The sequence below is a fragment of the Aquamicrobium sp. genome, from assembly GCF_023954335.1.
Taxonomy (GTDB): Bacteria; Pseudomonadota; Alphaproteobacteria; order Rhizobiales; family Rhizobiaceae; genus Aerobium.
This window is the reverse complement of the sequence record NZ_JAMLIE010000002.1, coordinates 665,420-721,571: the sequence shown is the minus strand read 5'-3', so window position 1 is coordinate 721,571 and position 56,152 is coordinate 665,420. Positions and strand designations below refer to the sequence as shown.

The 56,152-nt window shown below is 68.0% G+C and carries 50 protein-coding genes, 4 tRNA genes and 1 pseudogene (2 of these 55 cut by a window edge); 12 read left to right on the top strand and 43 right to left on the bottom strand.

Translation table 11 applies throughout. From position 1 onward, the window contains the following. Both M9945_RS16140 and M9945_RS16135 read right to left on the bottom strand, forming a co-directional pair. A protein-coding gene (locus tag M9945_RS16140) for a hypothetical protein (RefSeq protein WP_367929330.1) crosses the window boundary here: on the bottom strand, window positions 1-293 show its 5' portion. The gene continues 82 nt to the left of window position 1, outside the view; only the first 293 of its 375 coding nucleotides appear in the window; the start codon lies at window positions 291-293; its stop codon lies off the left edge, out of view. 132 nt (window positions 294-425) lie between these two features. Then, window positions 426-587, bottom strand: coding sequence for a hypothetical protein (locus M9945_RS16135; RefSeq protein ID WP_367929329.1), 162 nt, complete (start codon window positions 585-587; stop codon window positions 426-428). Window positions 588-1,384: 797 nt separating this feature from the next. Between M9945_RS16135 and M9945_RS16130 the strand changes: the two genes are divergently transcribed. Together M9945_RS16130 and M9945_RS16125 are read left to right on the top strand one after the other, a co-directional pair. After that, window positions 1,385-1,615, top strand: coding sequence for a helix-turn-helix domain-containing protein (locus M9945_RS16130; RefSeq protein ID WP_367929328.1), 231 nt, complete (start codon window positions 1,385-1,387; stop codon window positions 1,613-1,615). 107 nt (window positions 1,616-1,722) lie between these two features. Continuing rightward, window positions 1,723-1,884: pseudogene (locus tag M9945_RS16125) on the top strand (JAB domain-containing protein); the annotation flags it as partial. Between the two features lie 92 nt (window positions 1,885-1,976). Here the strand turns inward: M9945_RS16125 and tig are convergent. The 4 genes from tig to M9945_RS16105 all read right to left on the bottom strand — a co-directional run bounded on the left by tig (window position 1,977) and on the right by M9945_RS16105 (window position 5,452). Further along, the gene (gene tig, locus M9945_RS16120; RefSeq protein ID WP_367945410.1) at window positions 1,977-3,470 is read right to left on the bottom strand and encodes a trigger factor; all 1,494 of its coding nucleotides are present in this window, start codon (window positions 3,468-3,470) and stop codon (window positions 1,977-1,979) included. Window positions 3,471-3,551: 81 nt separating this feature from the next. After that, a tRNA-Leu gene (locus tag M9945_RS16115) sits at window positions 3,552-3,636 on the bottom strand. Window positions 3,637-3,758: 122 nt separating this feature from the next. Next, complete coding sequence (locus M9945_RS16110; RefSeq protein WP_367929326.1) at window positions 3,759-4,340, bottom strand: GDYXXLXY domain-containing protein; 582 nt, start codon at window positions 4,338-4,340, stop codon at window positions 3,759-3,761. Continuing rightward, a complete protein-coding gene (locus M9945_RS16105) occupies window positions 4,337-5,452 on the bottom strand; it encodes a DUF2157 domain-containing protein (protein ID WP_367929325.1) in 1,116 nt (371 codons plus the stop codon). Before M9945_RS16105 ends, M9945_RS16110 begins: the two co-directional genes overlap by 4 nt. Window positions 5,453-5,701: 249 nt before the next feature. Between M9945_RS16105 and M9945_RS16100 the strand changes: the two genes are divergently transcribed. The 3 genes from M9945_RS16100 (at window position 5,702) to M9945_RS16090 (ending at window position 8,329) form a co-directional block, all read left to right on the top strand. Further along, a complete protein-coding gene (locus M9945_RS16100) occupies window positions 5,702-5,842 on the top strand; it encodes a DUF1127 domain-containing protein (protein ID WP_367929324.1) in 141 nt (46 codons plus the stop codon). A gap of 196 nt (window positions 5,843-6,038) precedes the next feature. Continuing rightward, window positions 6,039-7,463 (top strand): methylenetetrahydrofolate--tRNA-(uracil(54)-C(5))-methyltransferase (FADH(2)-oxidizing) TrmFO, encoded by a 1,425-nt coding sequence (gene trmFO, locus M9945_RS16095; protein ID WP_367945409.1) that lies wholly within the window; start codon window positions 6,039-6,041, stop codon window positions 7,461-7,463. 23 nt (window positions 7,464-7,486) lie between these two features. After that, on the top strand, window positions 7,487-8,329 hold the full coding sequence (locus tag M9945_RS16090; RefSeq protein ID WP_367945408.1) for a crotonase/enoyl-CoA hydratase family protein: 843 nt from the start codon (window positions 7,487-7,489) through the stop codon (window positions 8,327-8,329). On the opposite strand, the gene M9945_RS16085 is transcribed toward M9945_RS16090, so the two are convergent. The 6 genes from M9945_RS16085 to yajC form a co-directional block, all read right to left on the bottom strand. Then, the gene (locus M9945_RS16085) at window positions 8,330-9,289 is read right to left on the bottom strand and encodes a sterol desaturase family protein (RefSeq protein ID WP_367945407.1); all 960 of its coding nucleotides are present in this window, start codon (window positions 9,287-9,289) and stop codon (window positions 8,330-8,332) included. Between the two features lie 13 nt (window positions 9,290-9,302). Continuing rightward, window positions 9,303-9,722, bottom strand: a complete 420-nt coding sequence (locus tag M9945_RS16080; RefSeq protein WP_367945406.1) for a hypothetical protein — start codon at window positions 9,720-9,722, stop codon at window positions 9,303-9,305. A gap of 67 nt (window positions 9,723-9,789) precedes the next feature. After that, window positions 9,790-10,635 (bottom strand): phytoene/squalene synthase family protein, encoded by an 846-nt coding sequence (locus M9945_RS16075; protein WP_367945405.1) that lies wholly within the window; start codon window positions 10,633-10,635, stop codon window positions 9,790-9,792. 1 nt (window position 10,636) lies between these two features. Continuing rightward, window positions 10,637-11,026, bottom strand: coding sequence for an Mth938-like domain-containing protein (locus tag M9945_RS16070; RefSeq protein ID WP_367945404.1), 390 nt, complete (start codon window positions 11,024-11,026; stop codon window positions 10,637-10,639). Window positions 11,027-11,033: 7 nt separating this feature from the next. After that, a complete protein-coding gene (gene secDF / locus M9945_RS16065) occupies window positions 11,034-13,595 on the bottom strand; it encodes a protein translocase subunit SecDF (RefSeq protein ID WP_367945403.1) in 2,562 nt (853 codons plus the stop codon). Between the two features lie 68 nt (window positions 13,596-13,663). Continuing rightward, window positions 13,664-13,999, bottom strand: coding sequence for a preprotein translocase subunit YajC (yajC, locus tag M9945_RS16060; protein WP_367945402.1), 336 nt, complete (start codon window positions 13,997-13,999; stop codon window positions 13,664-13,666). A gap of 172 nt (window positions 14,000-14,171) precedes the next feature. Between yajC and M9945_RS16055 the strand changes: the two genes are divergently transcribed. Continuing rightward, window positions 14,172-15,050, top strand: coding sequence for an ATP-binding protein (locus M9945_RS16055; protein ID WP_367945401.1), 879 nt, complete (start codon window positions 14,172-14,174; stop codon window positions 15,048-15,050). Between the two features lie 165 nt (window positions 15,051-15,215). Here M9945_RS16055 and M9945_RS16050 read toward each other — a convergent pair whose 3' ends face one another. The 14 genes from M9945_RS16050 to M9945_RS15985 all read right to left on the bottom strand — a co-directional run bounded on the left by M9945_RS16050 (window position 15,216) and on the right by M9945_RS15985 (window position 31,270). Next, window positions 15,216-16,901 carry a peptidoglycan DD-metalloendopeptidase family protein gene (locus tag M9945_RS16050; protein ID WP_367945400.1) on the bottom strand — a complete coding sequence of 562 codons (1,686 nt, stop codon included), beginning with the start codon at window positions 16,899-16,901 and terminating at the stop codon, window positions 15,216-15,218. A 108-nt stretch (window positions 16,902-17,009) separates the two neighbouring features. After that, window positions 17,010-17,660, bottom strand: a complete 651-nt coding sequence (locus M9945_RS16045; protein WP_367929313.1) for a protein-L-isoaspartate(D-aspartate) O-methyltransferase — start codon at window positions 17,658-17,660, stop codon at window positions 17,010-17,012. A gap of 2 nt (window positions 17,661-17,662) precedes the next feature. Next, a complete protein-coding gene (gene surE / locus M9945_RS16040) occupies window positions 17,663-18,421 on the bottom strand; it encodes a 5'/3'-nucleotidase SurE (protein ID WP_367929312.1) in 759 nt (252 codons plus the stop codon). Next, window positions 18,421-19,719 (bottom strand): serine--tRNA ligase, encoded by a 1,299-nt coding sequence (serS, locus tag M9945_RS16035; protein WP_367945399.1) that lies wholly within the window; start codon window positions 19,717-19,719, stop codon window positions 18,421-18,423. Before serS ends, surE begins: the two co-directional genes overlap by 1 nt. A gap of 88 nt (window positions 19,720-19,807) precedes the next feature. After that, complete coding sequence (tatC, locus tag M9945_RS16030) at window positions 19,808-20,689, bottom strand: twin-arginine translocase subunit TatC (protein ID WP_367945398.1); 882 nt, start codon at window positions 20,687-20,689, stop codon at window positions 19,808-19,810. Then, the gene (gene tatB / locus M9945_RS16025) at window positions 20,686-21,270 is read right to left on the bottom strand and encodes a Sec-independent protein translocase protein TatB (RefSeq protein ID WP_367945397.1); all 585 of its coding nucleotides are present in this window, start codon (window positions 21,268-21,270) and stop codon (window positions 20,686-20,688) included. Before tatB ends, tatC begins: the two co-directional genes overlap by 4 nt. A gap of 35 nt (window positions 21,271-21,305) precedes the next feature. After that, window positions 21,306-21,524 carry a twin-arginine translocase TatA/TatE family subunit gene (locus M9945_RS16020; RefSeq protein WP_367945396.1) on the bottom strand — a complete coding sequence of 73 codons (219 nt, stop codon included), beginning with the start codon at window positions 21,522-21,524 and terminating at the stop codon, window positions 21,306-21,308. A 53-nt stretch (window positions 21,525-21,577) separates the two neighbouring features. Then, window positions 21,578-22,675: an ABC transporter ATP-binding protein gene (locus M9945_RS16015; RefSeq protein WP_367945395.1), complete on the bottom strand. Its 1,098-nt coding sequence runs from the start codon at window positions 22,673-22,675 to the stop codon at window positions 21,578-21,580. Between the two features lie 86 nt (window positions 22,676-22,761). Continuing rightward, entirely contained in the window at window positions 22,762-23,493 is a 732-nt protein-coding gene (gene scpB, locus M9945_RS16010; protein WP_367945394.1) for an SMC-Scp complex subunit ScpB, read from the bottom strand. Next, window positions 23,490-24,293 carry a ScpA family protein gene (locus M9945_RS16005; protein ID WP_367945601.1) on the bottom strand — a complete coding sequence of 268 codons (804 nt, stop codon included), beginning with the start codon at window positions 24,291-24,293 and terminating at the stop codon, window positions 23,490-23,492. The genes scpB and M9945_RS16005 overlap by 4 nt, the downstream gene beginning before the upstream one ends. A 48-nt stretch (window positions 24,294-24,341) precedes the next feature. Next, window positions 24,342-25,361, bottom strand: a complete 1,020-nt coding sequence (gene nagZ / locus M9945_RS16000) for a beta-N-acetylhexosaminidase (protein ID WP_367945393.1) — start codon at window positions 25,359-25,361, stop codon at window positions 24,342-24,344. Window positions 25,362-25,467: 106 nt separating this feature from the next. Further along, the gene (locus M9945_RS15995) at window positions 25,468-28,137 is read right to left on the bottom strand and encodes an SPOR domain-containing protein (RefSeq protein ID WP_367945392.1); all 2,670 of its coding nucleotides are present in this window, start codon (window positions 28,135-28,137) and stop codon (window positions 25,468-25,470) included. 102 nt (window positions 28,138-28,239) lie between these two features. After that, window positions 28,240-29,994 carry an arginine--tRNA ligase gene (gene argS / locus M9945_RS15990; RefSeq protein ID WP_367945391.1) on the bottom strand — a complete coding sequence of 585 codons (1,755 nt, stop codon included), beginning with the start codon at window positions 29,992-29,994 and terminating at the stop codon, window positions 28,240-28,242. A gap of 61 nt (window positions 29,995-30,055) precedes the next feature. After that, entirely contained in the window at window positions 30,056-31,270 is a 1,215-nt protein-coding gene (locus M9945_RS15985) for a deoxyguanosinetriphosphate triphosphohydrolase (RefSeq protein ID WP_367945390.1), read from the bottom strand. Window positions 31,271-31,359: 89 nt separating this feature from the next. On the opposite strand from M9945_RS15985, the gene erpA reads away from it, so the two are divergent. After that, window positions 31,360-31,710 carry an iron-sulfur cluster insertion protein ErpA gene (erpA, locus tag M9945_RS15980; RefSeq protein WP_367929301.1) on the top strand — a complete coding sequence of 117 codons (351 nt, stop codon included), beginning with the start codon at window positions 31,360-31,362 and terminating at the stop codon, window positions 31,708-31,710. A gap of 102 nt (window positions 31,711-31,812) precedes the next feature. Continuing rightward, window positions 31,813-33,333, top strand: coding sequence for an MFS transporter (locus M9945_RS15975; RefSeq protein ID WP_367945389.1), 1,521 nt, complete (start codon window positions 31,813-31,815; stop codon window positions 33,331-33,333). Between the two features lie 29 nt (window positions 33,334-33,362). Here the strand turns inward: M9945_RS15975 and M9945_RS15970 are convergent, their stop codons facing one another. Further along, entirely contained in the window at window positions 33,363-34,850 is a 1,488-nt protein-coding gene (locus M9945_RS15970) for a nucleobase:cation symporter-2 family protein (protein WP_367945388.1), read from the bottom strand. A 123-nt stretch (window positions 34,851-34,973) separates the two neighbouring features. On the opposite strand from M9945_RS15970, the gene xth reads away from it, so the two are divergent. Next, entirely contained in the window at window positions 34,974-35,759 is a 786-nt protein-coding gene (gene xth / locus M9945_RS15965; RefSeq protein WP_367929298.1) for an exodeoxyribonuclease III, read from the top strand. A 232-nt stretch (window positions 35,760-35,991) separates the two neighbouring features. Here the strand turns inward: xth and M9945_RS15960 are convergent, their stop codons facing one another. From M9945_RS15960 to M9945_RS15920, 9 genes are all read right to left on the bottom strand, one after another. Continuing rightward, window positions 35,992-36,780, bottom strand: coding sequence for a tetratricopeptide repeat protein (locus M9945_RS15960; protein ID WP_367945600.1), 789 nt, complete (start codon window positions 36,778-36,780; stop codon window positions 35,992-35,994). A 281-nt stretch (window positions 36,781-37,061) separates the two neighbouring features. After that, window positions 37,062-37,412: a hypothetical protein gene (locus M9945_RS15955; protein ID WP_367945387.1), complete on the bottom strand. Its 351-nt coding sequence runs from the start codon at window positions 37,410-37,412 to the stop codon at window positions 37,062-37,064. Window positions 37,413-37,542: 130 nt separating this feature from the next. Continuing rightward, the gene (ilvD, locus tag M9945_RS15950) at window positions 37,543-39,378 is read right to left on the bottom strand and encodes a dihydroxy-acid dehydratase (protein WP_367945386.1); all 1,836 of its coding nucleotides are present in this window, start codon (window positions 39,376-39,378) and stop codon (window positions 37,543-37,545) included. A 97-nt stretch (window positions 39,379-39,475) separates the two neighbouring features. Next, a complete protein-coding gene (locus tag M9945_RS15945) occupies window positions 39,476-42,259 on the bottom strand; it encodes a valine--tRNA ligase (protein WP_367945385.1) in 2,784 nt (927 codons plus the stop codon). Between the two features lie 182 nt (window positions 42,260-42,441). Further along, window positions 42,442-43,137, bottom strand: coding sequence for a PopZ family protein (locus M9945_RS15940; RefSeq protein ID WP_367945384.1), 696 nt, complete (start codon window positions 43,135-43,137; stop codon window positions 42,442-42,444). Between the two features lie 154 nt (window positions 43,138-43,291). Further along, a complete protein-coding gene (locus tag M9945_RS15935; protein WP_367945383.1) occupies window positions 43,292-44,638 on the bottom strand; it encodes a TolC family outer membrane protein in 1,347 nt (448 codons plus the stop codon). Window positions 44,639-44,898: 260 nt separating this feature from the next. After that, entirely contained in the window at window positions 44,899-45,564 is a 666-nt protein-coding gene (locus M9945_RS15930; protein ID WP_367945382.1) for a protein-L-isoaspartate O-methyltransferase, read from the bottom strand. A gap of 207 nt (window positions 45,565-45,771) precedes the next feature. After that, window positions 45,772-45,847 (bottom strand) — tRNA-Lys (locus M9945_RS15925). A 171-nt stretch (window positions 45,848-46,018) separates the two neighbouring features. Continuing rightward, window positions 46,019-46,093, bottom strand: a tRNA-Asn gene (locus M9945_RS15920). A 200-nt stretch (window positions 46,094-46,293) separates the two neighbouring features. Here M9945_RS15920 and M9945_RS15915 point away from each other — a divergent pair. The 3 genes from M9945_RS15915 (at window position 46,294) to M9945_RS15905 (ending at window position 48,823) form a co-directional block, all read left to right on the top strand. After that, a complete protein-coding gene (locus M9945_RS15915; protein ID WP_367945381.1) occupies window positions 46,294-46,596 on the top strand; it encodes a hypothetical protein in 303 nt (100 codons plus the stop codon). A gap of 115 nt (window positions 46,597-46,711) precedes the next feature. Next, window positions 46,712-46,785: transfer RNA gene (locus M9945_RS15910), tRNA-Cys, on the top strand. 196 nt (window positions 46,786-46,981) lie between these two features. Further along, complete coding sequence (locus tag M9945_RS15905) at window positions 46,982-48,823, top strand: OmpA family protein (protein WP_367945380.1); 1,842 nt, start codon at window positions 46,982-46,984, stop codon at window positions 48,821-48,823. A 345-nt stretch (window positions 48,824-49,168) separates the two neighbouring features. On the opposite strand, the gene M9945_RS15900 is transcribed toward M9945_RS15905, so the two are convergent. The 7 genes from M9945_RS15900 to dnaG all read right to left on the bottom strand — a co-directional run. Continuing rightward, window positions 49,169-50,038: an SDR family oxidoreductase gene (locus tag M9945_RS15900; protein WP_367930680.1), complete on the bottom strand. Its 870-nt coding sequence runs from the start codon at window positions 50,036-50,038 to the stop codon at window positions 49,169-49,171. Between the two features lie 23 nt (window positions 50,039-50,061). Then, window positions 50,062-50,340, bottom strand: coding sequence for an HlyU family transcriptional regulator (locus M9945_RS15895; RefSeq protein WP_367930679.1), 279 nt, complete (start codon window positions 50,338-50,340; stop codon window positions 50,062-50,064). A gap of 60 nt (window positions 50,341-50,400) precedes the next feature. Next, on the bottom strand, window positions 50,401-51,024 hold the full coding sequence (locus M9945_RS15890; RefSeq protein ID WP_367945379.1) for a glutathione S-transferase family protein: 624 nt from the start codon (window positions 51,022-51,024) through the stop codon (window positions 50,401-50,403). 79 nt (window positions 51,025-51,103) lie between these two features. Next, window positions 51,104-51,664 (bottom strand): N-acetyltransferase family protein, encoded by a 561-nt coding sequence (locus tag M9945_RS15885; protein ID WP_367945378.1) that lies wholly within the window; start codon window positions 51,662-51,664, stop codon window positions 51,104-51,106. A 102-nt stretch (window positions 51,665-51,766) separates the two neighbouring features. Beyond that, window positions 51,767-52,282, bottom strand: a complete 516-nt coding sequence (locus M9945_RS15880) for a GNAT family N-acetyltransferase (protein WP_367945377.1) — start codon at window positions 52,280-52,282, stop codon at window positions 51,767-51,769. Between the two features lie 57 nt (window positions 52,283-52,339). After that, window positions 52,340-54,361 (bottom strand): RNA polymerase sigma factor RpoD, encoded by a 2,022-nt coding sequence (rpoD, locus tag M9945_RS15875; protein ID WP_367930676.1) that lies wholly within the window; start codon window positions 54,359-54,361, stop codon window positions 52,340-52,342. A gap of 394 nt (window positions 54,362-54,755) precedes the next feature. Further along, window positions 54,756-56,152 carry the 3' portion of a DNA primase gene (dnaG, locus tag M9945_RS15870; protein ID WP_367945376.1) on the bottom strand. 553 nt of this gene lie beyond the right edge of the window, so the window shows 1,397 of its 1,950 coding nt (coding positions 554-1,950); its start codon lies beyond the right edge, outside the window — the gene reads right to left on this strand; it ends in the stop codon at window positions 54,756-54,758.

Here is a 56,152-nt window from a genome sequence, read left to right as displayed (position 1 = left end):
GGGAGTTGTATCCACACGATGCCGAAACGGCTGAAACGACCCTCTCCCTTTAGAATGATCCGGTTGTCATCAATGCTCGCCATGAGCTCTTCCTGAGATATTTCCAGCCCTCTATCGCTCTCCGACCAGGTGAAGCGGCCATCCCGGCGGTGAAGCATGCCGCGCACGGAGCCGGTTTCGGCGCTTCGGCAGACGTAGCCCAACGCGTCGAGCAGGAAGTCGCCGCGAGATGCGGGAGAAACGCCCCCAGAACCTGCGACCAGCACAAGTGCCAAAATGACCGCCATTCTCATGGCGATTTTTGCTTGATGTTGCTGGGCAGCTTCAAACCGACGAGTGTCGCATCACCTGGCGAGCTACGCCGATGGTCCTCTTTTGAATGAGGCACACCCAGCCCGATGCCTCTACCTCTAGAAGCGTTGTGTTTACTCACACTCAAGTCGATCCTCCATCGTATTGGTGTCGAAAACCCGCGCTTGGGTACAGCCCATCGGCATCTCCGCGACAACCAGAACCAGCAACGCGCCGGTGACGATGATGGCGACCACCGACAGGATCAGTCTCCATCTCGTCGTCGCTCCGGTCATTGGACCCTCTCGTTGCTAGACGCCCGAATGCATCGTGCGGCCGTGCGGGATGCTCAAGGCTCAGTTGCACCGATTTAGCCGCATCGTAATGTTGGAGTCTCGGGTCCAGCCCGAGGACGAGGGTGCATAGTGCGAGAACGTCTGCCCCTCTTTGGCTCCGCCTCGGCAACGATAGGTAAGGGAGACGCGGCGACGGGCGTCGCACCCAAAGTCAGCGGCATAAACCCGCGAACGACTCGCACCGGCTTCGACCGTGAAATTGTTCGCGAACCAACCGCCGTTGCTCAACGGACGCCAAGGACCGGGAGCGGCTGCCGGGCCGATACCGACACGGCTGCGAATCTTGGCCGTGTCGCTCACTATGGTTATCGGGTGAGCGCCGGTGTTTCGGACGGCAACATTCATGTTGCAGGCCGCCATGGCGGTGTCGATGTCACACATGGCAAACAGGCACAAAGCGCCTGCTGCTACCGCGAGACGTCCCGGAAGTTTTGTCGTAGCCATTGTGCGATCCCTACCAATATCCCTGTCCTGATTTCAGGGCAACGAGGGACGTCAGTCATACCCCTCACGGTGTATGACTTTCCATCGGACTGTGAAGGCTGCGGCGCCTACAAGCAGGCCGGGACCAACAAGATCACGTTGATGTTCAATGCGAGGACGGGCTAGGCATCGCAACCGTTCCGATGTTTATCCCTCGTCCCGCAGTATCCCTACTACGACCGAATCCGGCTTCACGTTGGGCGAAAGCTGCGGTCCACTCCCTCGTGCGTCAACGGTATGAGGAGATACGGACCATGACTGAACCGAAATATCTAACCCCGGAAGAAGTTTCCGATCGATACCGGGGAGCGATCTCAACCGGGACGCTGAAGAACTGGAGATCGCAGCGGATCGGCCCGCCCTTCATCAAGGTCGGAAAATCCGTCCTCTACTCCGCCGAGCAGCTCGACCAATGGGACCGGAAGAACGTCGTGACCTGCCGTGCCGCCAAAGTCGACCACATGACCGCCGGGGATCAACGATGACTGGAGCGGGGGCGGTCTGCTATTGCGCACCCAAAAACCGCCCCCTCTTTCCGCTGCTTGACAGAATTGATGATTGATTACTGCCACTTAGAGAAATAAGATGGGTGATCCACAACCACCCGTCCGGCGACCCGACCCCCTCGCGCGCCGACATCGAGATGACGCGAACCATCGTCGAGACCGCCAGACCGCTCGGCATCGCCGTCCACGACCACATCATCGTTGGCCGCAACGGCCATGCCAGCCTCAAGGGCCTGCAACTGATCTAAGACCTGAAGAAAATCGCCCAACCGATTCCCACAAAAAGCAAAAAGGCCGCTCATCGAGCGGCCTTTTCCTTATTCGTGAGACGAGGCCAAGATTACTCGCCGGCGTCGCCCTTGGCGGCCTTCTTCTTCGGCGCGGCCTTCTTCTTCTCGCCTTCGCCTGCTTCGCCCCTTTCGGCGGCATCGGCCGCCTTCGCCTTGGAAGTGGCCTTCTTGGCCGGCTTCTTGGCTTCCTTGGTCTCGGTCTCGGCCTCGTCGTCGGCGAGGAGCTCGTCCTTCGAGACCTTCTGATCGGCGACCGAGATCACGCCGAGCAGGTGATCGACCACCTTCTCCTCGAACAGCGGCGCGCGGATCGAGGCGAGCGCGCCCGGGTTCGAGCGGTAATACTCGTAGACCTGCTGCTGCTGGCTCTGCGGGATGCGGCGGATCTGCTCGAACAGCGCCCGCTGCAGCTCGTCGTCGGAGACCTGGACGCTCGCCTTCTCGCCGATGTCGGCCAGCACGAGGCCGAGACGGACGCGGCGCTCGGCCAGGCGCTGGTATTCGGCGCGGGCCTCAAGCTCGGTCGTCTCCTCGTCCTCGAAGGTGCGGCCGGCCTGCGCGAGGTCGGCATTGACCTGCGCCCAGATGTTTTCGAACTCGGCTTCGACCAGACGTTCCGGCGTGTCGAACTTGTACATCTCGTCGAGCTGGTCGAGGATCTGACGCTTGACCTTCTGGCGGGTGACCGAGCCGTACTGGCTTTCGATCTGGCCGCGAACGATTTCGCGCAGCTTGTCGGCCGATTCGAGGCCGAGCGTCTTGGCGAGGTCGTCGTTGATCTCGACGTCGGCGGGAGCGGCGACATCCTTGACCTTGATGTCGAAGGTGGCTTCCTTGCCGGCGAGGTTTGCGGCCGGGTAGTCAGCCGGGAAGGTGACCGTGATGACCTTCTCTTCGCCAGCCTTCAGGCCGACGAGCTGCTCTTCGAAGCCGGGGATGAAGCGGTTGGAGCCGAGAACGAGTTCTGCGTCCTCGTCCTTGCCGCCGTCGAAGGCTTCGCCGTCGACCTTGCCGAGATAGTCGATCGTGACGCGGTCGCCATTGGCGGCCTTGCCCTTCTTGGACTCCCAGCTGCGGGCGGAATCGGCGACGCGCTCGACCTGCTCCTCGACCTCCTCGGACGGAACGTCATAGACCAGACGGGTGATCGAGATCGCCGAGAGGTCCTTCTCCTCGATGGGCGGCAGCACCTCGTAGTCAAGCGAGAACTCGAAATCGGCGTTGCCGGCGAGGATCTTCTCGGCTTCCTTCTCGTCCTCGGTCATCGAGACCTCGGGCTGCATCGCCGCCTTCTCGCCGCGGTCGGCGAGGATCGAGCGGGTCGAGTCGGAGAGAATCTCGTTGACGACCTCGGCCATGAACGACTTGCCGTAGACCTTGCGCAGATGCTGGAGCGGCACCTTGCCGGGGCGGAAGCCGTTGATGCGGACCTTGTCCTTGGCCGCCGAAAGCCGCTCGACGAGCTTTGCTTCCAAATCCTTGGCCGGGACGGTCACCTTGATCTGGCGCTTCAGTCCCGTGTTGAGCGTTTCGGTTACCTGCATCTCAAAACCTTCGTTTTCGTCAAAGCCGGCAGGCCGGCGTCGTGCCGTCCAGCCTGCGTGAAATCCTCGCCGGGAGTGGCCTGGTGCGGGTGAAAGGACTTGAACCTTCACGACTTGCGTCACGGGAACCTAAATCCCGCGTGTCTACCAATTCCACCACACCCGCTTTCCACGGGGCGCGCATCCGCCCCCTGAAAGCGCGTGGTTCTATATCATCGGGGGCGGACGGTTCAAAGGAAAATTGCCGCACCACGCGGCTATTTTTGCCGCGGCGAGATGAAAACCGGCTCAATAGAGCGGTTCGGCGTAAAGCATCGTCTCGCCGTCATGGAAAGACTTGATCTGCGCCGCGCCGTCCTCTCCCACCGCGACCTTCATGCGAAAGGTGCGTTCGGCGAGGTTGCTCTCGATCGCCCTGCCCTCGCCCTCGGGCACGTAGAAGCGCTCGATGCCGTAGCGGATCGAGATGGAATACGGGTCGGCCGTCCATCGCGAACGGGTCGAGCCCCTGATATCGACCTCGTCCGGCGCCGGCGCGCCTTCGGGCTTCGCGTCGTAGCGCGCCGCCACCGGCTGGAAGACGCCGTTCTCGTCGGGCTTCAGCCGCACGAAGACGGTGCGGCGGCCCTCGTCGCCCTCCTGCGCCGGCGGCTCGGGGAACAGGGCGGCCGGCACACGGGAGATGTTGTAGGACAGGGTGACGTAGTCGCCACGCAGCAGGTCGCGCGGGTCGACCGGCTCGACCGCCAGCACCACCTCGCGCCCGTCGCGCAGCACCGCCGCGCGCCCGGTGATCATCGAGGCGAGAAAGCCGATCTGCAGCACGGCGACGAGCGCCGCCGCTGCCATCATCCACCGCCGCCCGCTCATGCCGCGTCTCCCGCAAGGCCCGGCCCGTCTGCGGCGATGCGCCGTTCGAAGCGCGCGATCAGCCAGGCGAGCACGGAGAGCGTCAGCCCCGCCAGCAGGAAGAAGGCGGCCGTGTCCATCATCGTTCCCAGCATCACCACATAGAGGAAGCATAAATTGAAGGCGAAGGCGGCATAGGCGAACCAGCGCAGCGCCCGGTTCTCGCGCCCGGCGACCAGCAGCGCCGCGACGATGCCGGCGAAGGCCACCACCGTCGGGTAGACGAAGTCGGGCTTTTCGACCAGGGCGATCTGGATCGTGCCGATGCCGGCGAGGAAGCCGGCCAGCGCCTGCACCGACAAGCCTTCGCCGAGGCCCGACAGGCGCTGTGCCTGCTCCGGATAAAGGCGGCCGGCGACGAACGCGGCACTCGCCGCCGCGATCAGCAGGATCGGAGCGGTGAACGCGCTCTCGTCGCGCCAGTAGAACAGGAAGGCGAACAGATAGAGCGACAGGAGAAGGAGATGGCGGGCAAGGACGCTGCGCGTCCAGAACGACAGCGCGTAGAGGACGGCCGCGACGGCGAGATAGGACAGCGGCAGCGCGGCGAGCGTCCAGCCGTCCGACGCCTTCATCAGCATCCACGCGCCGGCAAGCAGCGCCGCGCCGGCCGTCAGCGCGCCGGAGCGCAGGATCGCGGCGGCGAGCGCCGTGCCAGCGCCCCAGAGGAACACCGCCTCGGCCTCGTCGCCCGACATGTGGTAGATCTGCGCGATCAGCGCGATGGACGCGCCGAAACCGGCGGCGGCCACCACGAAGGCGCCCTCGCCCGCCGCCTCGCGGCCGGACAGCTTGAGCGCCGCCCCGCCGACATAGCCGGCAAGGATGAGCGAAAACAGCATGCCGACGCGCGCCAGCCGCGGAAACGCCTCCCAGTTGGCGGCGATGAAGATCAGAACCGCCGCGGCGAACAGCGCCGCCGCCATCATCGCCAGCACCGAGCCGAAGGAGACGGAGCTGCCCGAATTTCGTTCGGCGTCGAGCGAAAGTGCGCGCGCCGTTTTCTCGTCGATCAATCCGGCTTCGCGCCAGCGCGAAATGTCGCGCTTGATCTTCGACAGGTAGGAGGCCATCAGCCGCTCCCTTTCCGCTCGGGCAAAGCCGGGTCACGTGGGAACAAAGCCGGCCGATTATGTCGGAAATTCGGCTACATAGCCGATTCCGCCACCACTTTGCCATACAGATAAAGAAAAGTGGATATTGCGATGCACAAACCGCATTGCTGCTATGCAGCATCAGCACTTCAAATCGCCGGAGGAAGTGTCTATCTTCCAACCATCGAACGAGAACGAACGCGTAAGAAAACGCAAATAGGTGCTGAAATGAACCTGATCCGCAACTACCGCAACTGGCGCCGCTACCGCGACACGGTCAACGAGCTGAGCCGCCTGTCCAACCGTGAACTCAACGACCTCGGCATTTCGCGCGGCGAGATTCCCTTCGTCGCCCGCAAGTCGGTCTGATAGTTCCGCAGATTTCGCCAGAACCGTCCTCCTCCCAGGTTCTGGTGGATAAGGCCGCCAATCACCTCCTCCCGATTGTCGGCCGCTATAACGACACCCGCCGGACCTCCTCCCCCGGCGGGTGTTGTTCTTTTCGGGCCATGGCTAGCCCGCACCCGGATTGCATTCCTGCGCCGCCGGGACTAATTCCCCTTCCATGACAATCAAGCCCGTTCATGTCGTCGGCGGCGGTCTCGCCGGCTCCGAAGCCGCCTGGCAGATCGCTGAGGCTGGCGTCGCCGTCGTCCTGCACGAGATGCGCCCCGTGCGCGAGACGCCCGCGCACAAGACGCACGGGCTCGCCGAGCTCGTCTGCTCGAACTCCTTCCGCTCGGACGACGCCGAGACCAACGCCGTCGGCGTGCTGCACGCCGAGATGCGCCTCGCCGGCTCGCTGATCATGGCGTCGGGCGATGCCAACCAGGTGCCCGCCGGCGGCGCGCTCGCCGTCGACCGCGACGGCTTCTCGGACGCCGTCACGGCGAAGCTCGAAGCGCATCCGCTCGTCACCATCGTGCGCGAGGAAATAGCCGGCCTGCCGCCGCAGGAGTGGGACCAGGCCATCATCGCCACCGGACCGCTGACCGCCCCGTCGCTGGCTGAGGCCATCGCCGAAAAGACCGGGGCCGACGCGCTCGCCTTCTTCGACGCCATCGCCCCGATCATCCATTTCGACACCATCGACTTCGACGTCGCCTGGTTCCAGTCGCGCTACGACAAGGTGGGGCCCGGCGGCACCGGCAAGGACTACATCAACCTGCCGATGGACAAGGCGCAGTACGAGGCGTTCGTCGCCGCGCTGATCGAGGGCGGGAAGACCGAGTTCCGCGAATGGGAGGGCACGCCCTATTTCGACGGCTGCCTGCCCATCGAGGTGATGGCCGAGCGGGGCGTCGAGACGCTGCGCCACGGCCCGATGAAGCCCATCGGCCTGACCAATCCGCACGACCCGACGGTGAAGGCCTACGCGATCGTCCAGCTCCGGCAGGACAACGCGCTCGGCACGCTCTACAACATGGTCGGGTTCCAGACCAAGCTGAAGCATGGTGAGCAGGTGCGCATCTTCCGCACCATTCCCGGCCTCGAACAGGCCGAGTTCGCGCGGCTCGGCGGCCTGCACCGCAACACCTACATCAACTCGCCGACGCTGCTCGATTCGACGCTGCAACTGAAGAGCCGGCCCGGCCTGCGCTTCGCCGGCCAGATCACCGGCTGCGAGGGTTATGTCGAATCGGCCGCCATTGGCCTGCTCGCCGGCCGTTTCGCCGCCGCGCAACGCCTCGGCCGCGCGATCGCGCCGCCGCCGCCGACCACCGCCTTCGGCGCGCTGCTCGGCCACATCACCGGCGGGCACCTCGTGTCCGACGACGAGCCGGGCAAGCGCTCGTTCCAGCCGATGAACGTCAATTTCGGCCTATTCCCGCCGCTCGAGGCGGGAACCAAGCTGAAGCCGGAGGGCTTCGAGGGCCGTTTCCGCGGCAAGGACAAGGCGCTCGCCAAGAAGAAGGCGCTCGCCCGCCGCGCGCTCGCCGATTGCCGCGCCTGGCTCGGGCTGGCGCCGCTGACGGTAGCAGCCGAATAGCGCACGTTTCAGGGGGGATTTCCATGACCACGCTCGACAGCACCTTCCTCAGGGTCGAGCGCGACGGCCCCGTCGCGCTCATTCTCCTTAACCGGCCCGACAAGGCCAACTCGATGACGCCCGATTTCTGGGCCGACCTGCCGCGCATCGTCGATGCGCTCGCCCGCGACGAGAGCGTTCGCTGCGCCATCCTTGCCGGCGAAGGCCGGCACTTCACCGGCGGCATGGACCTTGCCGCCTTCGCCTCGCTCGCCGGCCTGTTCCAGCAGGAGCCCGGCCGCGCCGCCTATGCGATGCGCGATCTGATCCTGTCGCTCCAGAACGCCTTCAACGCGCTGGAGCGCGCCCGCTTGCCCGTAATCGCCGCGATCCACGGCGCCTGCGTCGGCGCCGGCATCGACATGATCACCGCCTGCGACCTCAGGATCGCCAGCGCCGACGCCTATTTCTCGGTCGAGGAGATCCATATCGGCATGGCGGCGGATGTCGGCACGTTGCAGCGCCTGCCGAAGCTGATCGCGCCTGCGGTCGCGGCCGAGCTCGCCTATAGCGGCCGCCGCTTCCAGGCCGACGAGGCGAAGGCCATCGGCCTCGTTTCCGCTGTCCACGCGGACAAGGAGGCATTGATGGATGCAGCGCGCCAGATGGCGCATGACATCGCGAAACGCTCGCCGCTCGCCATCGCCGGCATCAAGCGCAACCTCGCCTATGCCCGCGACCATTCGGTGGCCGACGGCCTCGACTATATCGCGACATGGAATGCCGGCATGCTGCGCCCCGGCGAGCTGATAGCGGCGGTGCAGGCGAAGATGACGAAGCAGGAAGCCGAGTTCGCCGACCTCCTTTCGGACCGGAAGCTCGGCTGATTATTCGCCCGGCGCAACGCCTGCCCCGGAAGCCCCGGGCAGACCGGGCTTGCCGGCCTCTGAAGGGTTGCGCCGCACATAGGCCGCCTTCAGGCTCTCCGAGGTGTCGCGCGAGCCGTCATGGCTCCAGCCCGGCGGGCGGAACAGGTAGCCGAGCCGCTGGCGCGGCGTCAGCCCCGGCGCGAACGCGTCGCGGAACATGGCGATCCATTCGTGGAACGCCACCTTCAGCGGGTTGAACGTGCCGATATTGTGGACGATGCCATAGCGTGGCCGGTCCTCCTCCAGCTCCTCGACGAAGGTGCCGAACATCCGGTCCCAGATGATCAGCGTGCCGGCATAGTTGGCGTCGAGATAGCGCGGATTGGTGGCGTGGTGGACGCGGTGGTGCGACGGCGTGTTGAAGACGAACTCGACCGGCCGCCACAATTTGCCGATGGTCTCGGTGTGGATCCAGAACTGGTAGACGAGATTGAATCCGAAGACGAAGACGATCACCGCCGGGTGGAAGCCGAGAAGCACCAGCGGCGCCTGCAGCACGAACATGCCGGTGAACAGAGCCGTCCACGACTGCCGGAGCGCGGTCGACAGGTTGTAATGCTGGCTCGAATGGTGGTTGATGTGCTCGGCCCACACCCAGCGCACCCGGTGGGCGATGCGGTGATACCAGTAGTAGCGCAGATCATCGAGCAGGAAGGCGGCGAGGATCACCCACCACGCAGTGCCGAGATCGAAGACGCGGAACTGCCACACCCACAGCAGCGCCGAATAGGAGACGAAGCCGAGCAGCAGGCCGGCAGCGACGTTGCCGACGCCCATCATCAGGCTGGTCAGCGTGTCGCGCGTTTCGAACTCGCCCCTGGCGCGGCCGGTGCGCACCAGCCACAGCTCGATCAGGATGGCGGCGACGAAAAACGGGATCGCAAGCTGCGTCATATCCGGAAACGCGTATCCGTCCATCGGCTTTCCTCCTTCAGGCCTGCCGGCCGGGCGCGGCGAACAGCGCCGCGACCGCACGGGCCTCACCCTCCGCCGCAAAGGTGAAGGCCCCGCCCGGCCATGTAAAGTCCCTGAGGCGCAGCATCAGCGTGGCTCCGGCGACGCGCGGCGCCCCGGCGAGATCGGCCGCGCCGACCAGCCGCGTCAGGAACCGGTCGCCGACGGCGGCGACGATGCCGACGCGACCGTCGTCCAGCGCAAGGAACGCGGCGTCGCCGTCCTGCGTCAGGTGCACCGCGACGATGGCGGGATCGGGGTAGTCGACGCCGAAGCGCGCCCGCGCCGCGGCCTCGTCCGCCAGCCGCGCGCGCCGGCTGCCGCCGGTCAGGTGCACAAGGAGCACCACGCCGGAAACGCCGATCACCACCATTGCGACAAGCAGCCCGAGGCTCATCCCGGCCTTCACCCTCCCCCGTCGTCTAAAGATGCTAGCGCAGTCGCCATCGCGGCGTCAAAGCAGGCTATCCCCAGCCGCGCGCAGCGAAGCGGAGCATCGTCCAGTGGCGGCGCAGCGGCGAGATGTCGACCACCCGGCGCAGCGGCTGCGCCCCGGCAGCGGCCGCGCGCTTGAGATAGGGGAAGGCGAGCGAAGCGGGCAGGAAGGCCGGCCGCAGCGACACCGGCATGCCCTTCGCCGCCTCAGCGAACCGCGCCGCATGCTCGCGCCCGAGCTCGATGAAGGCAGCGAGCGCGCGCCGCGCCGCCTCGCTCTCTCCCGTCCCTGCGATGTCGTCGCGGCTCGCCCCGGCGGCGGCGAGGATGTCGGCCGGCACGTAGCACTGGCCGCGCGCGCGGTGCAGCGGCATCAGCCGCACCAGCCCGGCAATCACCTGCGCGCAGCCGGCATGGCCGGCAGCCGACGCGAAGGCGGGCGCTGCCTCGGGCTCCAGCATCAGCGCCGCGAGCTGGATCACCGCCGAGGCCGTCTCGCCGCAATAGCCCTCGAGATCGGCGCGCGACGGCATCGGGTCGTCGTAGAGGTCGAATATCCGCGCCTCGAGATAGCGGTCGAAGGCGTCGAGCGGCAGGTTATGGCGTTGGATGGCATCGAGAAGCGCCTCGGCGAGCGGGTAGCCGCCCGCCGCCGGCTTGCCGCCGGCCAGCATGTCGCGCCACCACTGGATGCGCACCTCGCCCGGCAGCGGCTCGCGGATGCGGTCGCGGATCGAGGCGATCTCGGCGTTGAACAGGTAGAGCGCCGTCAGATCGGCGCGCACGGCCTGCGGCGCGTAGAGGGTTGAGAGATAGCGATCCGGGTCGCTGCGGCGCAGTGTCTGGCTGTCGTCTATGCCTTGTGGATCCGCCATGTCATTCGACGGCGACCAGCGCCGCCGCGACCAGCCTGTCCTCGGCGAGAAGCACGTTGTAGGTGCGCACGGCCGCGCCCGTCGACATCGGCTCGGCGCGGATGCCGGTCGCGCCCAGCGCCGCCCTCACCCCGGCCGGCAGCGGCCGCAGATCCGTCCCGCAGCCGACGAGCAGGATGTCTATCCCCTCCGCCTCGGCGATCGCCGCAGCAAAGTCCTCGGCGGTGAAGGCTGCCGGGTTCTGCGGCTCCCAGCCGTGAATGCCGGAAGGCAGACACAGGATCGAGCCGCGATGCGACATGTCGGCAAAACGGAAGCCGCCATTGCCGTAGGCGTCGATCGGCGCGCGCCCCGGAAAATGGGCCTCGCGAATGATGATGCCCCCGCCCATCCTTCGCTCAGGCCTTCGCGCCCGCTGTCTTGGCCTTGGCCACCGCCTTGTCGTCTTCCTCGCTGCCGAACATCTCCGGCCGGAGCTTGAACAGGATCAGCATCGGCCCGGCGATGAACAGCGACGAATAGGTGCCGACGAGGACGCCGATCAGGATCGCGAACATGAAATCGCTGATGACCTCGCCGCCCCAAAGGTAAAGGACCGTCAGCGCGAACAGCGTCGTCAGGCCGGTCATGAAGGTGCGCGACAGGGTCTGGCTCAGCGACATATTGATCAGGTCGACGACCGGCATCTTCTTGTAGCGCCGCAAGTTCTCGCGCACGCGGTCGTAGATGACGACGGTGTCGTTGATCGAGTAGCCGACCACGGTGAGGATCGCCGCGATGCTGGCCAGGTTGAACTCGAAGCCGAACACAACGTAGAGCCCGACCATGAAGATGACGTCGTGCAGCGTCGAGACGATGGCGCCGACGCCGAACTGCCATTCGAACCGCACCCAGATGTAGAGCAGCATGGCGATCATCGAGGCGATGACGCCGATGGTGCCGCTCCACGCCAGCTCGGACGAGACGGTCGGGCCGACCACCTCGACGCGGCGGAACTCGTAGTCGGCGTCGAGCGCGCCGTGCACCTTGTCGACCACGCTCTGCTCGGCGGTATCGCCGCCCTCCGCCTGCCCCTCGACGCGGATCATCAGCTCGGCATTGCCGAACTCCTGGACCTGCACCTCGCCGATGTCGAGCGCATTGAGGCGCGCGCGCACGTCGCCGGCGTCGGCGGTGCCGTCCTTGGCCTGCACCTCGATCATCGAGCCGCCGCGGAAGTCGATCCCGAGATTCATCGGCGCGACGAAGAACATCACCGCGATGAAGAGGGAGACGGCGGCCGAGAACGCGAAGGCGAGATTGCGCCAGCGCATCAGGTTGACCTTGGGATCGAGCGGCAGATAGTGGACGAGGCCGGAGGGGAACTCGGTCGGCCGGCTGCGCTTCAGCCACGCGGCGATCAGCCAGCGCGTCAGCGTGAACGCGGTGAACACCGTGGTGACGATGCCGATGGCGAGCGTGACGGCGAAGCCGCGGATCGGGCCGGTGCCCATGTAGAACAGGATGACGGCGGCGATCAGCGTCGTCAGGTTGGCGTCGACCACGGCGGCGAGCGCGCGCCGGAAGCCGGAATCGAGCGACTGGATCAGCGAGCGCCCCTGCGCCCGCTCCTCGCGCACGCGCTCGAAGATGATGACGTTGGAGTCGACCGCCATGCCGAGCGTCAGCGCGATGCCGGCGATGCCGGGCAGCGTCAGCGTCGCGCCGAGCGTGGTCAGGATGGCGATCATCATGACAAGGTTGGCGGCGAGGCCGATCGAGGCGAGGACGCCGAGCTTGCCGTAGGCCAGCACCATGAAGGCAAAGACGAGCACGGCCGCGATGCCGGTGGCGAAGGTGCCGGCCTCGATCGAATCCTGCCCGAGGCTGGGGCCTACGGTGCGCTCCTCGATGATGGTCAGGTCCGCCGGCAGCGCGCCGGCGCGCAGCAGCACGGCGAGGTCGTTGGCGCTCTGGACGGTGAAGCTGCCGGAGATCTGCCCCGACCCGCCGAGGATCGGCTCGTTGATGCGCGGGGCGGAGATGACGTGGTTGTCGAGAATGATGGCGAACAGCCGCCCGACATTCTGCTGCGTCGCCTGGCCGAAGCGCGTCGCGCCCTGGTTGTCGAAGCGGAACGAGACGACCGGCTCGCTGGTGCGCTGGTCGAAGGTCGCCTGCGCGTCGACGAGGTTCTCGCCCGAGACGATGACGCGGTTCTCGATGATATAGGGAACCGGCGGCTCGTCGTTGGAATACATCACCGTCGTGCCCGACGGTGGGCGACCCTGGATCGCCTCCTCGACCGGCATCGACTGGTCGACCATCTGGAAGGTCAGCTTCGCGGTCTGGCCGAGGATGTCCTTGAGCCGCTGCGGGTCGTCGAGGCCCGGCACCTGCACGAGGATGCGGTCGTTGCCCTGGCGCTGGATGATCGGCTCGGTGGTGCCAAGCTCGTTGACGCGGCGGTTGACGACCTCGACCGACTGGTTGACCGCCGTGCCGACGCGGTAATTGATGCCCTCGTCCGTCAGGGTGAAGCGCAGAAGGCCGGGCTCCGGCTCGGCCATCGTCAGCTCGACGACGCTGCCGGTGCCGAACATGCCGGACGAGACCGGCTGCGTCAGGCTGGCGAGCGCCGCCTTCGCCGCATCGATCTGCTCGGCGTCGCGGATGCGCACCTGGACGTTGTGGCCCGTGCTCGAAAGGCCGGTATAGAAGACGCGCGCGTCGCGCAACGCGGTGCGGATGTCGTCGCGCGTCCCCTCGAGCCGGTCGGAGATCAGGTCGTTCCGATCGATCTGCAGGAGGATGTGCGAGCCGCCCTGAAGATCGAGGCCGAGCGTCAGCTGCTGCTTCGGGAGCCAGTTCGGCAACGATGCCAGCGTGGACTGCGGCAGAAGGTTGGGAGCGCTGACGATGACCGCCAGGAACACCACCAGCCAGATCGAGATCGTCTTCCAGCGCGAGAAATGAAGCATCGTCTATCCGTCCTGACGGGCGCGGGTCCGGCCCGCGCCGCACATCACCGCATTGGCCGCGAATGCGGTTATTTCTTGGCGTTCTGGTTGGCGATCGGCTCGCCCTTGACGCGCACGTCGGCGATGGTGGCGCGCAGCGCCGTCACCTTGACTCCGTTGCCGAGGTCGATTTCGAGGTCGTCGTCGTTGGCCTTCGTCACCTTGCCGATCAGGCCGCCGCCGGTGATGACCGTGTCGCCGCGCCGCACCGCCGCCAGCATCTCGCCGCGCTTCTTCATCTGCTGGCGCTGCGGCCGGATGATGAGGAAGTACATGATGACGAAGATGAGCACGAACGGCAGGATGCTGATGAAGACGTCGGGGCCGCCAGCGACTCCCTGGGCATAGGCCGGGGTAACGAACATGGAGAAACTCCTGAAGCAGAGGTGCGGAACGGCCGCCGACCGGCCGCATGAAAAGTGGCCGGAATATAATGGTTGGCCACGCCAATGCAACCGCGCCCGCCCGCTTTTCGCCGGGCGGCAGGCATGTTAGGCGGAAGTGCGCCCGCCCCCTGAAATGGAAGCCGTTGCCGTCATGAAAGATATGCTGCCCGAAACGCTGGAAGAAAAGATCGACCGCCTGATCGCGACGATAGCCCGCCTCGCCCCCCGCGAGCCGGAGGCGACGGACCTCGCCGCCGCCGACTGCTTCGTCTGGTCGGCCGAGGCCGGCAGGCTGGAGCCGGTCCACCGCGTCAACCGGGTCGAGATCGCGCTGATCCGCGGCGTCGACCGGGTGCGCGACATCCTCGACGACAACACCCGCCGCTTCGCCGCCGGTCTGCCGGCCAACAATGCGCTTCTGTGGGGCGCGCGCGGCATGGGCAAGTCGTCGCTGGTCAAGGCCGTGCATGCGGCGATCAACCGCGACCTGGCCGAGGGCGAGCCGCCGCTGAAGCTGATCGAGATCCACCGCGAGGACATCGACACGCTGCCGAAGCTGTTGTCGATTCTCAAATCCGCGCCGTTCCGCTTCGTGCTGTTCTGCGACGACCTGTCCTTCGACCACGACGACACCTCGTACAAGTCGCTGAAGGCGGCGCTGGAGGGCGGCGTCGAGGGCCGGCCGGACAACGTCATCTTCTACGCGACCTCGAACCGGCGCCACCTCCTGCCGCGCGACATGATCGACAACGAGCGCTCGACCGCGATCAATCCCGGCGAGGCGGTGGAGGAGAAGGTCTCGCTGTCGGACCGCTTCGGCCTGTGGCTCGGCTTTCACAAATGCTCGCAGGACGAGTATCTCGAGATGATCGACGGCTATGTCCGCCACTACGGGCTGGAGACGGACCCGGAGGCGCTACGCAGCGAGGCGCTCGAATGGGCGACGACGCGCGGCAGCCGCTCGGGTCGCGTCGCCTGGCAGTTCGTGCAGGACCTCGCCGGGCGCATGGGACGGCGGCTGGACGCGTAAAGCAATTCCAGGAAAAGTGCGAAGCAGTTTTCCGTCCGGAATTGCGGAAAGCGATCGAATAAAAATCGCCCGCCGGTGGGCGGGCGAGGAAGGCGAGCCGGACTGGAGATACGACGCCCGCCGGTCTTTCTTCTGGTTGAAGTCTTTCTTCTGGTTGAAGCGATCTCACTCCAGATAGGATTTGGGATCGACGGGCGAGGAATCCTTGCGCACCTCGAAATGCAGCTTCGGCGTGTCGGCCGAGCCGCTCATGCCGGCGAGCGCGATGTCCTCGCCGCGGCGCACCTTCTGCCCGCGCTGCACCTTCAGCTCGCTCGCATGGCCGTAGACCGTGACCAGCCCGTTCTCATGGCGCACCAGCACGGTGTTGCCGAACTCCTTCAGCCCGTCGCCGGCATAGATGACGACGCCGTTCTCCGCCGCCTTGACCGGCGTGCCGGCCGGCACGGCGATGTCGATGCCGTCGTTTGCCTTGCCGCTGCCGCTGCCGAAGCCGGAGATCACCCGCCCGCGCACCGGCCAGCGCATCTTCGAGATGCCGCTGGCGTTCGGCGCCGGGGCCGAGGCATCGGCCGCCGCTTTCTGGATCGCGGTCTCCGCCTGCTTCGGCGGGGTGTAGACGTTGGACGGGCGGTTGACCGCCGCGGTCGTGGTCTGGTCCGTCTTCGGAGCCGCGGCCACGGTCTGGACCGGCGCGGCGCCGCCGCCAGCCGGGATCGTCAGCTTCTGGCCGATGCGGATCAGCCCGCTCGATAGGCCGTTGGCCTGCTTGATCGCCTCGGTGCTCGCGCCGGTCTTGCGCGCGATTCCGTGCAGCGTGTCGCCGGCGACCACGGTGTAGGTTCCGCCCGCCGACGCCGGGGTTGCCGGGTTGGGCGCGGCCGGCTCGGCCGTGGCGCTGCTCTTCGGCGCCGGCTGCTGCGGCAGCACCGCCACCCGCTCGCCGGGAGCCTGCGACGGGGTCGGCGTGCGACCCGCCGGCACGTCGTATCGGGTGCCGGTCGACGAGCGCGCGTCGGCGACGTTGGGGTTGGCGTCGGGCGCGCTGACCGGAGCGCGGGCCGAATGCACATAGGTCGGGATCACGATCTGCTGGCCGGCGGCAAGTGCGTTGGCGCTGGAAAGTCCGTTGGCCTTGAGGATGGCGTCGGTCGGCACGCCGAAGCGGCGCGACAGGTTGTAGACGGTCTCGCCCGGCTTGACGGTGATCTGCGTGCCGCCGGCGCGCATCCAGCCGCCCTCGCCGTCGGTGGTGACAACCGCGTTCGGCTGCTGCGCGGTCGATGCCGGCGCCGGCTGGGCAAGGGTGGGCGGCGCGGGCTGCACGGCGACGGGCACGGGCTGCACCGCGGCCGCGGCCGGCGTGCGCAGCGGCTGCGTCGAGCCGGTGACGGTGGTGTCGAGGCTGGCGCGCGTGACCGGCGCCAGCGCCGGGCCGGACGAGACGCTGCCGGAAGACATGCTACCAGTGGAAACCGGCGGCAGGCTCTGCGGCGCGGCGGCCGGATAGGAATTGTTGTAGACTGGCTGCTGGACCGGAGCCTGCGCGTAGACGCCGCCGGCGCTGACGCTGCCCTGCGGGCGCGGCACGAGGCCGGCGCGATTGAGGATGCCGCCGCGGCGCGGCACGGCCGCGACCGAACCGGTGCTCATCGTGTCGACCTGGGAATAGTCGCCCGGATAGGCCTGCGCGACCGGGGCCGGCTGGACGGGCCGCGAATCGCCCGTCAGGATCGAGTCCTGGAACCGCATCACATCGGAGCTGCAACCGGCGAGAAGGCCGCCCGCCACGACGATGGCCGCGCCATGCGCAAGACTGCGCCGGTATTTGCCAGAGATTCCTGAACGCATCACCATACCCGCAATACTCGATACCTGAGACAGGCATGATTAAAGCGCGTTAATGTTACCGCGTGGTTAAGCGGCGACGCGTTGTTCGACGTTTCGCAAGAAAGCCGGTCAGAGCGCCTGCGCGGTCCCGGCAGTCATCGGCTGGAAGCGCACCTCGGCCACCTGCTCGCGCTCGAAGCGGGAGCCGACCTTGGTCAGCTTCTCGATTACCTGCACGCCCTCGCCCGGGCCGATGGCGGCGATCATGATGCCGCCGGAGGAAAGCTGGTCGGCGAAGCCGCGCGGCAGCGTCTCGTAGGCCGCCCATGCGACGATGCGGTCGAACGGCCCCTCGGCCGGCAACCCTTGCGCGCCGTCGGCCTGGCGGGCGATGACGTTCGAGATGCCCAGCGCCTCGTGGCGCTGCGTCGCTTGGCCGGCGAGCGTCGCGAAGCGGTCGAGCGTCAGCACCCGCGCGACAAGCCGCGCCATCACCGCCGCGGTGAAGCCCGACCCGGTGCCGATCTCGAGCACCCGGCATTCGGGCTGGAGGTCGAGCGCGGCGAGGATGCGCATCTGGAGGTCCAGCCCCTCGATCGCCTGCCCGCACTCGATGGGGAGGCTGCGCTCGCCCCAGGCGTCGGCCTGCCATTGCGCCGGCACGAAGCCGGCGCGCGGCGTCGCCTCCACCGCCGCGACCAGCTCGCGCCGGTCGAGGCCGGACCCGCGCATGCGCAGCAGGAAGGCCGCGAACCGTTCGCGTTCGGCCTCCGCGTCCATCGTCAGCTCAGCGCCTTGGCGATCTGGTCCTTCACCGCATAGGCCGTCAGGTCCATATGCAGCGGCGTGACCGAGATCATGCCGGCGCGCAGCGCCGCGAGGTCGGTGCCGTCGCGCACGTCGACCGGCTCGCGGCCGAAGCGCAGCCAGAAATAGGGAAAGCCGCGCCCGTCCTTGCGCTCGTCGAGCCACAGGCCGTGGCTGAGCTTGCCCTGGTTGGTGACGGCGACGCCCCTGACCTCCTCCGGCCGGCAGTTCGGGAAGTTGAGGTTGAGGAACACGTTTTCCGGCAGCGACAGGCCGATGAGCTTCTCCAGCACCTCGGGCGCGTGGCGCTCTGCCGTGCGCCAGTCGACGGTGCGGCCGTCCTCGCTCACCGAATAACCCTGGCTCAGCGCGATCGAGCGGATGCCGAGCAGCGTCCCCTCCATGGCGCCGGCGATGGTGCCGGAATAGGTGACGTCGTCGGCGACGTTCGAGCCGGCATTGACGCCCGACAGGATCAGGTCCGGCGGCTCGGGCATCAGGTGGCGCACGCCCATGATGACGCAATCGGTCGGCGTGCCGCGCACCGCGTAGTGCCGCTCGCGAACTTTCCGCATCCTGAGCGGCTCCGACAGCGACAGCGAATGGGCGAAGCCCGACTGGTCGGTCTCGGGCGCGACCACCCACACCTCGTCGGTGAAGGAGCGCGCGATGCGCTCCAGCACCTGCAGGCCCTCGGCGTGGACGCCGTCGTCATTGGTCAGAAGAATGCGCATCAGGCCGCTCCGATCCGCTCGATGCCGCCCATATAGGGCTTCAGCGCGTCCGGCACGGTGATCGAGCCGTCCTCGTTCTGGTAGTTCTCCATCACCGCGATCAGCGCGCGCCCGACCGCGATGCCCGAGCCGTTCAGCGTGTGGACGAATTGCGGCTTGCCGTCGCCGGTGCGGTAGCGCGCATTCATGCGCCGCGCCTGGAAATCGCCGCAGACCGAGCAGGATGAGATCTCGCGATAGGCGTTCTGGCCCGGCAACCAGACCTCGATGTCGTAGGTCTTGCGCGCGCCGAAGCCCATGTCGCCGGTGCACAGCACCACGGTGCGGAACGGCAGGCCGAGGCGCTTCAGCACGGTCTCGGCGCATCCCGTCATCCGCTCGTGCTCGGCGACCGAGGACTCGGCATCGGTGATCGACACCATCTCGACCTTGTTGAACTGGTGCTGGCGCAGCATGCCGCGCGTGTCACGCCCGGCCGAGCCCGCCTCGGAGCGGAAGCAGGGCGTCAGCGCGGTGAAGCGCAGCGGCAGCTTCTCGCCGGCGAGGATCTCCTCGCGCACGAGGTTGGTCAGCGGCACTTCCGAGGTCGGGATCAGACCGAGCCGCGCCTCGCCATGCGGAACGAAGAACAGGTCTTCCTCGAACTTCGGCAGCTGGCCGGTGCCGTAGAGCGCGTCGTCGCGCACCAGGAGCGGCGGGATCACTTCGGTGTAGCCGTGCTCGGTGGTGTGCAGGTCGAGCATGAACTGGCCGAGCGCGCGTTCGAGCCGGGCAAGCTGGCCGGAGATCACGGTGAAGCGCGCGCCGGAAATCCGCGCGGCGCGCTCGAAATCCATCTGGCCGAGCGCCTCGCCGAGCTCGAAATGCTCCTTCGCCCAGTTGGGCCGCTTCGGCTCGCCGACGCGGCGCACCTCGACATTGTCGTGCTCGTCGCGGCCCGCCGGCACGTCGGCCAGAGGCAGGTTGGGGACGACGGCGAGCGCGTCGGCGAAAGCCTTGTCGAGCGCGCGCTCCGTCGCCTCGCCCGACTGGACGAACTCCTTGATGCCCGCGACTTCCTGCTTCAGCTCCTCGGCGCGGGCGGAATCGCCGGCGCGCATGGCGTTGCCGATCTCCCTGGAGGCGGCGTTGCGGCGCTCCTGCTTCTCCTGCAAGGCGACGAGATGGGCGCGCCGCGCCTCGTCCCGCGCGATCAAATCGTCGACGACGGCCCGGGCGGCCTCCGGCGACTGGCCGCGCGCAGCGAGCGCGTCCGCGAGCGCCTGCGGGTTTTCACGAATCCACTTGATGTCGAGCATGGTCTGGAACCGTCCTCAGTGAGCAGGAGAAGACGACGAGCGGGGTAGCCCGCAATTGGATTCGACGCAAGCGCCACGGCCGCCCGGGCTATGCCTGGGCCGAAGGCGTATCCTCGGACGACTTGGCCTCGGAAGCCGACGATCCCTTGGCAAGCTCCGCCTCCAGCGCCGCCTCGCGCGCCGCTTCCTCCGCTGCCCGCTTTTTCTCGATCATGCGGCCGATCCAGATCGACGCCTCGTAGAGCAGGATGGTCGGCAAGGCGAGGCCGATCTGGCTCACCGGATCGGGCGGCGTCAGCACCGCGGCGACGACGAAGGCGATGACGATGGCCCAGCGGCGCTTGGAAACCAGCGTCTCGACCCGCAGCAGCCCGACGCGCACCAGAAGCGTCGTCACGACCGGCAACTGGAACACCAGCCCGAAGGCCAGGATCAGCGTCATGATCAGGCCGAGATATTCCGACACGCGCGGCAGCAGCGAGATCTGGATCTCCTGATCCGGCCCGACCTGCTGCATGGCGAGGAAGAACCACATCACCATCGGAGTGAAGAAGAAGTAGACCAGCGCCGCGCCGATCAGGAACAGGATCGGCGAGGCGATCAGGAACGGCAGGAAGGCGGCGCGCTCGTTGCGGTAGAGCCCCGGCGCGACGAACTTGTAGAGCTGCGTCGCGATCAGCGGGAAGGCGAGCACGATGCCGCCGAACATGCCGAGCTTGATCTGCGTGAAGAAGAATTCCTGCGGTGCGGTGTAGATCAGGTCGACCTTGGTCGGGTCGAGCCCGGCCCAGGCGGACGCCCACTGGAACGGCAGCACCAGAAGGATGAAAAGCTGCTTGGCGAAGAAGAAGCAGACCAGGAAGGCGATGAAGAAGCCGACCAGCGACCAGATCAGTCGCGAGCGCAGTTCGATCAGGTGATCGAGCAGCGGCGCTGCCGATTTCTCGATGTCGTCGTCTTCAGCGGTCACGAGGCGGCTCCGCCAGTCTTCTTCTTCGGTGCGGCGGGCTTCTTCGCTGCCGGCTTTGCGGCTACCGGCTTCGCGGCCGCCGGGGCGGATTTCACCGCAGCGGGCTTCGCGGCAGCCGGTCTGCCGGCAGCGGGAACCGGCTTCGCGGCTGCCGGCTTTGCCGGCGCGGCGGCAGCGACAGCAGCCGGTGCGGGAGTCGCGCTCACCGCCGGGGCCGGCGCATCGGGCGACGCCGCCTCGACCTTCGGCTTCGGCTTGGGCGGTTCGGCCCTCGGCGGGTTGAACGCCGCCTCAAGCCCGGCGCGCACGTCCCTGCCCGCCGATTCCAGCGGGTTCAGCGCCTTCTTGATGTCGGCGGTGGGGTTGAGCTTTCTGGCGTCGTCGGCGAGCTTCTTCAGATCGTCGAGCTCGGCCTCCTTCAGCGCCTCGTCGAACTGCTTGCGGAAATCGCCCGCCATGGCCCGCAGCTTCGCCGTCGTCTTGCCGACGGTGCGCAGCATGCCGGGCAGTTCCTTGGGACCGACGACCACGATCAGCACGATCGCGATCACCAGCATCTCCGTCCAGGCGATGTCAAACATGGCGTCTCAAACTCCCGACCGCCCCAGGGCGAGGCTCAGGAAGTCTTGCCGGCCTTTTCCTTGGGCGCGGAGACGGTCTCGTCGGCGCGATGCTCGACGGTCTTCGTCTCCTCGTCGTCGTCGGACATGCCCTTCTTGAAGCTCTTGATGCCCTTGGCCATGTCGCCCATCAGCTCCGGAATCTTGCCGCGCCCGAACAGGAGCAGCACCACGACCAGAACGATGAGCCAGTGCCAGATCGAGAAGGTACCCATAGCGATCTCTTTCCGTGTCTATCCATGCCGCTTCGGCGCGGCCTTATGTTGATTTATGCGCTTTCGCCGGTTCTTTCAAACACAAGCACGTCAGCTCCCCTCACCGTAAGCCAAATTTCCGGCCCTGACCCGGACAAAGCGCCGCACCGGACCCGTGCCCGGATCGGCTGCTCCATGCCCGGGACGGCAAGCTCCAGCAGCTCGACCACGCCAAGGAACCGGCGTGATAGCACTCGCGCGGGCGTTTGCCCATGCGTTTGTGAGACGTCGAAGCCGGAAAGTCGGATCGCCACCGTGGCCTGCGCGCCGTCGCCGATCGCGCCTGCGTCAAAGCTGCCCAGCGGCGTTTCGACCCGGCCCCCGGCGACGCGCCCGGCAAAGACGTTGAGCTCGGAAAAGAACCCGGCGGCGAAGAGGCTCGCCGGCTGGTGGTAGATCTCGTTCGCGGTTCCGGCCTGCACCAGCCGCCCGTCCTTCAAAAGCGCGATGCGGTCGCCCATGCGCATGGCTTCCTCGGCGTCGTGGGTGACGACGATGGCCGTCGCCCGGCTCTGGCGCAGGATCGCCAGCGTCTCGGCGCGTACCGAATCCTTCAACCGCGAATCCAGCCCCGAGAACGGCTCGTCCATCAGCAGCACCGCCGGCCGCGGCGCGATGGCGCGCGCCAGCGCCACGCGCTGCTGCTCGCCGCCCGAAAGGCTGTGCGGGTAGGATTCGGCGTAGCGTTCCAGCCCGACACGGCTTAGCGAGATCATCGCCTCGCCCCGCGCCTCCTCGCGCGACAGGGCGGTCAGGCCGAAGCGGACGTTCTCCAGGATGGTCAGGTGCGGGAACAGCGCATAGTCCTGGAACACCAGCCCGACCGAGCGCTTCTCCGGCGGCACGAAGACGCCGGGTCCGGCGATCACCTTGTCGTTGATGAGGAGCCTCCCTTTCGTCTGCGCCTCGATGCCGGCGGCGATGCGCAGCAGCGTCGTCTTGCCCGAGCCGGACGGCCCGAGCAGGCAAAGCACCTCGCCCGGCTCCGCCGTCAGCGATATGTCGGTCAAGGTCGGGACGCCGGCGGTGAATGCGTGGCCGACATGCTCGAAGGCAAGCCGCGCGGCGAAGGAAACCCCCGCCGTCACCCGTCCTGCCGCCGCTGTCGCCATGCTCGCCTGCCGTTGTCACGCGTTTCGCGCGCGTCCCTTACCCCCGCTTTGCCTCCGGGCGCAACAGCGCCGGCGCGAAGCAGCGTTCAATCGTCGGTTATGCGCGGGGTCAGAAGGCCGAGTTCCTCGAGGTCGATGTCGGTCAGCGGATCCTCGTCCTCGGTCAGGAGATCGGGATCGGCCGGCGGCTGCGGCACGGAAAAGCCGGTCGGCATGCGCGGCGAGAGCAGCCCCGCTCCCTTCAGCTCGTCCATGCCCGGAAGGTCGCGCACCTCCTCCAGCCCGAAATGGTCGAGGAAGGCGTCGGTGGTACCGTAGGTGACGGGCCGGCCCGGCGTGCGGCGGCGGCCACGCAGGCGCACCCAGCCGGTCTCCAGTAGCGTGTCGAGCGTGCCTTTCGAGGTCTCGACGCCGCGGATTTCCTCGATCTCGGCCCGCGTCACCGGCTGGTGATAGGCGATGATGGCGAGGACCTCCAGCGCCGCGCGCGACAGCTTCTTCTGCTGCACGGCATCGCGGCTCATCAGGAAGGCGAGGTCGCCGGCCGTGCGGAACGCCCACCCGTCGCCGACCCGCACCAGATTGACGCCGCGCCGCTCGTACTGGCGGCGCACGGCCTCCATGACGGCCGGGACGTCCACCCCGTCCGGCAGGCGGGCAGTGAGCGCCTTCGCCGAGACCGGCTCGGCCGAGGCGAAGACGATGGCCTCGGCCATGCGCACGGCCTCGGCAAGATCGGCCGGCAAGCCGGGCGCATCGTCGCCGTCCGCCGCCGCGCCGTCGAGCACGAAGGGGATGACCTTGCCGCCGCCGCTCATGGCTCGGCCCCGTCGGCGGGAGGCTGCCTGTTCGGCCGCGCGCGCAGGTAGAGCGGCGCGAACGCCTCGTCCTGCCGCATGTCGAGCGCGCCCTCGCGCACCAGCTCGAGACTTGCGGCGAAGGAGGAGGCGATCGCCGTCGCCCGCTCGGCCGGCGTCGCGAGATAGCGGATCAGGAACATGTCGAGCGCGGTCCAGTCGTGGAGCTCGCCCACCATCCGCATCAATATCTCGCGCGCCTCCTTCAGCGACCACACGCCGCGCTTGGCGATCTGCACATTGGTCACCGCCTGGCGCTGGCGCTGCGTGGCATAGGCGCTGAGCAGGTCGTAGAGCGTCGCCGAATAGGCGTTGTGCCGCTCGATAATGACCGTCTCCGGCATGCCGCGCGCGAACACGTCGCGGCCGAGCCGGTTGCGGTTGACGAGGCGGGCGGCGGCATCGCGCATCGCCTCCAGCCGCTTCAGGCGGAACTGGAGCACCGCCGCCAGCTCCTCGCCGCTCTCGCCTTCGTCGCCCGGCTGCTTCGGGATCAGGAGCTTCGACTTCAAGAAGGCGAGCCACGCGGCCATGACGAGATAGTCTGCGGCGAGCTCGAGCCGAAGCCGGCGCGCCCGCTCGACGAAGGCGATATACTGCTCGGCCAGCGCCAGCACCGAGATGCGGGCGAGATCGACCTTCTGGGTGCGCGCAAGGTGAAGCAGGAGGTCGAGCGGTCCCTCGAAGCCGCTGACGTCGACCACCAGCGCAGGCTCGCTGACGCCCCGCTCCTCGTCCGTTCCGGACCAGAGCTTTTCCAGCGGCGCTGCCTTTGCGTTGCCCTTCGCGTTCACGTGGTTCCCACTCTCCTAGGCGACCGCCTCGAACAGGGCGGCGAACTCGGCCCTCGTCTCGTCCTCGCTGGCGCCGTCATCGGCGCCGAGCCCGGCGACGGCGCGGTCCGCGCGCCGCAGGGCCTCGTCCGACAGCACCGGCGCGACGCCGGCAACAGTGCGCATTTCCTCCATCAGGCCATTGCAGTGAAGAACGACATCGCAGCCGGCCGCAAGGATTGCCTGCGTCCTTCCCGCGAAATCCCCAGAAAGCGCCTTCATCGACACGTCGTCGCTCATCAGGAGGCCGTCGAAGCCGAGCTCGCCGCGGATGATGTCCGCCACCGCCTTCGGCGAGGTCGTCGCCGGCCGCTCCGTGTCGATCGCGGTGTAGACGACATGCGCCGTCATCGCCATCGGCGCGTCGGCCAGCGCCCTGAAGGGCGGGAAGTCATGGGCGCGCAGTTCGTCGAGCGAGGCCTCGACCACCGGCAGATGGTGATGGCTGTCGGCGAAGGCGCGGCCGTGGCCAGGAATGTGCTTGATGACCGGCAGCACGCCGCCGGCGATAAGCCCGTCCATCGCCGCCCGGCCCATGGCGGCGACGATGCCCGGCTCCTTGCCGTAGGCGCGGTCGCCGATCACGTCGTGCGCGCCCTCGACCGGCACGTCGAGCACCGGCAGGCAATCGGCGTTGACGCCGTAGCGCAGGAGGTCGAAGGCATGCAGCCGCGACACCAGCCACGCGGCGCGCAGGCCCGCCTGCGCGTCGTGGCGATAGAACGCGCCGAGCGCCGAGCCCGGCGGATAGTTCGGCGCCAGCGGCGGGCGCAGGCGCTGCACGCGCCCGCCTTCCTGGTCGATGAACACCGGCGCGTCCGCCCTGCCCGCGCAGTCGCGCATGGCGGCGGTCAAGTCGCGAAGCTGGCCGGCGCTTTCGATGTTGCGGGCGAAGACGATGAAGCCCCACGGCCGCTCGTCGCGGTAGAAGGCGATTTCGTCGGGCGTCAGCGTCGTTCCCGACGCGCCAAGGATGATTGCTTTTGATTCGCTCATGGATGGAATCATAGCCGCAAGCCGGGTTTTGCGCATCGGGAATGAAAAACGGCGAAGCCGCCGCGTTCGGGACGCGGCGGCTTCGAGGGATTTCGGCGGGATCGCCTCAGCGCGAGACGAAGCAGCTTCCGCCGGCCGCCTTGTAGCGGGTGCAGAGCTGGATGGCCTCGTCGCGGCTCGAGGCGGGGATGCGCACCCGGTAATAGGTGCCCCTGCCCTCGATGTCGGCGCGCACGATGTTGACGCCCTTGCCTTCGAGCACGCCGCCATAACGGCGGGCGAGATCCTGATAGGTCGACTGCGCGCCCTCGGCGGTCGGCTGCGAGGCGATCTGCATCGACCATTCGCTGGTCGCGCCGGCCGGCGCGGCGGCAGCCGGAGCTGAAACGGGCGCGGCGACGGGCGCAGGCGCGGCCGGCTGCTGGACGGCGGGCTGCGCCGCCGGCTGCTGCACGGGGGCCTGCGCGGCCGGGCGGGCCGGCGCGGGCGCCTGCGGCTCGGCGCGCTGCGTCGGCACGACGGCGACCGTCTGCGGCGTGTCGACGACCGGGCCGTCATCGATCTCGGCGGTGAGCGCACCGTCGGCAGGCTGGGCGAGAACGCCGGCAAGCGGCTGCGCGGCCGGCTGGCCGGCGATGTCGGCGGGTTGCCCAGGCGCGGGTTCGGCGGCGGTCGGCTCGATCTCCTCGCGCGGCACCATGGTGCCGTCGGGCCTGACGACCATGGTGCGCACCCGGCGCGGCGTCACCACCGCGGTTTCCTCGGCAACCGCCGGCTGGGCGGCTTCCGGCTCGATCCGGTCTTCGGACTTGACCGCGCCGGCCTCGTCGTCGATGCCGGGCGCGAGCACGGCCGGCTCCTGCGCGGCCTCGCGGGCGTTGACGTCCACGGGCTCCTCGGTCGAGGAGATCAGCCGCTCCTGCTCGGGCGCGGCGTTGTTCGTGCCGCCGGCAACGCGCTGATAGACTTCGTTGTTCTGGTTGGGAACCGTCGTGCCGCCGGGATTTTCCGGCCGCACCTTCATCGGCTCGGAATCGGCCCTGACAAGCGCCGGCGCGTCGGAGCCGCCGCCGAACATCGACATGCCGAACACGCCGAAGCCGCCGAGCAGCGCGACGCCGGCGATGGCGGCCGCGACCAGGATGAAGCGGCGGCGCGGCGCGGGCTGCGCCTCGTCCTCGTCATAGGCGGAGCTGGCGATGGCCTTTTCGAGGTCGCTCTCATAGTCGACGTCGGAACCGGGGAAGCTCTGCGCCGCCTGCCACTGGGCGTCGTCGAGCATGTAGGGCTGCATGTCCGGCGCGGCGGCGACGACGGGCGCGGCGGCCGGAGGCGGCGCGTCCTGCGCCACGGTGCCGAAGACATCGGCGAACTCGGCCTCCAGATCGTCGAACGGCGCGGCCGCCGACGCATCCTGTGCGCCGTAGTCGATGTCGGGAATGTCAAGATCGTCGGCCACCGGCTGCACCGTCTCCGCGACCTCGACGGTCTCGATCTCGGGCAGCGCCGCGCGCGGCGCGGCGGCTGGCGCAGCCGCCTTCGGCTCGTCCTCTAGCGTGAACTCGAAATCGTCGTCGAAAAGGCCGGAGAACTCGTCCTCGGCCTGCGCCTGCGGCGCCTGCTCCTCGGCGACATCCGGCGCGGTGCGGGGCGCGTAGGCCTCGTATGCCGGCTGCTCGAAGGTGGACGTCGCCTCCACCGGCGTCTCCTGATGCCTAGCAACGGCGGGCGTCATCGCGACGGCCGGCGAATGCGCCGGCGGGAAATTGGCGCGCCCGTAGGAGCCGAACGCCGACGAGGCGGGATAGACCGCCGCTGAGGCGACCGCGGCCGTCGCAGCGGCGGCGGCGACGTTGACGGTGGACGGCGAAGCGGGCGCCGGCGTCGGTGCCGGGTCGTCCGAGAGCAGCAGGCTCAGCTCCTCTTCGAGGCTGAGGCTATGCGCGGCTTGGGGCTCGGCCGGCGTTTCCGGCGCGTCGTCGAAGGCGAAATCCGCCTCGGCCTCGACCGGGTCGGGCTGCGGCGCGAAGTCGGCCGGCGCGACATAGGCGGGCGCAGCCGCCTCCGGCGCGCTCACGGCATCCTGCGCTGCGCTCGCGGCCAGCTCGCGCTCCAGCATGTCGACGTCGAACTCGGCGTCCGCGGTCCAGCCGTCATCGGCCACGTCGTCGTAAGCGGCGGCCTCGTGGCGAACCGGCTCCTCGCGCGGCGCTTCGTCATAGGCCTCGCGGCCGGTCCATTCGGGTTCCGGGACCGGCTCGGCCTCGTAGGCTTCGTAGTCCTCACCGCCGAGCAGCTCGCGCTCCAGCGCGTCGTCGAGCCCGTCCTCGAACGCGGCGGGCGCGTCATAGGCTTCAGGGGCTTCAGGGGCCTGATAGGTGGCTTCGGGGGCGGCATAGGTCGCGGCCGGAGCGGCCTCCCCGGCTGCCGGCTCGGCGAAGAAATCCTCGAAGTCGGCGTCGAGCGAAGCGGCGGAAACTTCCTCGCCGGCGTCGGCTCCGTCATGCGGATAGGCCGCCGCCGGGCTTTCCTCGCGCCAGTCGGCCACGGGAGCCTGCTCGTCGAAATCGGAGAAATCGAAATCGCCGGCCAGTTCCTTCTCGAGATCGATCTCGAAATCGTCCATGGCCGGGGTCGGCAGGGGCGCGGCAGGCGCGGCGGCCTGCGGCTCCGGGGCGCGCGGATCGTGGCCCATGATGCGCGTCAGTTCCGCGAACGGATCGTTCTCGGAAAAGTCGACATAGTCATCGCGCCTGACGTTGTTGGTGTCTGCCATGCTTTTTCCCACACTATACTCGGTCGGACGCCGGCGACGTCACTTAGGGTTGGCCCTTACCAAGGCATTGTGGGTAAAAGGTGACGGGAAGCCCGGCGGTATCTAGCGCATCTCCTGCGGAGCGTCGGCCCCGACCAGCGCCAGACCGGATGTCAGGACATCCGCGACGGCCCGCACCAGACCCAGCCTGGCACGGGTCAATTCTGGTTCGTTAACCTTAACAAACCGTAAGTCGGGATTGTCGGTGCCGCGATTCCAGTGGGCGTGGAAGGCCTGCGCCAGATCGTAGAGGTAGAAAGCGAGCCGGTGCGGCTCCATCGACTGCGCCGCGGATTCGATCAGGCGCGGATATTCGGCGAGCTTGCGCACGAGGCCGATCTCGCCCTCGTCGGTCAGCAGATGCGCCGCCGCCTTCATCGCTTCGCGGTCCGGCATGGAGCCGAGCTGCTCGGCCGCCTGCCGGAACACCGAATGGCAGCGCGCCGAGGCGTACTGGACGTAGAAGACCGGGTTGTCCTTCGACTGCTCCGTCACCTTGGCGAAGTCGAAATCGAGTGGCTCGCTGTTCTTGCGGTAGAGCATCATGAAACGGATCGGGTCGCGCCCGACCTCGTCGACCACGTCGCGCAGGGTCACGAACTCCCCTGCCCGCTTCGACATGCGCACCGGCTCGCCGTCGCGGTAGAGCTTGACGAGGTTGCACAAGAGCACGGTCAGCTTCAGCGTGTTGCCCGAGACGGCGTTGGCCAGAGCCTCCAGCCGCTTGACGTAGCCGCCGTGGTCGGCGCCGAGGACGAAGATCAGCTCGCCGAAGCCACGGGCGTACTTGTCCTTCATGTAGGCGACGTCGGCGGCGAAATAGGTGTAGGAGCCGTCCGACTTGACCAGCGGCCGGTCCTGGTCGTCGCCGACCACGGTCGAGCGGAACAGCGTCTGCTCGCGATCCTCCCAATCGTCCGGCTTCTCGCCCTTGGGCGGCGGCAGCTTGCCCTTGTAGACGTGGCCCTTCAGCGTGAGATCGGCAATGGCCGCGCCGATGGGCGCGCCGTTGCCCTCGTGCAGCGTGCGTTCGGAGAAGAACACCTCGTGATGGACGTTGAGCGCGGCGAGGTCCTCGCGGATCATCGCCATCATGGCGTCGATGGTGCGGTCCTTGACCAGCGCCAGCGCCGTTTCCGCCGCCATGGACAGGAGCCGCTGGCCGAACTCGTCAGCCAGTGCCTTGCCGACCGGCACCAGATAGTCGCCGGGATAGAGCCCGGCCGGGATCTCGCCGATCGTCTCGCCCAGCGCCTCGCGATAGCGCAGCATCACCGAGCGGGCGAGCACGTCGATCTGCGCCCCGGCGTCGTTGATGTAGTATTCCTTGGTCACGTCGTAGCCGGCGAAACCCATGATGTTGGCGAGCGCGTCGCCCACCACCGCGCCGCGGCAATGGCCGACATGCATCGGCCCGGTCGGGTTGGCCGAGACATATTCGACATTGACCTTGCGGCCGGCGCCGATGGCCGAGCGGCCGTAATCCTGCGCCACGTCGAGGATGTCGGCGAGCCGCGCCTGCCAGAACGCGTCCGACAGCCTGAGGTTGACGAAGCCCGGCCCGGCGACCTCGACGGCGGCGATGTCGGCATCGCCGCGCAGCGCCCCGGCGATCTTTTCGGCCAGCGCCCGCGGATTCTCGCCCACCGACTTCGCCAGCACCATCGCGGCGTTGGTGGCGAGGTCGCCATGGCTGGCGTCGCGCGGCGGCTCGACCGCGAGGCGGGCGAAATCGAGCGCCGCGCCGTCCTTCGTTTCGAGGCCGAGCGTTTCGATCGCCGCAACGATGCGCGAGGAAAACAGCGCGAAGATGTTCATGTCGTACCTGCCCGGATTGGGAAAGCGGGGCGAAAAGGCCCGGCAAGATGTGGCGCTTCGCCTAGCCCAATTCCGGAGTCCGGTCAAACAGGCGCCGGTGCTCCTTGATGGCGTAGGTATCGGTCATCCCCGCGATGAAATCGGCGACGTAGCGCGCCCGCGCCGCCTCGCCCGCCAGCTCCGGCTCGTGGCCGTGGCCTTCCGGCATGTCGGCAGGGCGCGCGAAATAGCGGGTGAACAGGTCGTGGACGATTTGGTCCGCCCCCTCGCGCACCGCCATCACGTCAGGATGGCGGTAGAGATTGGCGTAGAGGAAGGTCTTCAGCTCCTTCTCCGCCGCCGCCATTTGGCCGGAGAAGGCGACGACCGGCCGGCCGGCGTCATGGATCGCGGCGACGCCTTGCGGCGCGAGCGCCTCGATATTGGCCTGTGCCGTCGCGATCGCGTCCTCGACCATGACGGTGATCTGCCGGCGCATCAGCTCGTGCCCGGTGCGCACAGCATCGAGACCGGGATAGCGCGCCCGCACCGCGGCGAGGATGCCGGCCGGCAGCGACACCGCCTCCAGCATGTCGAGCGAGAGCAGGCCGGCGCGCAGGCCGTCGTCGATGTCGTGTGCGTCATAGGCGATGTCGTCGGCGATCGCCGCCGCCTGCGCCTCGACCGAGGCGTATTTGTCGAGCTCGAGATCGAACCGCGCGTTGAAGCTCAGGATCGTCCCCGGCACCGCGCCCTTCAGCGTCCGCCCCTCGGCATCGACCAGCGGGCCGTTGTGCTTCACCAGCCCTTCGAGCGTCTCCCATGTCAGGTTCAGCCCGTCGAACTCGGCATAGCGCCGCTCCAGCCCGGTGACGATGCGCAGCGACTGGGCGTTGTGGTCGAACCCGCCCCACGGCTTCATCAGCGCGTCGAGTGTCTCCTCGCCGGTATGGCCGAACGGCGTGTGGCCGAAATCGTGGACGAGGGCGATGGCCTCGGCGAGGTCCTCGTCGGCGCGGAGCGCACGGGCGATGGCGCGGGCGATCTGCGCCACCTCGATCGTGTGCGTCAGCCGCGTGCGGTAATGGTCGCCCTCATGGGCGATGAATACCTGCGTCTTGTGCTTCAGCCTGCGGAAGGCGGTCGAATGGATGATCCGGTCGCGGTCGCGCTGGAAGGGCGTGCGCGTCGGGCTCTCGGGCTCGGGGAAAAGCCGCCCGCGCGAGGCCGCCGGATCGCAGGCATAAGGCGCGCGCGGCCGGTAGCCGAAGCCGATACGCTCGAACGATGCCGCCACGATTGCGCCCCCTGCCGCCACAGCGGCGTGTTGACTTGCCCCTCCCCGCTTCATACCTATTGGGCGAATGCGATGGCAAGGTGGCCGCTATGGGCGTCGATGCGAAGACCGGAATGAAGGGTGTCGAGGTCAGCGAGGCAGCAGTGCGCAAGATCGCGGCGCTGCTCGCGGGCGAGCCGGACAAGATCGCGCTGCGCGTCGCCGTCGAGGGCGGCGGCTGCTCGGGCTTCTCCTACATCATCGACCTGACCGACACGCAGAACGACGACGACGTCGTCATCGAGCGCGACGGCGCGCGGGTGCTGATCGACGACCTGTCGCTCGTCTACATGGGCGGCTCGGTCATCGACTTCGTCGACGACCTGATGGGCCAGTCGTTCCAGATCAAAAACCCCAACGCCGTCGCCTCCTGCGGCTGCGGCACCTCGTTCTCGATCTGAACCGGCCCGGAGCCTCCGAACGCCCGGAAGGCCGCCCTTCCTGACGCGCCGCGCCCCGGCCGGCGCCTTGCCACCCCCACGCGACAGACAATCAGGTGAACCATGCCAGTTACCCCTGCCAATCCCAGGCGCTGGCTGGTCCTGATCGCGGTGATGCTGGCCATCCTGCCGGTCGTGTTCGACATGACCATCCTGCATGTCGCCATCCCCACCCTCACCCAGTCGCTCGGCGCGACCGGCAACGAGGTGCTGTGGATCATCGACATCTATCCGCTGCTGATGGCCGGCCTGCTGGTGCCGATGGGAACGCTGGCCGACAGGGTCGGCAACCGGCGGATCCTGCTGGCGGGCCTTGTCGTCTTCGCCATCGCCTCGGGGCTGGCCGCCTTCGCGCAGAGCGCGGCGATGCTGATCGGCGCGCGCATGCTGCTGGCGCTCGGCGGCTCGATGATCATGCCCTGCGTTCTGGGCATCATCCGCCGCAATTTCGAGGATGAGGGCGAGCGCGCCATGGCGCTCGGCCTCTGGAGCGCGGTCGCCGCCGCCGGGGCGGCGGTCGGCCCGCTGATCGGGGGCGCGCTGCTGGAAAAGTTCTGGTGGGGATCGGTGTTCCTGATCAACGTACCGATCATGCTGGTCGTCGCCCCCGTCTGCTCCCTGCTTTTGCCGCGCATCGAGGAGACGACACCGGGGAAATGGCCCATCGGTCAGGCAATCGTGCTGATTCTGGGGATGATTTCGCTCGTCTACGGCATCAAGGCCGCGTTCGCCGCCGGGCAGCCGCCAGTGCCCGTCCCGCTGATTCTGGCCTTCGGCATCGCCATGCTGGCGGCGTTTGCCCGCAAGCAGCTGCGGTCGAGCGAGCCGATGCTGGACCTTTCGCTGTTCTCGCATCCCGCGATCGTCGCGGGAATGATCATGGCCATCGTGGCCATGGGCGCGCTGGGCGGCGTCGAGCTGACGCTGGCGCAGGAGCTGCAATACGTGCTCGACAAGACGCCGCTTCAGGCGGGAATCTTCATGATCCCGCTGATGGCGGCCGTGGCGGTCGGCGGTCCGGTCGCGGGCTATCTGTCGAACCTGCTCGGCCTGCGCCCGCTGGCCGTGCTGTCGCTTCTCGTTTCGGCGGTCGCGCTTGGGTGTCTCGCCTGGAGCGACTTCCATGATCCGGGCCTGACCGTGCCGGCGATGCTGGCCGTGCTGGGGCTGATGCTGAGCACCGGCCTCACCGCCTCGTCCATCGCCATCATGGGTTCGGTCGAGGCCAGCAAGGGCGGCGCGGCGGGCTCGCTCGAGGCCACCGGCTACGAGCTGGGCACCGGCCTCGGGATCGCCCTGTTCGGCGTCTTCATGTCCGGCGTCTTCGGCCGCACCATCGCGATGCCGGCGGGCCTGACTCCCCAACAGGCCGAGCAGGCGGCGCGGTCGATCGGGGATACCTATCTGGTCGCCCACCAGCTTGCCGCCGGAGAAGGCGCGGCGCTGATCGCGGCCGGCAAGGCCGCCTTCAGCACCACCCATTCGGTGCTCCTGTCGGTCTCCGCCGCGCTGATCGGCGCGCTGGCGCTGCTCGTGTTCTTCCTGCTCGCCAACTACCGCAACGATGGCGGCGCACACGGCTGAGGCGGGCGACGATCCGAACCTTTGCCCTCTCAGGCTTCCGCCGCCATCGCCGCCTCGCGCAGGTCCTCGGCGTCGCCGGTCGCGCCGTTGAAGACGAGGTTCAGCGCCACCGCCGCGATCGAGGCGAGCAGGATGCCCGAATCGACCAGCGGGCCGATGGCCTTGGGCAGCCAGATGTGGAACTCGGGCGCGACCACCGGGATCATGCCGAAGCCGAGCGAGATCGCCACCACGAACAGATTGTTGCGGTTGGTGCGGAAATCGACCGCCGACAGGATGCGGATGCCGGTGGCCGCGACCATGCCGAACATGACGATGCCGGCCCCGCCCAGCACCACGGTCGGCAGCGCCTCGACCAGCGCGCCCATCTTCGGGATCAGCCCCAGCGCCACCATGATGACGCCACCGGCGACACAGACGAAGCGGCTGCGCACGCCGGTGACGCCGACGAGGCCGACATTCTGCGAGAAGCTCGTATAGGGGAAGGTGTTGAAGACGCCGCCGAGCACGGTGCCTAGGCCGTCCATGCGCAGGCCCGCCGACAGCATCGGCTGGGTGATCTTCTTGCCGGTCATCTCGCCCAGGGCCAGGAACATGCCGGTCGATTCGATCATGACGACGATCATCACCAGCACCATGGTCACGATCAGGATCGGGTCGAAGACCGGCATGCCGAAATGGAACGGCATGATCGGCGCGAACCAGGCGGCGCCCGCCACCTTGTCGAAATGCATCATCCCGAGCGCGGCGGCGACGATACCGCCGAAGACGATGCCGATCAGCACGGCGATGTTGCACAGGAAGCCGGTAGTGAAGCGCGCGACGCCGATGATGACGCCGAGCACGGCGAGCGACAGCACGATGTTGGAGACCGGCGCATAGGCCGCGTTCGGCACGCTCGGCGCGAGCCTCAGCCCCTCCGGCGGCGCGGACAGCGTGGCATTCGCCGCGCCCGCCGCCTCAACCGCCGAGCCCAGCCACGCGGCATGCGCCGGATCGACGATCTTCGGCGCGGTCGGGCCGACCGGCAGGCCGAATATCCAGTTGATGCCGATCTTCATCAGCGTCACGCCGATGACGAGGATGATCGTGCCCGTCACCACCGGCGGGAAGAAGCGCAGCATACGGCTGACGAAGGGCGCGATCAGCACGGTGATGATGCCGGCGCCGATGATCGCGCCGAAGATCATGCGCGCGCCTTCCTGGCCGGGATTGGCCACCGCCATCGACACCATCGGCCCGACGGCGGCGAAGGTGACGCCCATCATCACCGGCAGCTTGATGCCGAACCACGGGCCCGCGCCCATCGATTGCAGGATCGACACGATGCCGCAGACGAAGAGGTCGGCCGAGATCAGGAACGCGACGTCGGCCGGTTCGAGCTGAAGCGCGCGCCCGACGATGAGCGGCACGGCGACGGCGCCGGCATACATGACGAGAACGTGCTGGAGGCCGAGCGTGAACAGGCGCGGCGCGGGCAGCATCTCATCGACGGGATGCGTCGATACGGTGGACATTATTTCTCTCCTCCTTGCGCAACGGCCCCTCCAGAGGTTCCCTCGGCCGTCGCAATGGTGCAGAGTCGCCCTTATGCGGTCCGCTGACCATCAAGAACTGTTTGAAATAGTGTCGGGCTTTTCATGAAAATCGCCACCTGGAACATCAACGGCGTGCGCGCGCGCATCGACAACCTGCTCCACTGGCTGAAGGAGAGCGGGCCGGACATCGTCTGCCTTCAGGAAATCAAGACGATGGACGATGGCTTTCCGCGACTGGAGATCGAGGCGCTGGGCTATCACGTCGAGACCCACGGCCAGAAGGGCTTCAACGGCGTCGCCATCCTGTCGAAGCTGCGCTTCGACGAGGTCAATCGCGGCCTGCCCGGCGACGAGGCCGACGAACAGGCGCGCTTCATCGAGGGCGTGTTCTCGACCGAAGGCGGCGCGCTGCGCGTCGTCTCGCTCTACCTGCCCAACGGCAACCCGGTCGCCGAGGAGCGCAAGTTCGGCTACAAGCTGGCGTGGATGGAACGGCTCGAACGCTGGGCGCACGAGCGGCTGGCGCTGGAGGAGCCGCTGGTGCTGGCCGGCGACTACAACGTTATCCCGCAGCCCATCGACGCGAAGAACCCGGCCGAATGGGTCAATGACGCGCTCTACCAGCCCGAAAGCCGCGGTGCGCTGCGCCGGCTCGAATATCTCGGCTTCACCGACGCGATCCGCGCCGTCGGCGACGACCAGCTCTTCACCTTCTGGGACTATCAGGGCGGCGCGTGGCAGAAGAACAACGGCATCCGCATCGACCATCTGATGCTGTCGCCGGAAGCCGCCAACCGCCTCGCCGCGGCCGACATCGAAAAGCATGTGCGGGCGTGGGAAAAGCCATCGGACCACGTGCCGGCGGCGGTGCAGCTCGCGCTGAGCTGAGAGGGAAATCCCGGCCGCTTGCGCCGCCCCTCATCGCCCTGCCGGGCACTTCTCCCCGTGAACGGGGAGAAGAAAGCCGGCCGCACCGCCACATCCCCCTTGCAACGCTTGCGATTGGCGAAAGAGAAAATGAGGGTTCCCTTCTCCCCGTTCACGGGGAGAAGGTGGCGGCAGCCGGATGAGGGGCGGCGCGACATCGGAAGATCACAGGTCTACGGAACCGATGCGACGGCTAGTTGCCGCCCTGGCCGATCAGGTCCTGCGCCAGCGCGATCGCCGTGCGGCGGTCGGCCTCGCCGGCCAGCGCGAAGGCTTCTTCCTGCATGCCGCGGATCCACGGCTTGTCGCCCGAGGGCGCGCGTTCCAGCGCGGCCGTCATCATCGCGAGGCCGCGCACGGCCTTGCCGCTCTGGAACAGCAGGTAGCCCAGCGTCGCCTGCGCGCCGGCATGGCCCTTCTCGGCGGCGAGCTGGAACCAGCGGCCGGCCTGGCGGATGTTGGACTTCGCGCCGCCCTCGCCGTTCATCAGCATCTTGCCGACCTCGAACTGGGCGTTGGGATTGCGGTAGGTGGCGGCGGCGCGCATGTAATAGTCCTGCGCGGCGCTGGGGTTCGCCTGCACGGGCGAGCCGGGAATGCCGGCGCGGGTATAGGCGCCGAGCGCCACCAGCGCGTCGGAGACGTAGCTTTCCTCGGGCGAGCCGGGCTCGACCTCCTGCGCCGCGATCTCCTGATAGAACTTGAAGGCCTCGTAATCGTTGCGCGCCACGCCGTCGCCCTCGGCATACATGCGCGCCAGCTTCCAGCGGGCGCCGAGTTGGCCCTTGTCGGCGGCGTAGCGATAGGCTTCGAGCGCCTGTTCCTTGTGGCCGCTCTTGTAGGCGGTGAAGCCGAAGCGGAACGCGGCCCACGGGCTTTTCTGCTCTTCCGGCGTGCCGATGACCGACTGGTCGAGCGCATGAGCATGCGGCGCGGCGGAAAGCGCGCCTGCAACGACCGCGCAGAACACGCCAGCCATCATCAGGCGGCCCATCGGGGGGCAGCTTGCCGGTCTGGTGCTCGAAACGTCGTACACGATCATCTTCATCCTTGCCGCGGGCGGTGCGGCGTCAACTCCCGGCGCGCGCCTCTGTCGTGCGCTTTTGCCGAGGCCTAACGAGGTGCTCCGGGTTTATGGCGGGAAGTGGGCAATCCGCCATAGCGCCGAGGACACACCGCACGGATGTCGCGTCACTGTTGCCGAATAGCCACAAGAAAAAACCCGCGCCGACAGGCGGCCGACGTCCGGAAACCGCGATGCGGTCACGATTTCGTCTCTCGCGAACGCCTTGCCGCCTCCGACGAAGACTTGCGACATGAAAGTCGCCGCGAGGAGAGGAACAAGGCTACGGGCAGGACAGGGATCGCGAGCCAGCCCGCAAGCTCGGCGGCCCACCCCCAACGATATCGCCAGGAAATGAATTCCGGCGCGCCGTTATCGTCATACCACGGCGCAACGGAGATTATGGCCAGCCCCAGAATGTAGCAAACGGTGAGCGCCTCGAGAGCAGCGGTCACGGAAGGCGGGACGGATTTCATCGAACGCCCCTTCCACAGATAGGCCAGCCAGGCCGCCGAGACGCCGACGAATGCAAGGGGGTAGAGAAGGATCATAAGCATTGCGCGTCGCTCTGCTTCGTGGGTCCAGGGGACCGAAGGGGCAACAGCGCCCGGAAATCAAGCGCCGCCCGCCCCGGCGGGTGCCGGAGCAGGTCGATTGCAGGCACCGCACCGAGGGTCGCGGCTATTCCGGCAGGACGCGCACCGCGCCCTTGTCGGCGCTGGTGGCGAAGGCGGCATAGGCCTTGAGCGCGGTGGTGACGTTGCGCTTGCGTGGGGCCGCCGGCTTCCAGCCCAGCCTGTCCTGTTCAGTGCGGCGCGTCGCCAGCTCGGCGTCGGAGATGCGCAGGGAGATCGTGCGGCCGGGAATGTCGATGTCGATGATGTCGCCGTTGCGCACGAGGCCGATGGCCCCGCCCTGCGCCGCCTCCGGCGAGGCATGGCCGATGGAAAGGCCCGACGTGCCGCCCGAGAAACGCCCGTCGGTCAGCAGCGCGCAGGCCTTGCCCAGCCCTTTTGACTTCAGGTAGCTCGTCGGATAGAGCATTTCCTGCATGCCGGGGCCGCCCTTCGGCCCCTCGTAGCGGATGACGACCACGTCGCCCGCCTTGACCTCGTTGCCGAGGATGCCCTTCACCGCCGCGTCCTGGCTTTCGAACACCACGGCCGGGCCGGAGAATTTCAGGATCGATTCATCGACGCCGGCCGTCTTCACCACGCAGCCGTCGAGCGCGATGTTGCCCTTGAGCACGGCGAGGCCGCCATCCTTGGAGAACGGGTGCTCGACCGAGCGGATCACGCCGTTCTGGCCGTCGGTGTCGAGATCGTCCCAGCGGGCCGCCTGGCTGAACGCGGTCTGCGTGGGAATGCCGCCGGGCGCGGCGCGGAAGAACTCGCGCACGCTCTCGCTGTTGGTGCGGGTGATGTCCCAGCGGTCGATGGCCTCGCCGAGCGTCGCGGCGTGGACGGTCGGCGTGTCGCGGTGGATCAGGCCGCCGCGGTCGAGCTCGCCGAGGATGCGCATGATGCCGCCTGCGCGGTGGACGTCCTCCATGTGGACGTCGTTCTTGGCCGGGGCGACCTTGGACAGGCACGGCACCCGGCGCGACAGCGCGTCGATGTGGTCCATGGTGAAGTCGATGCCGCCCTCATAGGCGGCCGCGAGGATGTGCAGCACCGTGTTGGTCGAGCCGCCCATGGCGACGTCGAGCGACATGGCATTCTCGAACGCCTTGCGGTTGGCGACGTTGCGCGGCAGCACGCTGTCGTCGTCCTGCTCGTAGTAGCGCTGGGCGAGGTCGACGATGAGATGTCCCGCCTCGACGAACAGCCGCTTGCGGTCGGCATGGGTCGCCAGCGTCGAGCCGTTGCCGGGCAGCGACAGGCCGAGCGCCTCGGTCAGACAGTTCATCGAATTGGCGGTGAACATGCCAGAGCACGAGCCGCAGGTCGGGCAGGCCGAGCGCTCGATCACCTTGACGTCGTCGTCGGAGACGGCGTCGTCGGCCGCCGCGACCATCGCGTCGACGAGGTCGAGCGCGTGCGTCTTGCCGTGAAGGACGACCTTACCCGCCTCCATCGGCCCGCCGGAGACGAAGACGGCCGGGATGTTGAGCCGCATCGCCGCGTTGAGCATGCCGGGCGTGATCTTGTCGCAATTGGAGATGCAGACCATGGCGTCGGCGCAATGGGCGTTGACCATGTACTCGACGCTGTCGGCGATGATCTCGCGCGACGGCAGCGAATAGAGCATGCCGTCGTGGCCCATGGCGATGCCGTCGTCGACGGCGATGGTGTTGAACTCCTTGGCGACGCCGCCCGCCGCCTCGATCTCGCGCGCCACGAGCTGGCCGAGGTCCTTGAGGTGCACATGGCCCGGCACGAACTGGGTGAAGGAGTTGACGACGGCGATGATCGGCTTGCCGAAATCGCCGTCCTTCATGCCGGTGGCGCGCCACAGGCCGCGCGCGCCCGCCATGTTGCGTCCGTGGGTCGTCGTGCGGGAGCGATAGGGGGGCATGGCGTTTCCAGACCTTTTGGCTTTTCCAATGTTTGAAATAGCTGTTTAGCGGCTAGAGGCGGGCCTGTCAGCGCCCGCCTGTTGGCTCAGTCGATTGTCAGCCGGCTTCGCGCAGCCGCGCAAGGGCCTCGCCGAGCCTCGCGCGCGCTTCGCGAAGCTCGTCGAGCTTCTCGCGCTCGCTCTCCACCACCTCGGGCGCGGCCTTGGCGACGAATTGCGGGTTGCCGAGCTTCTTCTCGATGCGGGCGACCTCGTCGGCGTTCTTCGCCAGCTCCTTCTCGAGCCGCGCGGCTTCCGCCTTCAGGTCGATCAGGTCGCCGAGCGGCAGGCAGGCCGTGGCCTCGCCGGCGACGATCTGGGCCGAGCCTTTCGGCGCGGCCTCGGCGAAGCCGACCTCGCTGATGCGCGCCAGCCGGCGGATCGCCGGGTCGTGGCGCGCTGCGCGCTCGCGCGTCGCCGAATTGGCGCCCACCAGCACCAGCGGCGCGGTGGCCGAAGGCGGCACGTTCATCTCCGAGCGCACCGAGCGGATGCCGGAGACGAGGTCGACCAACCAGTTGATCTCGGCTGCCGCCTCCGAATCCTCGAAATCCGGCGTCGGCCAGGCGGCATGGCACAGCAGCGTCTCGCGCGGCGCGCCCTCGCCCGCCGTCTGCGCCCACAGCTCCTCCGTCATGAACGGCATCATCGGGTGCAGCAGCTTGAAGATCTCATCGAGAACATGGGCCATCGCAGCCCGGCTCTCGGCCTTGGCCGCCTCGTCGTCGCCGGCGAAGACCGGCTTCAGCAGCTCGACATACCAGTCGCAGACGAGGTTCCAGACGAAGCGATAGGCCGCGGCGGAAGCCTCGTTGAAGCGGAAGCCGGTGATGCCGGCGGTGATCTCCGCCGTCGCGCGGGTCAGCTCCGTCAGCGCCCAGCGGTTGACGGTCAGCTTGGCGTCCTCGGGACGGAACGCCGGATCGCGCTTCACGCCGTTCATCTCGGCGAAGCGGGTGGCGTTCCACAGCTTGGTGCCGAAATTGCGGTAGCCGGCGACGCGCGCCGGATCGAGCTTCACGTCGCGCCCCTGCGCCGCCATGATGGCGAGCGTGAAGCGCAGCGCGTCCGCGCCGTACTCGTCGATCAGCTCCAAGGGGTCGATGACGTTGCCCTTGGACTTCGACATCTTGGCGCCGTGCTTGTCGCGCACCAGCGCATGGACATAGACCGTGTGGAACGGCTCCTCCTTCATGAAGTGCAGGCCCATCATCATCATCCGGGCGACCCAGAAGAAGATGATGTCGAAGCCTGTGACGAGAACGTCGGTCTGGTAATAGGTCTCCAGCTCCTTCGTCTTCTCCGGCCAGCCGAGCGTCGAGAACGGCCACAGCGCCGAGGAGAACCAGGTGTCGAGCACGTCCTCGTCGCGGGTCAGGATGTCGCCCGGCTCGAAATTCTCAAGCTTCTCCTCGACCCACGCCTTCCACGGTCCTTCGAGCGCGAGGTAGTATTCGACCGCGTCGTCGAGCGCCTCCTTCTCGGTCTTGGCGACGAAGACATGACCGTCCGGCCCGTACCAGGCCGGGATCTGGTGGCCCCACCACAGCTGGCGCGACACGCACCAGGGCTGGATGTTCTCCATCCACTCGAAATAGGTCTTTTCCCAGTTCTTCGGCACGAAATTGGTGCGGCCCTCGCGCACGGCGGCGATGGCGGGCTTGGCCAGCGTCGCGGCGTCGACATACCACTGGTAGGTCAGGAACGGCTCGATCGGCACGCCGCCGCGGTCGCCATGCGGCACCATGTGGCGGTGCGGCTCGATCTTCTCCAAGAAGCCGCCTTCCTCCATGAGCTGGACGACGAGCTTGCGCGCCTCGAAGCGGTCGAGGCCGTGCAGCCGCTCCCACACCGCCTCGCGCTGACTCGTTTTCTCAACGCCGTCGAGGAAGTCGTCGTTATCCTTGATGTTTATCGTTGCGTCGATGTTCAGCACGTTGACCAGCGCGAGGCCATGGCGCTTGCCGACCTCGAAATCGTTGAAGTCGTGCGCCGGGGTGATCTTGACCGCGCCGGTGCCCTTCTCGGGGTCGGAATACTCGTCCGCGACGATGGCGATGCGCCGGCCGACGATCGGCAGCACCGCATGCTTGCCGACGAGGCCGGCATAGCGCTCGTCGTCCGGGTGGACGGCGACGCCGGTGTCGCCCAGCATCGTCTCCGGCCGCGTCGTGGCGACGGTGATGTAGCTCGACGGATCGAGCGGATCGTAGCTCTTGCCCTCAACGGGGTAGCGGAAGTGCCAGAGATTGCCGTCGAGCTCGACCTGCTCGACCTCGAGGTCGGAGATCGCGGTGAGCAGCTTCGGGTCCCAGTTGACCAGCCGCTTGTCCTTGTAGATCAGCCCTTCCTTGTAGAGCGTGACGAACACCTCGAGCACGGCCTGCGACAGCCCCTCGTCCATGGTGAAACGCTCGCGCGACCAGTCGCAGGACGCGCCGAGCCGCTTCAGCTGGTTGAAGATCATGCCGCCGGATTCGGCCTTCCACTCCCAGACCTTGTCGATGAACTCCTCGCGCGTCAGGTCGCGGCGATGGATCTGCCTCTCGGCGAGCCGCCGCTCGACAACCATCTGGGTGGCGATGCCGGCATGATCCATGCCCGGCTGCCACAGGACATTCCTGCCACGCATGCGCTCGAACCGCACCATGATGTCCTGGAGCGTGTTGTTGAGCGCGTGGCCCATATGCAGCGAGCCGGTGACGTTGGGCGGCGGGATGACGATGGCGAAGCTCTCGGCCCCCGGCTGCGAACCGGCTCCGGCCGCGAATGCGTTCGTCTCCTCCCAGGCCTTGGCGATCCTGGGTTCGACGGCCTTGGCGTCATAGGTCTTGTCGAGCATGGGGAAATCCGGGGTTCGGGGTATCTGTCCGGGTGTAAACCGGAAGGGCCGGGCCAAGTCAACCATGGGGGCCACCCGGCCGCCGGCCAGACGAAAAACGCCGCCCCGGAAGGGCGGCGATGTCGGGGCGCGAGCCGGGCAGGCAGCGCATGGAAAGCGTGAAGGCTTTTCCGGGCCGGCGGTCAGCCGCCGCGCGCGACGCGCTCGATCTCCTCGCGCACCAGCCGCTCGACCAGCGTCGGCAGATTGTTGTCGAGCCAGTCCTGCAGCATCGGCCGCAGCATCTCCTCCGCCATCTCGTCGAACGAGCGGCGGCGCCTGGCTGCGAACACCTCGGAAAGCTCGCCGAAGGCGGCGGCCACCTGCCGGCCGGTCTGGTCCGACATCAGCATGGTCCTGCCCTCGCCCGCATGCGTCTCCGCCGAAGGAGCGTCCGCTGCCGCGGCGAAAACCGCCGGGGCCGGCTCGTCTTCCTCTTCGGCCGAGGGGTCGAAATCTGCCGCCGGCTGAACGGGGGAAAGGTGCGGCTGGGCGGCTTCGCTCACCGCCCGCAGCGGGTGGACGACCTGCCTGTCGACGGCGCGGCCGGCCTCGCCGTCCTCGTCCGCGGCTTCGGAAAGGTCCCGCTCCGGCCAGCCGGTAAAGCCGGCCGACGGCATGGACACGGGCTGCGGCTCGCGCAGCTCGGCCTCGAACACCTCGACCTCGCGCTCCGGTTCGTCGGGTGCGGCTTCCGCCTCGCCCAGCGGCGAGACCTGCGGCAGCTCCGGCTCGTCCAGCGGCTTGCGCGCGGTGTCGCTGTCTTCGATGATCCGGCGAATGGACGCCAGAATTTCCTCCATCGAAGGTTCGCGCTGGGCGCTGCCTGTCTGTGCCATGGTTACAACTGCCGTCTTCTTCGTTCCGCTCAGTCGTTGCCGCCGGAAATATACATCGATGCCGAATCTATAATTTCAGGATAGACGAGGCCGGACGCCCGGCGAAGCCCCGGCCTTTCCCCGACGCAACTTTCACACAAGTTTGGCCCGGCGCTCAGCGGCCGTCAGGCGTCTTGGTGCCGACCCACTTGTCCTTGACCGCGTCGTAATGCTCCTGCGGATTGTAGGTTGCGACGGCAAGGCCGAGCCGCTTCGGCGAAAGCTGGCCCATCGCCGAGAGGATGGCGTAGCTCGCCGCCACCACGTCGCGCTCGGCGCTGGCGACGTTGATCTGCGCCGTGATGACGTCGGCCTGGGCGTTGAGCACGTCGAGCGTGGTGCGCTGGCCGACATTGCGCTCCTCGATGACGCCGTTCAGCGCCAGTTGCGCCGCCGACACGAGCTCGCGCCCGGCCGCCACAACCTCGCGCGCGGCGACGTACTGGGTCCACGCCGCCGTCACCGCGTTGCGCACCTGGTCGCGCGCCACGTCGACCTCGATGCGGGCCTGGCCGAGCGATTCCTTCGAGCGGCGCACCTGCGCCGAGGCGAGGCCGCCCTGATAGATCGGGATCGTCAGGTTGAGGCCGACGGAGGCGGAATCCGACGAGCCGTCCCCGGACCCCATCCCGACGCCGGGCAGGCCGGTCACCGTGTTGCGGTAGGAATGGCTCACCCCGGCCTGGGCGCTGATCTGCGGCAGGAGCGAGCCTTCCGCCGACTTGACCTGGAACGACGCCGCATCGACGAGATGAAGCGTGGCCTTGATGACCGGATGCCCGGAAAGCGCGGCGCCGAGTGCCGCGTCCATGCCGCCCGGCAGAAGCTTGGCGACGGGGCCGGCCGGCTGGAGCTTGCCGGGCTTGTCGCCGACGAGCCGCAGATAGGTGGCCTCGCTGGCGAGCACCTGCGCCCGCGCCGCGCTCAGCTGGGCGACGGCGGCGGCCTGCTGCGCCTGCGCCTGCGCGACGTCGGTGCGGGTGCCCTCGCCCACCTCGAAGCGCGAGGAGGCGGCACGCACCTGCTCGCTCAGGAAGTCGAGGTTGCGGGCGCGGAACGTCGCGATCTGGCGGTCGCGCAGCACGTCGACATAGGCGGCGGCCGCGTTGAACAGGATGTCCTGCTCGGTGTTGCGCAGGCTTTCATTGGCCGCGCGGACCTGCGCCTCGGCGGCGCGCACGTTGTTCAGCGTCTGAAAGCCGTCGAACAGCGACTGCTGGATCTGGATGCCGAAGGAGCCGGTGGTGATTCGGCTGGTGTTGTTGGTCGAGGTGTAGTTCAGGCTTCCCGACGCGCCGATATAGGGCCGCCAGCCGGACTTGGCGATGGCGACGCCCTCGTCGGTGACGCGCACGCCCGCGCGGGCCGAATTGACGCTGGCGTTGTTCTGGTATGCACGGGCGAGCGCGCCATGGATCGTCTCTGCCATCGACGGCTGCGAGAGCGCGAGAACCCCCGACATGGCGATCACGGCGTACAAGCCTTTACGAATCACGGACACGACCTACCTCACGCGAATTGAGCAGACACTGCGTCGCAGCCCCGGCCATAGTGATCTCCTGCCGGAACCCGGCACACGACAAACCCTCCCCATGGCGCCGCATTCAGGGGCGCCATGCATCCTCGCGGCGGAACGCTACACGATTTCGAAAGGGGTGGCGTTACACTTTGGTAACATTCCCCGATAATTTTCCCTCGGATAGTCTTCGGGGGCGATGGCGCTCAGAACTGGAAGGCTGGCGTGCGCCGGAACGCCTCCAGCGGCGGAACGGCGGCGTTGAAGACCGCGCGCGAGGAAACCAGCCCGTCTTCCTTGATCCACAGGGTCGCGCGGCCCGAATTGCCCTCGCCGACCACGGCGACGAGCCGGCCGCCGTCCTTGAGCTGGCCGATCAGCGCCTGCGGCGCCTCGTCGACCGCGCCCTGAACGACGATGGCGTCGTAGGGCGCCTGCCGGGTATGCCCGGCCTCGAGCGGCCCCTCGATCACGGATACGTTGTCGTAGCCGAGGCCGGCGAGCCGCTCGCGGGCTTCGCCAGCAAGCTGCGCATCGCTTTCGAGCGCGACGACGAAGCCGGCGATCCGCGCCAGGATGGCGCTGGAATAGCCGGTGCCGCAGCCGACATCGAGCACGAGGTCGCCGGGGCGCACGTCGGCGAGCTGGACGAGCTTGCCGAAGGGCGAGGCGCGCATCAGGAAGCGGCCGGGACGGCCGGGCGCGATCCGGATGTCCTCGTCCATATAGGCGAGCGGCTTGAGGTCGGCGGGCACGAACGCCTCGCGCGGCGCTTCCAGCATGGCATCGAGGATGGCGACATCGGTCACGTCGGTCGTGCGCAGCTGCCCATCGACCATCTTCACCCGCATTTCCTGGAAATCGACTGTCATGTCCACATCCGCCCGCCTTCGCGGACACCCCTGAAAACGGCAAATTCCGGCCTGTCGGGCCCGGTTTCGTCAGGTTTGTGTAACGCCAAATTCGCGTTTGTCCAGCCTTTCGTTCCCTGCCGCAACGCCGCACCCGGCCGCGATTCCGCCGCGGCGGTACGAGGCATGGCCGTGGCGGTTCAGGCTGTGCTTGTCAGGGAAAAGGAATGGTGGGTGATGTAGGGATCGAACCTACGACCCGCTGATTAAGAGTCAGCTGCTCTACCAACTGAGCTAATCACCCACGGTGTCGATATGACGAGCCGCCTATAAATAGTCCGACCCGCGCTGTCCAGCCATAAAGTGTCGTCCGGGTTCATTTGTTTTCCGCCCCGCCGGGCGACACGGCCCTCTGCCAAGACGCGCGCCGGCGGCGCGCCGAAGCGGCGGGAAAGGACGGATCAGGAAAGGAAAGTGGCTCCCCGGGACGGATTCGAACCATCGACCAACCGGTTAACAGCCGGTTGCTCTACCGCTGAGCTACCGGGGAATGCCTGCTCGCGCTGATGTGGCGCCTCATAGCAACAGTAATCGCCTTTGCAAAGCACCAATCGGCATCCTCGCCGAATTTATTGTCGCCGCCGCTATGGCGTTTCGAGTTGCCGCATCTCATATCTGCCACCGCACGGCCCTATGGGGGCGAAACAGGCGACAGGCAAGCGGAACGCCGCCGCAACGAGCGTTGGAACCATGGCCACGAAAGACGACAGGACGGAAGGCGACGGGGAAAGGCGGCGGGCCAAGCGCCGGATTTCCGTGCTGGGCCGCGAGTTCGCCATGCCGCAGTCGCGCGCGCTGCGCATCACGATCGGCGTGCTGCTGGTGTTCTTCGGCATGCTCGGCTTCCTGCCGGTGCTGGGTTTCTGGATGATTCCGCTCGGCATCCTGGTGCTGTCCTACGAATTCGCCACGGTGCGACGCTGGCGGCGGCGCTTCGAGCTGTGGTGGGCGGAGCGCCGGGGCAGACGGCGGCAATCGCGCCCGCGCCGCTGACGCTCACGACCGACCAATCCGGGCGCCGTGACGATTCAGCACAGATTGCTGCCGGGTGGCTTGACGCCCATTTGCCCTCCACCTATGGAAGCGCCTTGAACGCTTCAGGCGGAGAGGCCTCGTGGCGGAGTGGTTACGCAGAGGACTGCAAATCCTTGCACGCCGGTTCGATTCCGGCCGAGGCCTCCAATCCTTCCTGAAGACGTTCTTTTTCCCCGAATCTCCTCCGCAGCGCGCCATGGCCGGCACAGCCTCACGGCTTCCCGGCCGGCCGGCTTCGCGCCGTTCGCCGCCGCCGCAGTTTCGCCGCAAGCCCTGCCAATGGGAAACAAATTGTGCCACTAATCGTTGTGCATGCGATGGGACGACCGGACAGGAGAATACCATGACAGCAAGGGCAGGCATCGTCGCGGGGACCGCACTGGCGCTATTGATGGCTTCCGGCCACGCATTCGCGGCCGCGCCGTCAGGCACGCCGGCATCGTCGCCGCCGGAAGCGGCCTCGCGGCTGCTGCTGGCGCAGGCGGATAACCCGGTAAGGCCGGAAGACGAGGACAACCAGGACGGACCGTCCGACAGCGACGCGCCAACGGCCGCCGAGCCGATCCCGGGTCTGCCGCCCGCAGGGGCGACGCCGCCTCCGCCGACCGAGGCCCCGCGCCCGCCGCAGGCAGAGCAGCCCGCGCCGACACCGCCTGCACCGCCCGCGCCCACCCCGCCGCCGGCAAGCGGCGGTGCGGAGCCCATCCCCGGCCAGCCTCCGGCAGGCACGACCCCACCGCCGCCGACCGAAGCGCCACGCCCGCCGCAGGCAGAGCAGCCTGCACCGACGCCGCCTGCACCGCCCGCGCCCACCCCGCCACCGGCAGGCGGCGGCGCCGAGCCCATTCCCGGCCAGCCGCCGGCAGGTACGACACCGCCTCCCCCGACCGAAGCGCCGCGCCCGCCGCAGGGCGAGCAGCCCGCACCGCCGGCCCAGCCTGCGCCCACCCCGCCGCCGGCAACCGGCGGTGCCGAGCCCATTCCCGGCCAGCCGCCGGCAGGCGCGACCCCGCCTCCCCCGACAGAGGCGCCGCGTCCGCCGCAGGGCGAGCAGCCCGCGCCGCCGACCCAGCCCGCGCCGCCCGCCGGCGGCGGAGCGGCGGAGCCGGTACGCGACGCGCCTATCCTCGACAGCGACAAGGAGACTGGCGACACCGCGCCCGGCGATGCCGCACAGCAGACTCCGGCCGAACCGGCCGCGCCGCCGCCGGCGAGCGACGCCGAGGCCCAGCAGCTCGAGGAGCCGGTTCAGGTCGAATCGCTGCGCCGGGAGGAAGGCCGGCGCATCGAGCGCCGCGAGGAGCGGCGTGAACGGCGCGACGGCGCCGACGTCCTGCGCGAGATCGGCGACCGGCTGGTCATCCAGCTCGGCAACAACGCAGTGGTCCAGAGCGACGACCGCCGCCGCCTCGAGCACGACGCCTCGGAGGTCTATTACGAGGAGTTGCCGCGCGGCCGCACCCGCGAGACCATCGTGCGCCCGAACGGCGTCCAGGTCGTGACGGTCTACGACCGCTACGGCGACGTCATGCGCCGCTCGCGCATCATGCCGGACGGCCGCGAGCACGTCCTCGTCTATGCCGGCGACGGACGCGACCGCGAGGAGCGCCGCCAGTGGCGCGATCCGGGCCTCGACCTGCCGCCGCTCCGGCTCGGCATCCCGGCCGACGAGTACATCCTCGACGCCGGCCGGGTGGACGATGTCGACGCGTATTACGACTTCCTCGAGCAGCCGCCGGTGGACCGCGTGCGCCGGCTCTACTCGGTGGACGAGGTGCGCTATTCGGCGCGCGTGCGCGACAGCGTGCGCCGCATCGACCTCGACACCATCACCTTCGATTTCGGCTCGGCTGCAATCGCCGAGGACGCGATCCCGCGGCTGAGCGCGCTCGCCGACGCCATGGGACGCATGCTCGACGACAACCCGGCCGAGACCTTCCTGATCGAGGGCCACACCGACGCCGTCGGCTCCGACCTCGCCAACCTGGCGCTGTCGGACCGCCGCGCCGAGGCGATCGCGGCCGCGCTGACCGATGTCTTCGGCCTCCCGCCGGAGAACCTCGTCACGCAGGGCTATGGCGAACGCTACCTCAAGGTGAGCACGCAGGAACCGGAGCGCGAGAACCGCCGCGTCGCCGTGCGCCGCATCACCCCGCTGGTCGCGCCCGTGGCGTCCGGCCAGTAGCGGACCGCCTGCGCTAAGACGGAAAAAGGCCCAGCGGCTCGCCCGCCGGGCCTTTTTCATGCGAAGTGTCGGGACGGTCGGCCTAAAGCGAGTCGCGTCTTGTACGCATCATCTGCACCGCTGGCGCTGCCCCTCATCCGGCTGCCGCCACCTTCTCCCCGTGAACGGGGAGAAGAGAGCTGCCGTCCTCGCTTTCGCCAATCACAAGCGTGGCAAAGAGGATGTGACGGTGCGGCCGGCATCCCTTCTCCCCGTTCACGGGGAGAAGGTGCCCGAAGGGCGGATGAGGGGCAGCGCAGGCAGCGAAGATCGCGCTCCTCCGGAGCGGACAAGACGCGGCAGGCTTTAGCCGAACGCGCGCGCCAGCTCGGTGTCGGTGCGCTCGAACACCGCGTCCGGGACGAAGAAGTCGGCCACCAGCGGCCCGCTCGCGCCCGGCGCATAGGCCGAGAAGTCGCTGACGCCCTCGGCCCGCAGCACCTCCTCGTCGATGAAGAAGTTGCCCGTCGTCTCGCGCGACGGCTTCGTCAGGATGGCGTGGGCGGCGTCGGCCATGATGGCGGGCGAGCGGCTCATCGCCGCCACCGTCTCGCCGCCGAGCAGGTTGCGCACCGCCGCCGTGTCGATGGCCGTCAGCGGCCACAGCGAGTTAACGGCGATGCCGTCCTTGGCGAACTCGGCGCTCATGCCGAGCGTGCACATCGACATGCCGTATTTGGCCATGGTGTAGGCGACATGCCCCTTGAACCATTTCGCGCTCATGTCGAGCGGCGGCGCGAGGTTGAGGATATGCGGGTTCTGCGCCTTCTTCAGGTGCGGGATGCAGGTCTTCGAAACGAGGAAGGTGCCGCGCGTGTTGATCTGGTGCATGAGGTCGTAGCGCTTCATGTCCGTCGACGGCGTGTCCGTCAGGCTGATGGCGCTGGCGTTGTTGATGCAGACGTCGATGCCGCCGAAGGTCTCGACTGTCCGCGCCACCGCGTCGAGGACCTGCGCCTCCTCGCGGATGTCGCACAGGATCGGCAGCGCCCTGCCGCCGGCCGCCTCGATCTCCTGCGCCGCCGTGTGGATCGTGCCCGGCAGCTTCGGGTGCGGCTCGGCGGTCTTGGCGGCAATGGCGACATTCGCCCCGTCCCGCGCCGCGCGCAGCGCGATCGCCAGCCCGATGCCGCGCGACCCGCCCGAAATGAACAGCGTCTTTCCCTTCAGCGACATGGCCTTCCTCCCTCTCCCGCCCTTTATCCGAAGATGCGCTCGCCCTGCTCGTCGATGAGTTGGCGGGCTTTGCGCAGCGTGATGTCGACCGCGTCGTCCTTCGAGGCGAAGCGGTCGGCGCGGATGAAGCGATGCTCCTTCGTCTCGCCGCCGACCTCCTTGGCGATGATGCCACAGGTCTGGTACTGGCCGCCTTCGACGAACGGGGCGGGACGGATGACGAAGCCCTTGTACTCGACCGGGTCGAGCGGCGGTTCTTCCTTCGCCGCGCCGCCGCCGAACAGTTTCTTCCAGAACGACATGGCCTCGTCTCCTTGCTTTGTCTGCCTTCACCCCGGACTAGCCCAGCCAGACGCGGCTGGCTAGGCGGCAGCAGCCGCCGTCCGCGCCCGTTTGACCGCCGGGCGCTCCGCCATGCGGTTGAAATGATCGTGAACGCGCGGGAATCGGGCGATGTCGACGCCATCGCCCTCGAGCCAGCCGGCGATGGTGAAGAGATAGGAATCGGCGATCGAATAGGCCTCGCCCATCACCCACGGTCCGCGCAGCATCTCCTTCTCGATCAGGTCGAAGCAGGCGGTCATGTTCTCCGGCACCTTCTTCTGCATGGCGACGTGGGCGTCCGCGTCGTCGGCCCAGCGGCTGCCGCGCACGCGATGGGCATGGGCGACATGGACGGTCGAGCACAGATAGCTGTTGAAGGCCTGCAGCTCGGCGAATGCGAACGGGTCGTCGAGCGGCGCAAGCTTCGCCGCCGGAAAGCTCTGGGCGATGAAGGCGAGGATCGCCGGGGTTTCCGTCAGCACGCCGCGCGACGTGACAAGCGCCGGCACCCTGCCCTTGGGGTTGACCGCGAGATAGGCGGGCGCGCGCTGCTCGCCGGACGTGAAATCGACGCGCCGCGCCTCATAGGGCGCCTGCGCCTCCTCGAGGGCGATGTGCGAGGCGAGCGAGCAGGTGTTGGGCGCGTAGAAGAAGGTAAACATGGGGGCAGCCTGTCCGGGTTTGCGTTTCCCGACAGGCTGGACCGGCGCGGGGCCATTTGCAACGCCGGAATGAAGGATTTCAGCCCGGCAGGGTGTCGGCCCCGGGCCCGAGCGGGCGCTGCATCAGCACCACGTCGACCCAGCGGCCGAACTTGAAGCCGACGGAGGCGAAGGTGCCGACCGGCCGGAAGCCGAGCGCCCGGTGCAGCCCGACCGAGCCGTCATTGCCGCTGTCGCCGATCACCGCCAGCATCTGCCGCCACGGCCCCGCCTCGCAGCGGGCGATCAGTTCGACGAGCAGCGCGCGGCCGACGCCGCGCCGGGGAAAGCCGGGCGCGACATAGACCGAATCCTCGACCGCGTAGCGATAGGCCGCGCGTGGCCGGAACGGTCCGGCATAGGCGTAACCGGCGATGCGCCCGTCGATCTCGGCGACCAGCCAGGGCAGCCCCTTGCCCAGCACGGCCGCCCGGCGCGCCTTCATGTCACCCAGCGAAGGCGGCTCCTCCTCGAACGAGCCGAGCCCGTGAAGGACGTGGTGCGCGTAGATCGCCTGCACCGCCTCCATGTCGTCGTCGCGCGCATCGCGAAGGATGACCGCTCCGGAAAACGGGGCGGTCGGCTCTGCCTGTGCTGTCATAGGGATTCCTCGACGGGATGCGGAAGCGGCCGGTGCGGCCTCCGGCATCGGTAGAAAATCGGCAAGGCCGGGATCATAGCACGATTTCGCCTTGCGGCAGGGTCAATCGTCCCGCGCCGCGAAGGCGGGATGGAAGGCGACGATCCCGGACGGCGTGTCCGCTCCCAGCGCCAGGACCTGAAAATACTCGGCCGGCAGGTCTGGGTAGCGGAGCAAGGACGACGCGCGGAAGCCGAAGCGCCGGTAATAGGCCGGGTCGCCGACGAGGACGCAGCCCTTCGCGTCCGCATCGCCAAACCGCGCCAGCCCGGCGCGCATCAGCGCCGTGCCGACGCCGCTTCGCTGCCTGTCCGGCCGGACCGAGAGCGGCCCGACGCCGAACCAGCCCGGCGCGGGCGCGCCGTCGACGGCGACCGGCGAGAAGGCGACATGGCCGACGATCTCGCCCTCCTCGACCGCGACGAGGGAGACGGCGAGCGCGCCGGCTGCGCGCAGGGCATCGACGATCGCCGCTTCCGTCTGCTCGCTGTAAGACACCCCCGCGAAGGCGGCGAGCGTGACGGCGCGGATCGCGCCGGCATCGCCTTCGCATTCGTCGCGGATAAGCAATTCGGGCATGTTTGGTGTTCCTTCATGGAAAAACCCGGCCTTGCGCCGGGTTTTTCATGTCTTGGTCTAGCTGTCGAGGAAGCTGCGCAGCTTACGGCTGCGGCTCGGGTGCTTCAGCTTGCGCAGCGCCTTGGCCTCGATCTGGCGGATGCGCTCGCGCGTCACCGAGAATTGCTGGCCGACTTCCTCCAGCGTGTGGTCGGTGTTCATGCCGATACCGAAGCGCATCCTGAGCACGCGCTCCTCGCGCGGGGTGAGCGAGGCGAGGACGCGCGTCGTCGTCTCGCGCAAATTCGCCTGGATCGCCGCGTCGATCGGCAGGATCGCGCCCTTGTCCTCGATGAAATCGCCGAGGTGGCTGTCCTCCTCGTCGCCCACCGGGGTTTCGAGCGAGATCGGCTCCTTGGCGATCTTCAGCACCTTGCGCACCTTCTCGAGCGGCATGGCGAGCTTTTCCGCGAGTTCCTCCGGCGTCGGCTCGCGGCCGATCTCGTGCAGCATCTGGCGCGAGGTGCGGACGATCTTGTTGATCGTCTCGATCATGTGGACCGGGATGCGGATGGTTCTTGCCTGATCGGCAATACTGCGGGTGATCGCCTGCCTGATCCACCACGTCGCATAGGTCGAGAACTTGTAGCCCCGGCGGTATTCGAACTTGTCGACCGCCTTCATCAGGCCGATATTGCCTTCCTGGATCAGGTCGAGGAACTGAAGGCCGCGGTTCGTGTACTTCTTGGCGATGGAGATGACGAGCCTGAGGTTCGCCTCCACCATCTCCTTCTTGGCGATGGCCGCCTCGCGCTCGCCCTTCTGCACCTGGTTGACGATCTTGCGGAATTCGGCGATCGAGATCGCCGTCTCGGTGGCGAGGTTCTGGATCTCGCCGCGGATCTCGCGGATCGTCTCCTTCTCGTTCTGGTAGAACTCCTTCCAGCCGCGGCTCGACAGGTTGGCGATGGCCCGCGTCCAGTTGGGGTCGAGCTCGGTGCCCTGATATTCCCTCAGGAACTCCTCGCGGCGCACGCCGTAGCTCTCGGCGAGGCGCAGCAGCTTGCCCTCGTTCTGCACCAGGCGCTTGTTGATGTCGTAGAGCTGCTCGACCAGCGCCTCGATGCGCGCCTGGTTGAGCGACAGCGACTTCACCGCCGCGACCAGCTCTTCCTTGAGCTTCTTGTAGGCGCGCTCCTGGCTGGTGGAGAGCGAGCCGGTGGCGGCGAGCCGCGCCTCGACCTGCTGGTCCTGCAGCTTGCGCAGCTTCTTGTAAGTCGAGGCGATGACGTCGAGCGTCTCCATCACCTGCGGGCGCAGCTCGGCCTCCATGGCGGCGAGCGAGAGGTTGACCTCGTCTTCCTCCTCGTCCTCCTCCTCGGCGCGGGTCTCGCCGCCGACATTGGTGATGTCGTCGTCGTCGCGCGAGCGGCGGCCGCCGCGCGCTTCCTCGGCCTTGGGCTTGGCGTCCTCGTCGGGCCGCTCGACCACGGGGGCCTGCTTGGCCTCGGGGCCGGCATAGGTGGCTTCGAGGTCGATGATCTCGCGCAGGAGAATCTTGGCCTCGTTCAGTTCGTCGCGCCAGATGATGATGGCCTGGAAGGTGAGCGGGCTCTCGCACAGGCCCGCGATCATGGTCTCGCGGCCGGCCTCGATGCGCTTGGCGATGGCGATCTCGCCCTCGCGCGACAGAAGCTCGACCGAGCCCATCTCGCGCAGATACATGCGCACGGGATCGTCGGTGCGGTCCGTCGGCTCCTTCTTGGTGACGGTCGCGGCGACCGCCGTCCCGGTGCTCTCGGTCAGGTCGCCCGGCTCGTCGTCGCTGTCGCCGGAATCGGCTTCCGCCTCCTCGCCCGCCTCGTCGTCCTCGACGACGTTGATGCCCATGTCGGACAGCATCGCCATCGTGTCCTCGATCTGCTCGGAGGTCACTTCCTCGGAAGGCAGCACGGCGTTCAGCTCGTCCATGGTGACGTAGCCGCGCTTCTTCGCCAGCTTGATCATCTTCTTGACGGCGTCGTCGGAAAGGTCGAGAAGAGGCCCGTCGGTCGTGCCTTCGCGTTCGGTTTCGACCTCTTCCTTCTCTTTTGTCGCCATGTCGTCGTGTCTCCAAGCGGCTGAAGCTTCATCGAGCGGGTGAAAGCTATGCGATGCGTGACCGGAATCGTTCGCGCCCTGCCCGCGATAGCCGCTTCTGCCTTAATTCCCGATTAACCCTGACACCTTGGATATAGGACGCGATCTGCGTCCCGTCCAACCGAAGGCTGCGAATTCGTTGCGCCGGCTGTTCAGCCCCTTCGCCGGCCACGCTGGTTGTGATTCCGCCAATCTGGCAAAAGGTCAAGCCGCTCAAAGCTGATTCGGCCATAAAAAGCGAATCAATTGCGCGAAAGCCGTTGCCGGCCGGCAAGCCCGTTTTCCAACGCGTCTATGTAGGGCGCCAGCGCCCGTCTTCAAGAGCCGCTCCCCGCCGCGCGGGCGAAGGCGGCCCTCACCCCCTGCCCGACGACACGCCGAAGCCGTCGACCAGCGCCTCCAGCCGCTCCAGGCTGGCGATGTCGATGTTGATCTGGGCGATGGCCTGCAAAAGCATGGTCACGTCCTCGGCCTCGCGCTCGACCGCCTCGGCCAGCTCGCTCTGCAGGCTGCGGCGCTGGCGCTGGAGCTCGCTGGCGCGGGCATGGAGCGCGACGGTCTGCGAGAACGCCTCGCGCGCGTCCTCGTCCGCCGCCTCGCCGAGGACGGGCCACAGGCCGAGCCCGAGGCAATGGCGCATCGCCCGCTCCCAGACCTCGCCATGGCCGCGGGCAGTGAGCGCCTCGATCAGCGCCCCGCGCTCGTGGGCGACACCGTGGGCGACGGCGTCGAGCAGCGCGCCGTGCAGCCGCTTCAGCTCGGGATGGGCCGGATTCATCTCCTCGAAGGCGTCGAAATAGTCGTCGAGCAGCGCCGGATGGTTGACCATGGCGACCAGCATCGCCGTCTCGCGCAGCGGCAGCGGCCCGCCGCCGCTCCTGACCATGGCCGAGCGGGCGAGGCTTTCGGTGACGGCGAGCCGCCCTGCCGCCTGCCGGCCGCCGGGGCCGCCGCGGCCGTTGCCCGGCCCGCCGACGTTCGGCCCGCGCTCCCTGCGCCCGCCGCCGGCGGAGCCGAAGAACGCCTGCACCCGCTCGCGCATGTCCTGTTGATAGTGGCGGCGCACGCTCTCGTCGCGGATGCGGCCCGTCAGCTCGCGCAGCGTCCGCTCCAACTCGGCGCGCCGCTCGGGCGTGTCGAAGACGCCGCCGGAGGTCTCGCGCAGCCAGATCAGCTCGGCCAGCGGCCGCGCCTGCGACAGCACTGCGCGGAAGGCGTCCGGCCCGCCGGCGCGCACGAGGTCGTCGGGGTCCTGCCCCTCGGGCAACAGGGCGAAGCGCAGCGTCCGCCCCGGCCCGACGAGCGGCAGCGCAAGGTCGGCCGCCCGCCATGCCGCCTTCAGCCCCGCCTGGTCGCCGTCGAAGCACAGCACCGGCTCGCCGGCCATGCGCCACAGCAGTTCCAGTTGGTTCTCGGTCAGCGCCGTGCCGAGCGGGGCGACGACGTTGTCGAAGCCGGCCTGCGCCAGCGCGATCACGTCCATGTAGCCCTCGACGGCGATCACCGTGCCGTCGGCTCCCCCCCCTTGGCCCTTCGCCTTGCGGGCGCGGGCGAGATTGTAGAGCACGTTGCCCTTATGGAAGAGCTCGGTGTCGTTGGAGTTCAAGTATTTCGCCAGCGCGTCCTTGCCCATCGCCCGACCGCCGAAGGCGATCACCCGGCCGCGCGAATCCTCGATCGGGAATATGATCCGGTCGCGGAACCGGTCGTAGGAGACGGGAATGTCGGGGCCGTGGACCACCAGCCCGCAGG

Excerpts from the sequence above, each read along its gene's own strand:
- M9945_RS16135 (WP_367929329.1), bottom strand. The coding sequence starts at position 587 with ATGACCGGAGCGACGACGAGATGGAGACTGATCCTGTCGGTGGTCGCC.
- M9945_RS15900 (WP_367930680.1), bottom strand. The coding sequence starts at position 50,038 with ATGTCGCTGAAGGGAAAGACGCTGTTCATTTCGGGCGGGTCGCGCGGC.
- M9945_RS16085 (WP_367945407.1), bottom strand. The coding sequence starts at position 9,289 with ATGGACGGATACGCGTTTCCGGATATGACGCAGCTTGCGATCCCGTTT.
- nagZ (WP_367945393.1), bottom strand. The coding sequence starts at position 25,361 with ATGAGCGAATCAAAAGCAATCATCCTTGGCGCGTCGGGAACGACGCTG.
- M9945_RS16080 (WP_367945406.1), bottom strand. The coding sequence starts at position 9,722 with ATGAGCCTCGGGCTGCTTGTCGCAATGGTGGTGATCGGCGTTTCCGGC.
- erpA (WP_367929301.1), top strand. The coding sequence starts at position 31,360 with ATGGGCGTCGATGCGAAGACCGGAATGAAGGGTGTCGAGGTCAGCGAG.
- M9945_RS15880 (WP_367945377.1), bottom strand. The coding sequence starts at position 52,282 with ATGCCCGAATTGCTTATCCGCGACGAATGCGAAGGCGATGCCGGCGCG.
- M9945_RS16090 (WP_367945408.1), top strand. The coding sequence starts at position 7,487 with ATGACCACGCTCGACAGCACCTTCCTCAGGGTCGAGCGCGACGGCCCC.
- xth (WP_367929298.1), top strand. The coding sequence starts at position 34,974 with ATGAAAATCGCCACCTGGAACATCAACGGCGTGCGCGCGCGCATCGAC.
- M9945_RS15960 (WP_367945600.1), bottom strand. The coding sequence starts at position 36,780 with ATGATGGCTGGCGTGTTCTGCGCGGTCGTTGCAGGCGCGCTTTCCGCC.
- M9945_RS16020 (WP_367945396.1), bottom strand. The coding sequence starts at position 21,524 with ATGGGTACCTTCTCGATCTGGCACTGGCTCATCGTTCTGGTCGTGGTG.
- M9945_RS15905 (WP_367945380.1), top strand. The coding sequence starts at position 46,982 with ATGACAGCAAGGGCAGGCATCGTCGCGGGGACCGCACTGGCGCTATTG.
- surE (WP_367929312.1), bottom strand. The coding sequence starts at position 18,421 with ATGCGCATTCTTCTGACCAATGACGACGGCGTCCACGCCGAGGGCCTG.
- M9945_RS16055 (WP_367945401.1), top strand. The coding sequence starts at position 14,172 with ATGAAAGATATGCTGCCCGAAACGCTGGAAGAAAAGATCGACCGCCTG.
- ilvD (WP_367945386.1), bottom strand. The coding sequence starts at position 39,378 with ATGCCCCCCTATCGCTCCCGCACGACGACCCACGGACGCAACATGGCG.
- M9945_RS16105 (WP_367929325.1), bottom strand. The coding sequence starts at position 5,452 with ATGGCCTCCTACCTGTCGAAGATCAAGCGCGACATTTCGCGCTGGCGC.
- M9945_RS15975 (WP_367945389.1), top strand. The coding sequence starts at position 31,813 with ATGCCAGTTACCCCTGCCAATCCCAGGCGCTGGCTGGTCCTGATCGCG.
- secDF (WP_367945403.1), bottom strand. The coding sequence starts at position 13,595 with ATGCTTCATTTCTCGCGCTGGAAGACGATCTCGATCTGGCTGGTGGTG.
- M9945_RS16110 (WP_367929326.1), bottom strand. The coding sequence starts at position 4,340 with ATGAGCGGGCGGCGGTGGATGATGGCAGCGGCGGCGCTCGTCGCCGTG.
- yajC (WP_367945402.1), bottom strand. The coding sequence starts at position 13,999 with ATGTTCGTTACCCCGGCCTATGCCCAGGGAGTCGCTGGCGGCCCCGAC.
- M9945_RS15940 (WP_367945384.1), bottom strand. The coding sequence starts at position 43,137 with ATGGCACAGACAGGCAGCGCCCAGCGCGAACCTTCGATGGAGGAAATT.
- M9945_RS15930 (WP_367945382.1), bottom strand. The coding sequence starts at position 45,564 with ATGACAGTCGATTTCCAGGAAATGCGGGTGAAGATGGTCGATGGGCAG.
- M9945_RS15895 (WP_367930679.1), bottom strand. The coding sequence starts at position 50,340 with ATGTCGTTCTGGAAGAAACTGTTCGGCGGCGGCGCGGCGAAGGAAGAA.
- M9945_RS15970 (WP_367945388.1), bottom strand. The coding sequence starts at position 34,850 with ATGTCCACCGTATCGACGCATCCCGTCGATGAGATGCTGCCCGCGCCG.
- M9945_RS16070 (WP_367945404.1), bottom strand. The coding sequence starts at position 11,026 with ATGGGCGGGGGCATCATCATTCGCGAGGCCCATTTTCCGGGGCGCGCG.
- M9945_RS16130 (WP_367929328.1), top strand. The coding sequence starts at position 1,385 with ATGACTGAACCGAAATATCTAACCCCGGAAGAAGTTTCCGATCGATAC.
- trmFO (WP_367945409.1), top strand. The coding sequence starts at position 6,039 with ATGACAATCAAGCCCGTTCATGTCGTCGGCGGCGGTCTCGCCGGCTCC.
- M9945_RS16075 (WP_367945405.1), bottom strand. The coding sequence starts at position 10,635 with ATGGCGGATCCACAAGGCATAGACGACAGCCAGACACTGCGCCGCAGC.
- M9945_RS16015 (WP_367945395.1), bottom strand. The coding sequence starts at position 22,675 with ATGGCGACAGCGGCGGCAGGACGGGTGACGGCGGGGGTTTCCTTCGCC.
- scpB (WP_367945394.1), bottom strand. The coding sequence starts at position 23,493 with ATGAGCGGCGGCGGCAAGGTCATCCCCTTCGTGCTCGACGGCGCGGCG.
- M9945_RS16100 (WP_367929324.1), top strand. The coding sequence starts at position 5,702 with ATGAACCTGATCCGCAACTACCGCAACTGGCGCCGCTACCGCGACACG.
- M9945_RS15935 (WP_367945383.1), bottom strand. The coding sequence starts at position 44,638 with ATGTCGGGGGTTCTCGCGCTCTCGCAGCCGTCGATGGCAGAGACGATC.
- M9945_RS16050 (WP_367945400.1), bottom strand. The coding sequence starts at position 16,901 with ATGCGTTCAGGAATCTCTGGCAAATACCGGCGCAGTCTTGCGCATGGC.
- M9945_RS15890 (WP_367945379.1), bottom strand. The coding sequence starts at position 51,024 with ATGTTTACCTTCTTCTACGCGCCCAACACCTGCTCGCTCGCCTCGCAC.
- M9945_RS15885 (WP_367945378.1), bottom strand. The coding sequence starts at position 51,664 with ATGACAGCACAGGCAGAGCCGACCGCCCCGTTTTCCGGAGCGGTCATC.
- tatB (WP_367945397.1), bottom strand. The coding sequence starts at position 21,270 with ATGTTTGACATCGCCTGGACGGAGATGCTGGTGATCGCGATCGTGCTG.
- M9945_RS15995 (WP_367945392.1), bottom strand. The coding sequence starts at position 28,137 with ATGGCAGACACCAACAACGTCAGGCGCGATGACTATGTCGACTTTTCC.
- serS (WP_367945399.1), bottom strand. The coding sequence starts at position 19,719 with ATGCTCGACATCAAGTGGATTCGTGAAAACCCGCAGGCGCTCGCGGAC.
- M9945_RS16045 (WP_367929313.1), bottom strand. The coding sequence starts at position 17,660 with ATGGACGCGGAGGCCGAACGCGAACGGTTCGCGGCCTTCCTGCTGCGC.
- M9945_RS15955 (WP_367945387.1), bottom strand. The coding sequence starts at position 37,412 with ATGATCCTTCTCTACCCCCTTGCATTCGTCGGCGTCTCGGCGGCCTGG.
- M9945_RS15945 (WP_367945385.1), bottom strand. The coding sequence starts at position 42,259 with ATGCTCGACAAGACCTATGACGCCAAGGCCGTCGAACCCAGGATCGCC.
- tig (WP_367945410.1), bottom strand. The coding sequence starts at position 3,470 with ATGCAGGTAACCGAAACGCTCAACACGGGACTGAAGCGCCAGATCAAG.
- argS (WP_367945391.1), bottom strand. The coding sequence starts at position 29,994 with ATGAACATCTTCGCGCTGTTTTCCTCGCGCATCGTTGCGGCGATCGAA.
- M9945_RS15915 (WP_367945381.1), top strand. The coding sequence starts at position 46,294 with ATGGCCACGAAAGACGACAGGACGGAAGGCGACGGGGAAAGGCGGCGG.
- rpoD (WP_367930676.1), bottom strand. The coding sequence starts at position 54,361 with ATGGCGACAAAAGAGAAGGAAGAGGTCGAAACCGAACGCGAAGGCACG.